Here is a 57,103-nt window from a genome sequence, read left to right on the forward strand (position 1 = left end):
AGACACAAACCCCCCCCGCCCCGACCCCCCCCACCCCCCCCCCCCCCCCCCCCCCCCCCCCCCCCCCCCCCCCCCCCCCCCCCCCCCCCCCCCCCCCCCCCCGGCCCGGGCACGGTAGGCAGGGGGCGTGCACGAGCCCGACGTGAGGACGCGCCTGCCCCGGGGGCGGCGCCTGTCGCCGCTGCGGGCGATCGCCGTCCGGATCGGCATCGCGTTCGCCCTCGTCCTGGTGGCCTGGGGCATGGTGGTGTTCGAGCGCGGCGACTACAACGACAGCCTGGACGGCGAGGTGTCCGTCCTCGACGCGCTCTACTACACGACCGTCACCCTGACGACGACCGGCTACGGCGACATCGTCCCGATCACCCGCAGCGCCCGGCTGCTCAACACCTTCGTGGTGACGCCGATGCGGATCATGTTCGTCATCGTCCTGGTCGGCACCACCATCCAGGCGCTCACCGAACGCTCGCGAACCGAGATCCGCCTCGCCCGCTGGAGGGCCCGCATGCGTGACCACGTCGTCGTCCTGGGGTACGGCACGAAGGGGCGCAGCGCGGTGCGCCAGCTGCGCCTGCACGGCCACCCCCAGGAGCACCTGGTCGTGGTCGACAGCGACCCGCGGGCGACCGCGGACGCCGCCCAGGAGGGGTACCTCTCCATCACCGGCGACGCGACCCGCTCGGCGACCTTCCGCGCCGCGCTCGTCGAGCGCGCCGCCCGCGTCGTGGTGGCCCTCGACCGCGACGACACCGCGATCCTCGCCACCCTCGCGGCCCGGCGCCTGAACCCGGAGGTCGCCGTGGTGGCCGCCGCGCGCGAGGCCGAGCACGCCGAACTGCTGCGCGAGAGCGGCGCGAGCTCCGTGGTGGTCTCCTCCGAGACGGCGGGACGGCTGCTGGGCATGGCCGCCGACAGCCCCGCCGCGGTCGACGTGGTGGAGGACCTGGTCTCCTTCGGCACGGGCCTGGACCTGGCCGAGCGGGCCGTGACGGCCGGGGAGGTCGGCCGCTCGCCGGAGTCCCTCGACGTGCCCGTGCTCGCCGTCGTGCGCGACGGGCGCCCGCTGCGCTACGGCGACCCGGAGCTGGGCGCCCTGCGCGCCGGCGACCGGCTGCTGTACGTCGTCTCCGGGTAGCGGACCGGCGGGCGGAACCCGGTCAGCGCCGGGCGCGCACTCCGGCGAGGAACTCGGTGAGCACCGCCGGCTGCACGTGCACGGTCACCCGGGCGAGCACCCCTCCACGTCCCAGGCGACGGCCACGTCGGGCACGTGCACGCCGTACAGCATGAGGTCCAGGGCGACGACCTCGGACAGGAAGTCGCCGGGCTCGATGTCGAGCGCTTCGCGGCGACGGTCCTCCTCGAGGGAGGCCCACCACTGCTCGAGGGCTGCGGTCTGGTTCACGTGCGGGACATCGCGGCGGCGGCGCCCGGTGAAACGGGGTGTCCCCCGTGTGGCGCAACGCCTCCCGCTGCGCCCGGCGTGCGCGGGGCCGCCGGGGCGTGTAGATCAATGGGATGCCTGGAACCGCACGGAACGCCACCACCCACGACGAGGTCGAGCTCAAGTACGCGGTCGGCGAGGACTTCGTGCTGCCGGAGCTGGACGGACTGGACGGCGAGACGCGCACCGACCGCCTGGAGGCCGTCTACTTCGACACCCCGGGGCAGCGCCTGGCCGCCGCCCGCGTCACGCTGCGCCGGCGCACCGGGGGCGAGGACGCCGGCTGGCACCTGAAGCTGCCGCTGGCCGGCGCGCGCCGGGAGGTGCGCCTGCCCCCGGGCCGCGCCACCCGCAAGGTGCCCGCGGAGCTGCAGCGCCTCGTCAGCGCCCTGGCGGGCGGCGAGCCGCTGGTGCCGGTCGCCCAGCTGACGACCACGCGCACCGTGCGGCACGTCGTGGACGCCGGCGGGCGAGTCCTGGCCGAGGTCGCCGACGACCGGGTCGAGGCCCGCAGGCTGATCACGGAGGGCCCGGCACCCGCGCCGGAGGCCTGGCGCGAGCTGGAGGTGGAGCTGGTCGAGGGCGACCGCCAGCTCCTGTCGGATCTCGACGCGCAGCTGCGCGCGCACGGGGTGACCGAGGCCCCGCACGGCTCGAAGCTGGCCCGCGCCCTGGGCACGCCGCCCGCAGCGCCGGCCGCAGCCCCCCTGAAGCCGGGCTCGGCGGCCGGCGCGGTCGTCGGCGCCCACCTGGCGGCACAGGTGTCGGTGATCGTCACGGGCGACCCGATGGTGCGCCTGGACGAGCCGGACAGCGTGCACAAGGTGCGCGTGGCCACCCGGCGGCTGCGCAGCGCGCTGAAGACGTACCGGCCGCTGTTCGCCGAGGGGGTGCCCGAGGCGCTGCGCGAGGAGCTGTCCTGGCTGGCCGACGAGCTGGGCGGCGCCCGCGACGCGGAGGTCATGCGCGACCGGCTGGTCGCCGCCGTGGGCGAGCTGGAGCCCGTCGAGGGCGAGGACCCCGCCGCGACCGCGACCGCGCTGCGCGAGGTGCTGGAGGCCGACTACCGCGCCGCGCACGAGGAGCTGCTGCGCGCCCTGGACGGCGAGCGGTACGCCGCGCTGCTGGCCCGCCTGGAGGAGCTCGTCGCCGCACCGCTGGACGGCCCGCCGTTCTCGCCCCTGGCGCGCGAGAAGGCGAAGGACGTGCTGCCGGCGCTGGTGCGCGCCACCGACCGCAAGCTGCGCAAGCGCGTGCGCGCCGCGTACGCCGCCGACGCGGACCCGTCGGTGCCCACCGCGCACGCCGACGAGCTGTTCCACGACGCCCGCAAGCGCGCCAAGGAGGCCCGCTACGCCGGGGAGTCGCTGGTGCCGGTGTGGGGCGAGGAGGCCAAGGCGTACGCCAAGGCCGTCTCGGGGCTGCAGGAGGTGCTGGGCGAGCACCAGGACTCCGTCGTGGTGCGCGAGGTGCTGCACCGCCTGGCCGGGCGCGACCCGCAGGCCCTGGCGTTCACGTGCGGGCGCCTGTACGCGGCCGAGGTGGGGCACGCCGCGGCCAGCCGCGAGGCCGTGGACGCCGCGTGGGAGGCGGCCTCCTCGCGCAAGCTGCGGCGCTGGCTGCGCTGAGGTCTCGGCGTGCGCGTCGGCGCGGCGGGGACTAGGCAGGGGCCGTGGACGTCCAAGACCTGCTTCTCGACGGCTTCGGCCGCGTCCCGCCCGCCGTGCACGCCGTCCTGGACGGCTGCGACGAGCAGGTCCTGACCGCCCGCCCGGCCCCGGGCGCCAACACGATCGCCTGGCTGCTGTGGCACCTGGCGCGCGTGCAGGACGACCACGTCAGCGAGGTCGCCGGCACCGAGCAGGCCTGGACCGCGGACGGGTGGGCGCGCCGCTTCGCCCTGCCCCTAGCCGACGACGAGACCGGCTACGGCTTCAGCCCCGAGCAGGTCGGGCTGGTGCGCGCGAGCGCGCAGCTGCTGGGCGGCTACGTCGACGCGGTGCACGAGCGCACCGCGCGGTACCTGCGCACCCTGACCGGCGCCGACCTGGACCGCGTCGTCGACGACTCCTACGACCCGCCGGTCACGCTGGGGGTGCGGCTGGTGAGCGTGCTCGACGACGACCTGGAGCACGTGGGCCAGGCCGCGTACCTCGCCGGGCTGCTGCGGCGGCGCTGACCTGCGGCGCTGACCGGCGGGCGGGTGCGCGCCTGGGCGGGTGACCGGTGTGCCCGCCGGCCGGCCCGCGGGCCTAGGCTCTCCGGGTCCGCGATCCAGGCACGCGCGTCAGGAGAGACCGCCGAGTGAGCCAGTCCACCGATCGCCCCGAGGCGCGCGGGACCAGCACAGCGAACGGCAGCGCCACGAACGGCAGCGGAGCCGAGGAGCGCGCGGCCCGGGAGGTCGCGCACGAGGACGCCCGCGTCGGGGTGCTGTACGCGCGCCTGGACGAGCTGCGCGAGCAGACCGCCGCCCAGCTGGCCGCGGTGCGCCGCACCCGCGCCACCGGCACGCACCAGAACCGCTTCGAGCGCGACGCGTTCGCCACCCTGTACGAGGACCGCCTGGCCCAGTTGTGGTCGGTGGAGAACCGGCTGTGCTTCGGCCGCCTCGACCTGCGCGAGGGCACCGAGGACCCGCGCCGCTACGTGGGCCGCCTGGGGCTGGCCGACGAGCGCGGTGAGCAGCTGCTGGTCGACTGGCGCGCGCCCGCCGCGCAGGACTTCTACCAGGCCACCGCCGCCGCCCCGCGCGACGTGGTGCGCCGCCGGCACCTGCTGACCGAGGGCCGGCACGTCACCGCGGTGGACGACGAGGTGCTGGTGGCCGCCGACGGCGAGCGCACCACCGGTGACGCGGCGCTGCTGGCCGCGGTCACCGCGCCGCGCACCGGGCGCATGGGCGACATCGTCGCCACCATCCAGGCCGAGCAGGACCGGGTGATCCGCGCCTCCGAGCGCGGGGTGCTCGTCGTGCAGGGCGGGCCGGGCACCGGGAAGACGGCGGTGGCGCTGCACCGCACCGCCTACCTGCTCTACACGCACCGCGACCGGCTGGCGCGCAGCGGCGTGCTGCTGCTGGGCCCCAGCCCGGTGTTCCTGCGCTACGTGGAGCAGGTGCTGCCGGCGCTGGGCGAGACGGGCGTGGTGACGATGACGCTGGGCGAGATGTTCCCCGGCGTCGTCGCCCGCGGGCACGACTCCCCGCGCGCGGCGCGGGTGAAGGGCTCGCCGGTGATGGTGGACGTGCTGGCGGCGGCCGTGGCCGCGCGCCAGCGGGTGCCGGAGCGGGCGATCCGCTTCGACCTGGACGGCACGCCGGTGGTGCTGCGCCCGGAGGCGGTGGTCTCGGCCCGCACGCGCGCGCGGCGCAGCCGCAAGCCCCACAACGCGGCCCGCACGACCTTCGTGCGCGAGGTGCTCAACGGGCTGGTGCAGCAGCTGGCGCGCGGGCGCGGGGTGGACCTGGCCGAGGAGCGCGAGGACCTGCTCGCCGAGCTGCGCGAGTCGGTCGACGTGCGCCGGGAGGTCAACCTGTGCTGGATGCCGCTGACGCCGCAGCGGGTGCTGGCGGGCCTGTACCGCTCCCCCGAGCAGCTGCGGCGGGCGGCGCCGCAGCTGTCCCGGGCGGACCGCGAGGCGCTGCACCGCGAGCGGCCGGAGGCGTGGAGCGAGGCGGACGTGCCGCTGCTGGACGAGCTGGCCGAGCTGCTGGGGCCGCTGGAGGAGAGCCGCGCCGCGCAGGCGCGCGACGCCGAGCACGAGGAGCAGCTGGCGCACGCCCGCAAGGTGCTGGAGGACTTCGAGGCCTCCGGGGTGGGCGACACGCTGGTGACGCCCGAGCTGCTGGCGGAGCGCTTCAGCGTCGGCGGCCCGTCCGGGACGGTGGCCGAGCGGGCCGCCGCGGACCGCACGTGGGCGTACGGGCACGTCGTGGTCGACGAGGCGCAGGAGCTGTCGGCCATGGCGTGGCGGCTGGTGGAGCGGCGCTGCCCGGCGCGCTCGATGACGCTGGTGGGCGACGTGGCGCAGACGTCCAACCCGGCCGGGGCGCGCAGCTGGGCGGAGGCGCTGAAGCCGGTGGTGGACGACCGCTGGCGGCTGGAGGAGCTGACCGTCAACTACCGCACCCCGGCGCGGATCGCGCGGGTCGCGGCGGACGTGCTGCGGGCCGCGGGCATCGACGCGCAGCCGCCGACGCCGGTGCGCGAGGGCGAGACGGACCCGGCGGCGGTGCGCCTGGCCGGCTCCGGCGACGCCGCGGGCGTCGTCGAGCGGGTGCGCGAGGTCCTGGGCGAGCTGGACGAGGGCCGGGTGGCGGTGCTGACCGCGCACGAGGACGGGCCGCTGGGCTCGGACGCGCTGCGCGCCGCGGTGGCGCGGGTGCTGGCGCCGGGGGCGGTGGCCGCCTCCCCCGACGACCTGGACGCCGAGGTCAGCGTCCTGGACGTGCAGCGCGCCAAGGGCCTGGAGTTCGACGTGGTGGTGCTGGTGGAGCCGGCGGCGGTGCTGCGCCGCCCGCGCGGGGCCAACGACCTGTACGTGGCGCTGACCCGGGCGACGCAGCGCCTGCTCGTGCTGCACGCCGAGGACCTGCCCACCTCGATGGCGCGCCTGGTCCCGGTCGCGGCGGGCTGAGCGCGACCGGCGGCGCCGCGACCGGTTCCGCGGAACCCCTCCCGCGGTGTCGGTGCCGCGTGCTTGTCTGGCGGGCGTGACGATCCCCGCTCCCGCCTCGCCCGATCGCACCACCACCACGACCACGACGCTCCCCGCCGACCTGGAGCCGCGGCTGGCCGAGCACCGCCGCGAGCTGACCGGCTACTGCTACCGGATGCTCGGCTCGGCCTTCGACGCCGAGGACGCCGTGCAGGAGACGATGCTGCGGGCCTGGAGGTCCCTCGACGGCTTCGAGGGCCGCTCCTCGCTGCGCTCGTGGCTGTACCGCATCGCCACCAACGTGTGCCTGACGGCGATCGAGACGCGCGGGCGGCGCGCGCGGCCGATGGACCTGTCCGCCGCGGCGTGGGAGCCGGTGGAGGCCTCGCTGGCCGCCCGGCAGCCGGAGGACACCTGGCTGGAGCCGATGGTCGACTCCCGGGTGCTGCCCGCGGCCGGCGACCCCGCCGACGTCGCGGTGGCCCGCGAGTCGATCCGGCTGGCGTTCGTCGCCGCCCTGCAGCACCTGCCCCCGCGCCAGCGGGCCGTGCTGATCCTGCGCGACGTGCTGCGCTGGCGCGCCGAGGAGGTCGCCGGGCTGCTGGAGACCACGACCGCCTCGGTCAACAGCGCCCTGCAGCGCGCCCGCGCCACCCTGGCCGCCCGCCCCGACGTGGACCTCGACGCGGCCACCGGCGCCCGCGGCACGGACCTCGACGCCGGGCACCGCGAGCTGCTGGAGCGGTACGTGCGCGCCTTCGAGTCCTACGACATGGACGCCTTCGTGGCGCTGCTGGCCGAGGACGTCACCCAGAACATGCCGCCGTTCGAGATGTGGCTGCAGGGCCCGCGGGACGTGGTGCGCTGGATGGTCGGGCCCGGCCGGGCCTGCCGCGGCTCGGTGCTCGTGCGGCTGGACGTCAACGGCTCCCCCGCCTTCGCGCAGTACAAGCCGGGCGGTGCGGGCGGGGCGCTGGAGCCCTGGGCGATCCACGCGCTGGAGCTGCGCGACGGGCGGATCCGGCGCATCACCTCGTTCCTGGACACCCGCCTGTTCGCGCACTTCGGCCTGCCGCCGCGGCAGCCGCCGCGCTGAGGCGCCGGGGCGGGCGCGCACCTAGGATCGGCCGGTGCCCCCGGCCGCTCGCAGCACCCCGCGCACCCTCGCGGAGGACCTGCGCGCCCGCGACGACGCCGAGCTGGAGGCCCTGCTCGCCGCCCGCCCCGACCTCGCCACCCCGCTGCCGGCGTCCACCACCGCGCTGGCCGCGCGCGCCACCACCCGGGCGAGCGTGCAGCGCGCGCTGGACGCGCTGGACACCTCCGCCCTGCAGGTCGCCGAGGTGCTGTCCGTGCTGCCCGAGCCCACCAGCGCCACCGCCGTGTCGCGGGCGTGGGGGGTGCGGGCCAACGACGTCCTGGCGCGCTTGCGCACCCGGGCGCTGGTGTGGGGACCGGACCGCCGCCTGCACCTGGTCCACGCGGTGCGGGACCTGCTGGGCCCGCACCCGGCCGGGCTGGGCCCGCCCCTGGCCGACGCCCTGGGCCGGCGCTCCCCGCAACGGCTGGCGGAGCTGCTGGAGGACCTCGGCCTGCCGGTCAGCCACGACCCGGAGGTCGCCCTGCCGCGGCTGGCGGAGCACCTGGGGGCGCCGGCGAGGCTGGAGGCGCTGCTGGAGCGCGCCCCCGAGGGGGTTCGCGCCCTGCTGGACCGCCTCACCTGGGGCCCGCCGACCGGCTCGGTGGAGCGCGCCGACCGGCAGGTGCGCGCAGCCGGCGCCACCGGCCCGGTGGACTGGCTGCTCGCGCACGGGCTGCTCGCGGTCTCCGGCCCCGGCACGGTGGTCCTGCCCCGGGAGGTGGGGCTGGCGCTGCGCGGCGGGAAGGTGCACCGCGCACCCGACCGCGAGCCGCCGGTCGCGCCCGTGCAGCGGCGCCGCCCGCAGGTGGTCGCCGCGGCCTCGGCCGAGGCCGCGGCCGAGGCGTGCCGGCTGGTGGAGGAGCTGGGCCGGCTGTGGGGCGCCGCTGGCCCACCGGTGCTGCGCGCGGGCGGGGTGGGGGTGCGCGAGCTGCGCCGCACCGCGGCCGCCCTGGAGGTCGACGACGCCACCGCCGCGCTGGTCGCGGAGGTCGCGCACCTGGCGGGCCTGGTCGCCGACGACGCCGAGGTCGAGCCCCGCTGGCTGCCCACGCCCGCCTTCGACGCCTGGTGCGAGCTGGACGTGCCGGGTCGCTGGCCGGTGCTGGCCCGGGCCTGGCTGGGCTCCACCCGGGTGCCGGCGATGGTCGGCACCCGCGACGCGAAGGGCTCGGCGCGCAACGCCCTGGGCCCGGACCTGGACCGCGGAGCCGCGCCGGCGGTGCGGCGCGCGGTGCTGGCGCAGCTCGCCGCGGCCGGGCCGGAGGGCGCCGTGGACGCCGAGGACCTGCTGGCGCGGCTGCGCTGGGACGCCCCGCGCCGCACCGGCCGGCTGCACGAGGACCTCGTGCGCTGGACGCTGCGCGACGCCGGCTGGCTGGGCGTGCTGGGGGCGGGGGCCCTGTCGCCGGCCGGGCGGGCGCTGCTGGAGGGCGCCGCGGGCGACGGGACCGACGAGGACGCCGACGACGCCGCGGCGGCGGCCCTGGCGGCGGCCCTGCCTGCACCGGTCCGCGAGGTGCTGCTGCAGGCGGACCTGACGGCGGTGGCGCCCGGCCCGCTGGAGGTGCACCTGGCGCAGCGGCTGGCCGCGCTGGCGCGGGTGGAGAGCCGCGGCGGAGCCACCGTCTACCGCTTCGACGCCGCCACCGTGCGCCGCGGCCTGGACGAGGGGCTGACCGCCGACGACGCGCTGCGGTTCCTGGCGGACGTGTCCGCCACCGGGGTGCCGCAGCCGCTGGAGTACCTGGTGCGGGACGTGGCGCGCCGGCACGGGCGGGTGCGGGTGGGACGGGCCGGCAGCTACGTGCGCGCCGAGGACCCCGCGGTGCTCGCCGAACTGCTCTCCGACCGCCGCTGCGCGCGGCTGGGCCTGCGGTCGCTGGCGCCCACGGTGCTGGCCGCGGCCGCCGAGCCCGACGAGGTCCTGGCGGCGCTGCGCGCCGCGGGGGTGGCACCGGCCGCGGAGGGGCCGGACGGGGAGCTGGTGGTGCGCCGCGCGGTGGCCCTGCGCAGCGGCCCGCGCGCGCTGCCGCGGCCGGTGACCGGCGAGCCGCCGCCGCCGTCGCCGTCGCTGCTGTCGGCGGCGGTGCGATCGCTGCGCACCGGCGACGAGGACAGCGAGGCGGGTGAGCGCCGCCGGGCCGAGCACGCCGGCACCCCGTCGCTGAGCCACCTGGACCCGGCCACGTCGCTGGACCTGCTGCGCCGGGCCGCCGCGGAGCGGCGGGCGGTGTGGGTGGGGTACGTGGACGCCGACGGCTCGCCGCGCCGGCACCTGGTGGAGCCGATCGGCGTGGAGGGCGGCCGCATCACCGCCTTCGACCGCGCTGAGCGATCGGTGCGCACCTTCTCGGTGCACCGCGTCACCGGTGTGGCCCTGCAGGGGACGTGAGGCCCGCCCGCGTCGGCTAGCGTCGACGGTCGAGCGGACCAGGTCGAGGGGAGCACGGTCGATGAGCGAGGCGGAGCGGGGCGGGGAACAGCGCTCCTGGTGGGAGAAGCCCGACGCGGGGCAGCCGGGTGCGCGCGCGGCGTCGCAGGACGCCCACGACCCCTACCGCACCGACGACGCCCCGGGCGGGTCGGACCCGTACTGCGGGGACGGGTCCGACCGGACGCAGGTGGTGCCGCAGGACGCGAGCACCACGGCGGGCACGGGATCGCCGTGGCCCCCGACCACCGCGCCGGAGTACCCGCCGCTGGACGGCCGGGCGCAGCAGCACGCCGGACGCGAGCGCACCGAGCCCGAGTCCGCCGAGCACCACGGCCGGCAGTACGCCCAGCCCCAGTACGCCCAGCCGTACAACCAGACCCACGGCGCGCCCGTGGACCCCTACGGCCAGCCGCCGGTGACCGGGGCGGCGCACGCGGTGCTGTGGACGTCGGTCGGCGGCCTGGTGCTGCTGGGGACCGGCCTGGGCTGGATCGCGGCGATCGTGGCGCTGGCGCTGACGCCGGGCGCGCGCCGGGAGCTGCTGGCCGCGCAGGGCACCAGGCGCGGCCTGGGGCACCTCCTCGCCGGGAAGATCATCGCCTGGGTGACCATCGCCCTGTCGCTGCTGTTCGTGATCGGTGTCGTGGCGCTCATCGCCTGGTTCAGCGCCCAGGGGGGCGGCTACTACGAGGGGTACGGCTACGACTCCGTCGGCACGTCCGTGCGGGTGTGAGCCCGCTGACCGGCGCCCGCGCGGCGCGCCGCGGAAGCACGCGGCGCCCGCGGGGGTTGCACCCCCTGTGACCGACGGCCCCCTCATCGTCCAGAGCGACAAGACGCTGCTCCTGGAGGTCGACCACCCGCGCTCGGGCGCCGCCCGTGCGGCGATCGCCCCCTTCGCGGAGCTGGAGCGCGCCCCCGAGCACGTGCACACCTACCGGCTGACACCGCTGGGCCTGTGGAACGCGCGCGCCGCCGGCCACGACGCCGAGCAGGTCGTGGACACGCTGCTGGAGTTCTCCCGCTACTCCGTCCCGCACGCGCTGCTGGTGGACGTGGCCGAGACGATGTCGCGCTACGGGCGCCTGCAGCTGGTGAACGACCCCGTGCACGGGCTGGTGCTGCACGCCCTGGACGCGGCGGTGCTGGAGGAGGTGCTGCGCTCGAAGAAGGCGGCACCCCTGTTCGGCGAGCGCCTGGCGCCCGACACGGTCGCGGTGCACCCCAGCGAGCGCGGCAACCTCAAGCAGGTGCTGCTGAAGCTGGGCTGGCCGGCGGAGGACCTCGCCGGCTACGTCGACGGCGAGGCGCACCCCATCGCGCTGACGGAGGACGGCTGGTCGCTGCGGCCGTACCAGTCCGAGGCCGTGGAGGGTTTCTGGCACGGCGGCTCGGGCGTCGTGGTGCTGCCCTGCGGGGCGGGCAAGACGATGGTGGGCGCCGGCGCGATGGCGCGGGCGAAGGCGACCACGCTGATCCTGGTGACGAACACCGTCTCGGCGCGGCAGTGGCGCGACGAGCTGCTCAAGCGCACCACCCTCACCGAGGACGAGATCGGCGAGTACTCCGGGGCGCGCAAGGAGATCCGCCCGGTGACGATCGCCACCTACCAGGTGGTGACGACGAAGCGGAAGGGCGTCTACCCGCACCTGGAGCTGTTCGACGCGCGCGACTGGGGCCTGATCGTCTACGACGAGGTGCACCTGCTGCCGGCGCCGATCTTCCGGATGACCGCGGACCTGCAGGCGCGCCGGCGCATCGGCCTGACGGCGACCCTGGTGCGCGAGGACGGCCGCGAGGGCGACGTCTTCTCCCTCATCGGCCCCAAGCGCTACGACGCGCCGTGGAAGGACATCGAGGCGCAGGGGTACATCGCCCCGGCGGACTGCGTGGAGGTGCGCGTGACGCTGCCGGAGGGTGAGCGCCTGGCGTACGCGACGGCGGAGGACGACGAGCGCTACCGGCTGTGCTCGACGTCGCCGGCGAAGTCGCGCGTGGTGGAGAAGCTGGTGGCCCAGCACGCCGGGGAGCCGACCCTGGTGATCGGGCAGTACATCGACCAGCTCGACGACCTCGCCGCGCGCCTGGACGCCCCGGTCATCAAGGGCGACACGTCGGTGAAGGAGCGCCAGCGGCTGTTCGAGGCGTTCCGCCACGGCGAGGTGACCACGCTGGTGGTCTCCAAGGTGGCGAACTTCTCCATCGACCTGCCGGAGGCGAAGGTCGCCATCCAGGTGTCGGGCTCGTTCGGCTCGCGCCAGGAGGAGGCGCAGCGCCTCGGTCGGGTGCTGCGCCCCAAGGGCGACCACGGCGCGGCGCGGTTCTACACGGTCGTCTCGCGCGACACGAAGGACCAGGACTTCGCCGCGCACCGGCAGCGGTTCCTGGCCGAGCAGGGGTACGCGTACCGGATCGTGGACGCCGACGACATCGACGGCGGGGTGCCGGACGCGGACGGGGTGCTGCCGGGCAGCTGAGGCCCGGGCCGCGGGGAGCCCGTGCGCTGCGGTAGGACGGACGGGTGCTCAGCGACGACCCCGCCCACGCCCTGCTGGTCGGACGGATGACCCAGGAGGGCGAGACGCCGCTCGCGGTGCTGCCGATCGGCTCCGGGCCCTTCGGGGGCCTGTCGGGGTCCGGGGTGCTCGCGGTGGGCGCCGTGCGGCTGTGGCTCGCCCAGCCCCGGCTGCTCGGCGGGCCGTCGGTCGCCTCGGTGCCGCTGACGAGCGTGGGGGTGGTGAGCGTGCGCGCGCAGCGCTCGCTGCTCGGTGCGGGCGGGGGCCTGCGCGTGGAGGTGGTCGTCGACGGGCGGGTGCTGCGGTTCGGCACCCGGGCGCAGCGGGCCGACGCCGAGGAGTTCGCGCGGGTCGTCTTCCGCCACCGTTGACAGACCGAGCGCTCGGTTTCACGCTGGGACGGTGACCGCCACCGGCGTTCCCACCGTCCTGCTCTTCCGGCTGCGCCACGACGGCGCCCTGCTGGAGGCGGAGGTGGAACCCGCCGGCCACCGGGCCCGGGTACGGCTGCGGCGCGACGGCGAGCTCGTCGGTGAGCGCACCGGTGCCGGCCGCGTGCGCGTGCCGCTGCCCGGCGCCGAGGGTGCCGCGGGTCCGGCCCGCACGGCGGTGCTCGTGCGGGTGCTGCCGCGCGGCGAACCGCTGGACGCGGTGCTGGAGGTGCCCGGGGTGCCGCGCCCGGCCCGCACCCCGTTCGAGCCGCCACCGGGCACGACCGCGGCGCGCTGGCACGCCTGGCAGCGGCGTCACCCGGCGCTGTGGGCCTCGCGGCACGTCCTGCTCGCCGCGGGCCGGGTCGCGCTCGGGCTCCTGGGGGTCCTGGTGCTCCTGCAACCGCTCGTGCGGTGGGTGCTGGCGTGGTTGCGCGAGCACCTGCCCGACCTGGACCTGCCGCGCATCTCCTGGCCCGACCTGGACCTGCCGCGCATCCCGTGGCCGGACTGGGACCTGCCCGGCATCCCCTGGCCGGACTGGGACCTGCCGGACCTGCACGCGCCGTGGTGGCTGGCGACGCTGATCGCGACGGCGAAGTTCTGGGTGCCGGTGCTGATCGCCCTGGTCGTCGCGGTGCGCGAGGTGCGGCGCCGGCGGGCCGGCGGGCGGGACACCGGCGGCGAGGCTCCGGGGGGTGCGGCGCCGACCGCGCAGCACCGGCAGGCGCGCGGACGGCAGGACGAGCACGGGCGGGACGACCACGAGGAGCCGGGTGCGCACCGTTGACCCCGAGCAGCACCGCAGGCGGCGTCACGAGATCGTCGAGGCCGCCGTGGGGCTGTTCGCCAGCAAGGGCTTCGAGGCCACGACCACCGCGGACATCTGCCGCGCGGCCGGCATCAGCACCGGCCGCCTCTTCCACTACTTCCCGTCCAAGCAGGCGGTCTTCCACGCGATCTTCGAGCTCGACCGCCGCGAGCAGGAGGAGGCGCTGGTGCGCGCCGTGGCGGACCCCGACCCGTGGCGGGGGCTGACCGCGGTGGTGGAGCGGATCGCGGCGGAGACCGCCCACCCGGTCGTGGCCGGGCTGTTCGTGGAGGTCGTCACGCAGGCGCACCGCGACCCGGTGGTCACCCGTCTCGTCGCCGAGGACGACCGGCGGGTCCTGGACGCGGTGGCGGCGCTCGTCGGCAGGCTCACCGCGTCCGGGCGCGCGGACCCCGGGATGCCGCCCGCGGAGGCGGCGCGGTGGGTCCTGACCCTGGCGGAGAGCTTCTACGGCCGCGGGTACCCCGAGCCGGGGCGCGACCGCGCCGCGGACCTGGTCACGGTGCTGGAGCTCGTCGCACGGGTCCTGCGCCTGGACGCCGCAGGAGCACCGGGCCGCTGAGGCTCCCCTCCACCGGCCGGCCCGGGAGCGCGGTGAGCGGGCCGGTCAGAGGCCGCTGACCCGCTGCAGCTGCACGTCGGTGGCCGGGCGGGCCCGGCCGCGCTGGCTCAGGGCCGCCAGCAGCAGGTCGGCCGGCTCGGCCGACGGGTCGGTGCGCGCCTGGATCCAGCCGCGCAGCCCGTCGGGGCGGTTGGTGATGACGCCGTCCACCCCGGCCTCGTCCAGCGCCCGCCACAGCACCGGCTCGTCGACCGTCCAGGTCCACACGGCCAGGCCCGCGGCGTGCAGCTCGGCGACGGCGGCCGGCCGGGCCACCACGGAGGCCACACCGGGGTTGCAGGCCACGACGCCGAGGTCGCGGCGCAGCGCGCGGCCCTGGGCGAGGGCGTCGGCGTCGGGCTCGTCCAGCAGCACGGCGCGGCGCACCTCGGGGGCGACCTCCTGCACGTGCGCCAGGGTGCCCGTGTCGAAGCTCTGCACGACGACCTGGTCGACGGCGCCGGCGCGGCGCACGTCCTGCAGCGCCGCGGCGACCTGCGCGGTGCTCCAGCGCCCCTTCAGCTCCAGCAGCAGCTGGGCGCCGGGGTGATCGGCCAGCAGGTCCAGCAGGTCCGCCAGCAGCGGCACCCGCTGGTCGCGGTAGGCCGGGGAGAACCACGACCCGGCGTCCAGGCGGGCCAGCTCGGCGGCGCGCAGGTCCGCCACGCGCCCGCGCCCGCCGGTGGTGGCGCTGACGTCGTCGTCGTGGATGAGGACGGCGGCCCCGTCGGCGGCGGGGTGCAGGTCCGTCTCGACCATGTCGGCCCCGCAGCGCAGGGCCGCCTCGAACGCGGCGAGGGTGTTCTCCGGGGCCACCGCTGAGTAGCCGCGGTGGGCGATGACGAGGGGCGGTGCGAGCGGTGCTGCGCTGGCCACGCCACCACTGTCGCCGGGCGCTGCGTCCAGGAGGTGGCTCCCGGGCGGATTCCGCGTGACGATCCCCCGACCGTTGTCCACCAGCACCCCTCGACCGCTCCCGGACGCCGGCGCGGTGGCGCCGGCGCGTTCCCGCAGGGTCCATCGGCACGGTGGCCCGCCCGCTGGAGGGCGGGCCACCGGGTCGGGTGACCGGGTCAGGCGCCGGCGCCGAGCAGTCCCCGGCGCCGCAGCAGCGGCTCGATCGCGGCGTCGCGGCCGCGGAAGTCGCGGTACGCCTGCATCGGGTCCACGGCCCCGCCGCGCGAGAGCAGGGTCCGGCGGAAGTGCTCGCCGTTCTCGCGCCGCAGCCCGCCGTTCTCGGCGAACCACTCCACGGCGTCCGCGTCGAGGACCTCGCTCCACACGTAGGAGTAGTACGCGGCGGCGTACCCGCCGCCGAACACGTGGTGGAAGTAGGTGCTGCGGTACCGCGGCGGCACGGCCTCCAGGGCGACACCCGCCCCGGCCAGCGCCTGCGCCTCGAACCGCTCGACGTCCTCGGGCACCGCACCGTCCAGGGCGCCGGCGGGCAGTCGGTGCCAGGCCAGGTCCAGCAGGGCCGCGGCCAGGTACTCCAGGGTGGCGAAGCCCTGCCCGTGCGAGCGCGCGGCGCGCAACCCCTCCACCGCCCCGGCGGGCAGCGGCTCACCGGTGACGTGGTGGCGCGCGTAGCGGTCCAGGACCTCCGGCTCGAAGCCCCAGAACTCGTTGACCTGGGAGGGGAACTCCACGAAGTCGCGCGGGACGTTCGTGCCGGAGAACCGGGGGTGGTGCACGTCGGAGAGCAGCCCGTGCAGGGTGTGGCCGAACTCGTGGAACAGGGTCTCGACCTCGTCCACGGTCAGCAGCGCCGGCTCCCCCGCCGCGGGCTCGGGCACGTTCAAGCAGTTCACGACGACCGGTGCGGTGCCCAGCAGCCGGGACTGGTCGCTGAAGGAGCTCATCCACGCCCCGCCCCGCTTGGAGGGGCGCGCGTACGGGTCGAACAGGTACAGCCCGAAGGGACCGTCGGCGTCGGCGACCTCGAACACCCGCACACCCGCGGAGTACACCGGCAGGTCCTCGCGCTCGGTGAAGGTCAGCCCGTACAGCGCCGAGGCGGTGGCGAACACGCCGTCCACCAGGACGCGCTCCAGCTCGAACCAGGGCCGCAGCTGCTCGGTGTCCACGCGGGAGCGCTGCCGCCGCGACCGGGCGGCGAAGTACGCCCAGTCCCACGCCCGCAGGGGCGGCTGCTCGCCGTCGGCGACGAGGAGCGCGGTGAGCTCGGCCTCCTCGGCGCGGGCGTTGGCGGCGGCGGCCGGGGCCAGCCGGCGCAGCATCCCCTCGGCGGCCGCCACGTCGCCGGCGGTCTCGTCGGCCACCACCCAGGAGGCGTGGTCGGCGAAGCCGAGCAGCTGCGCGCGCTCGGCGCGCAGCGCGGCGATCCGCTGCAGCAGGGCGCGGGTGTCGTGCTCGCCGCCGCGGCCGCCGCGGGACACCGAGGCGCGGTGCACGCGCTCGCGGGAGGCGCGTCGGTGCAGCTGCTCCAGCACCGGCTGGCCGGTGGGCAGCGACAGCGGCAGCAGGTGGCCGTCCAGGCCGCGGGCACGGGCGGCCTGCTCGGCGCGGGCGAGGTCGGCCGGCGCCAGCCCTTCCAGCTCCTCCGGCTCGGAGAAGCGCACGGCCAGCTCGTTGGTGTCGGCGAGCAGTTCCACGTCGAAGCGGGTCGTCAGCGCGGACAGCTCGGCGTTCAGCTCCCGCAGCCGCCCGGCCGCCGCCTCGTCCAGCAGGGCGCCGGAGCGGGCGGCGTCGGAGTGCAGCCGTTCCAGCAGGCGGCGCGCCTCGTCGTCCAGGTCCGCCGGCGGGTCCGCGCGCAGGGCCCGCACCCGCGCCAGCACGCGGGGGTCCAGGCGCACGGCGTCGTGGTGGGCGGCCAGCTGCGGGGCGTACTCCTCCTGCACCGCGCGCAGGGCGTCGTCGGCGTCGGTGCCCACGAGGTTGAAGAACACCGCCTCGGCGCGGGCCAGCGCCTGCCCCGCGGACTCCAGCGCGTCCAGGAACGCCGCGGCGGGCAGGTCGGCGGCCAGCAGCTCGTCCAGCTCGGCGCGGTGCGCGGCCATGCCCGCCTCGAACGCGGGGGCGAAGTGCTCGGTGCGGATGCGGTCGAACGGCGGCAGCCCGAACGGCAGGTCGCTGGGCGCGGCGAACGGGGTGTCCACGGGCAGGCCGTCGGCGGGGTCCATGGCGGGATCCTGCCGCAACACCCCGTAGCGCATCGAGGAAGGTGAGGCAAACCATGCTCGCGAGTGGTCATCCACGGTTCACCTGGGCGCCACGCCTGCGTGGCCTCATCCGCCGCACAGCATCCCTAGCGTCCACCGCGCACGACCGCCATCCGAGCGGTCGACGGCCGGGTGCCGCCCCGGCTGGACGCCCCGCCCGAGGAGAACCCCCCGTGACGACGGACGCCTGCCGCCCGACGCTGGACCTGCTGCCCTACGCCCCCGCCGGCCGGCGCAGCTCGATGACCTGCCACTACCGCTGCGCCACCTCGTGCGCGCAGCCGGTCCCCAACCCCACGGAGAACGCCTACTTCGGCGACGTCGTCCGCTCGGCCGTCTCCCGCCGCGGCGTGCTGGCCGGCCTGGTCGGCCTGGGTGTCGCCGGCGCCGCCGTGGCGCAGGCCCCGCGGGCCAGCGCCAGCGCCTTCGGCGACGACGTGAACCTGCTCGCCGACCCGTTCGACCCCGGTCACTCCGTGGAGTTCGAGGTCATCGCGCCCGTCCCGGCGGACGTGGACTCCTTCGACGTGCCGGCCGGCTGGACCTGGGCGCCGCTGATCTCCTGGGGCGACCCGATCCTGCCCGGCGCACCGGACTTCGACTTCGAGAACCAGACCGCCGAGGCCCAGCTGGGCCAGTTCGGCTACAACAACGACTACACCACCATCGTCCCGATGCAGGACCCGAACCGGGCCCTGCTGGTGTGCAACAACGAGTACACCAACGAGGAACTGATGTTCCGCGACTGGACCGGCGCGGAGAACGCCACGGACGAGCAGCTGCTCATCTCCCTGGCCGCGCACGGCATGTCCGTCGTGGAGCTGCGCCGCGCGGACGAGAACTCCCCCTGGGCGTACGTGCGCGGCTCGGAGTTCAACCGCCGCATCACGCCGATGACCCAGTTCGAGTTCACCGGCCCGGCCGCCGGCGCGAAGGCGCTGCGCACGAACGCCGACCCGTCCGGCCGCAAGCCGATCGGCACCTTCGGCAACTGCGCCGGCGGCACCACGCCGTGGGGCACGGTCCTGTCCGGCGAGGAGAACTTCAACGGCTACTTCTTCTCCGCCGAGGAGCCCGGCGGAGAGGGCCCGGGCGAGACCGACCGCTACGGCGTGGTCGGCAGCACCGGCCGCGGCTGGGAGCGCATCGAGGAGCGGTTCGGCTCCGTGGCCGAGCCCAACGAGCCCAACCGGTTCGGCTGGGTCGTCGAGGTGGACCCCTTCGACCCGACCTCCACCCCCCGCAAGCACACCGCGATGGGGCGCATGAAGCACGAGGGCGCCACCATCTCCATCGCCGCCGACGGCCGCGCGGTGTCCTACATGGGCGACGACGAGCGCTTCGAGTACCTGTACAAGTTCATCTCCAAGCGCAAGTACCGCGAGGGCGACCGCAAGCACAACATGCGGCTGCTGGAGGACGGCGACCTGTACGTCGCCGTCTTCGAGGGCGACGGCATCGAGGACGAGCGCTACGACGGCCGCGGCCGCTGGGTGCAGCTGACCCGCGACGGCCGCTCCCTCGTGCCGGGCATGTCGGTGGACGAGGTGCTGATCAACGCGCGCGCCGCCGGCGACGCCGTGGGCGCCACGAAGATGGACCGCCCCGAGGACGTCGAGCGCAACCCCGTCAACGGCCGCGTGTACCTGGCGTGCACGAACAACACCCAGCGCGGCACCCTGTACAAGCCTGCCGTCGACGAGGCGAACCCGCGCCCGATCAACAAGGACGGGCACGTCGTCGAGATCGTCGAGGCCCGCGACGACGCCGCGGCGACGGAGTTCTTCTGGAACCTCGTGCTCGTCTGCGGCGACCCGGAGGACCAGAGCACCTACTTCGGCGGTTTCGACCCCGCGCAGGTCTCCCCGATCTCCTGCCCCGACAACGTGGCGTTCGACAGCACCGGCAACCTGTGGATCTCCACGGACGGCAGCACGCTGGGCAGCAACGACGGCCTGTTCGAGGTCGTCGTGGACGGCCCGAACCGCGGCCAGGTGCGCCAGTTCGCGTCCGTGCCGGCCGGCGCGGAGGCCTGCGGCCCGGTCATCGCCGAGGACGGCCGCACCGTGTTCCTGGCGGTGCAGCACCCCGGTGAGATCGACACCGCGACCATCGACGCACCGGCGTCGACCTTCCCCTACGACGGCACGGGCCAGCCGCGCCCGTCGGTCTGCCAGATCTACCGCGCCTGATCGAGGCGGGACCGCCCGGGGGCGGTCGGGTGGGGCTCCGGCTCCCCCGGCCGCCCTCGGGCGTTCCAGGGGCGCGGCGCTCCCCAGGGGCCCGGCGCCTCAGGGGCCGGTGACGAGGGAGCGCAGCAGCCGGTCGAGTTCCGCGGCCGGGTCGGCGGTCAGCCCGCAGTGCACCGGCGAGGTCTGCACCACGGTGCTGCGCGGGGCCGTCAGCCAGCGGAAGCGGGCCCCGCGCGGCTCGGCCGCGGCGGCCCCGGCGGCGGCGTCGTCGGCGCACACCCGCTCCAGGGCGCCCAGGTGCCGGGCGACCGCCGCGGCGTCCACGCCCGGGGCCAGCGCCCGCAGCCGGGCGGCGTCCAGCGCGGTGCGGGCGGCCAGGTGCTCGCGCGCGCGGCACCACAGCACCACCCCGGCGTTGAGGAACTCCGCGCGCTCCACGCGCGGAACGACGCGCACGACGGCGTACTCGTAGACGTCCAGCCCCTCAGCCACGGCGCGCCCCCCGCTGCGCGGCGGCCAGCTCGGTCACCCAGGGCCTCGGCGGGGCCAGCCGCGCGGTGAACCAGTCCAGGTAGGCCGCGCGCACCTGCTCGGCGGAGGCGAACCCCGGCTCGTCGTGCAGCCACACCTCCGGCACGTCGTCGACCGCGGCGCGCAGCACGTCCGGCGTCAGGAGCGCCGCGCACGCCGCGTCGGCCTCCGTGACGTCCTCGGCGGCGCCCAGCAGCAGGTGGTCCTCGGCGTGCCGCAGCGGGCGGGAGGTGGAGGCCGCGGCGCGCGCCCAGTCGTGGTGGAAGTACAGCGCCGCACCGTGGTCGATGAGCCAGGGCCGATCGCCCCACCACAGGGCGTTGGGGTTGCGCCAGGAGCGGTCCACGTTGAGCACGAGGGCGTCGAACCACAGCACCCGCGCCGCCCAGCCGGCCTCGACCGGATCCACGGCCGGGTCGAAGGACAGCGCCCCGGGCAGGAAGTCCATCCCCAGGTTGGGCCCGGGCGAGCGCAGCAGCAGGTCCTGCACCTCCTCGTCCGGCTCGCCGCGCCCGATGACGGGGTCGACCTCGGCGACGACGAGCTCGGGCACCGCCAGGTCCAGGGCCGCGGCCAGTCGCGCGGCGAGGACCTCGGCGACCAGGACCCGCCGGCCCTGCCCTGCGCCGGAGAACTTCACGACGTAGGTGCCCAGGTCGTCGGCCTCGCACAGGCCCGGCATGCTGCCGCCCTCGCGCAGCGGCAGCACGTACCGGGTGGCGGTGACCGAGCGCAGCACGATCGCGAGTCTGCCAGGCGCGCGCCGGCCCAGCGCGTCCTCAGGTGCTTCCCAGGCGGCGGGGGCAGGATCGGGAGCGTGAGGAGCGCGAACACCCCGCCCGAGGCCCGGTTGCTGGTCGTGGACGACGAGCCCAGCATCCGCGAGCTGCTGGCCGCCAGCCTGCGGTTCGCGGGGTTCGAGGTGACGTCGGCGGCCGACGGCGCGCAGGCGCTGGAGCTGGCCGAGAAGGTGCGCCCGGACCTGGTGGTCCTGGACGTCATGCTGCCCGACCTGGACGGCTTCACCGTCACGCGCAAGCTGCGCGAGCGGGGCCGCGCGGTGCCGGTGCTGTTCCTGACCGCGCGCGACGACACCGCGGACAAGGTGGCGGGCCTGACCGTCGGCGGCGACGACTACGTGACCAAGCCGTTCAGCCTGGAGGAGGTCGTCGCGCGCATCCGCGCGGTGCTGCGCCGCACCGGCGGGCCCACCGGCCCCGACTCCGGCCGGCTGGTCTTCCACGACCTGGAGATGGACGAGGACTCCCACGAGGTGCGCCGGGCCGGCCGGCCCGTGGAGCTGTCCCCCACCGAGTTCAAGCTGCTGCGCTACCTGATGCTCAACCCGAACCGGGTGCTGTCCAAGGCGCAGATCCTCGACCACGTGTGGGACTACGACTTCAACGGCGAGGCGGGCATCGTGGAGTCCTACGTCTCCTACCTGCGCCGCAAGCTGGACACCGAGGGCCTGCAGCCGCTCATCCACACCCGGCGCGGCGTCGGCTACGTGCTGCGCGCCCCCTCGGACGCGACGTGAGCGGTGGGGCCGCCGCGGGCGGCGCGCCGGGGGCGCTGGGCCGCTGGCGCGAGCGGCTGCACGGGGCCGGGGAGCGGGTGCCGCTGCAGACGCGGCTGCTGCTGATCGCCGTGGCGCTGCTGCTGGTGGCGATGAGCGTCTTCGGCGGGGTGTCGCTGACGCTGCTGCGCGCGAACCTGGAGCGCCAGGTCGACGACGAGCTGCTCGGCCGCGGCCGTGGAGCCGTGGAGGCGTCCCTGGCGCAGCTGTCCCAGCGCGGTGGGGGGGCGGTGCCGTTCTCCACGTTCTACGTGCTGCTGGCCGACGCCGACGGCACCGGCTTCGCGGAGGTCTGCGCGCGGGACGCCGACGGCGAGTGCCTGGCCGAGCCGCGGCTGCCGGAGCTGACCGCCACCGAGGTGGCCGGGCACGACGGCGAGCCGTTCACGGTCACGGGCAGCGGCGACGGCGGCCAGTGGCGGGTGCTGACGTTCTCCGACGCCTCCGCGCAGGTCAACGTGGCCGTGGCGCTGCCGCTGGCGGGTGTGCAGGAGACGCTGGCGGAGTACCGGACGGTGGCGCTGCTGGCGGGCGCGTCGGTGCTGCTGCTGGGCACCGGCCTGGCCGCGGTGGCGATCCGCCGCTCCTTCCGGCCGCTGGACGACATCGAGCGCACGGCCTCGGCCATCGCGGCCGGCGACCTGTCCCGGCGCGTGCGGCGGGCACCGCCGGGCACGGAGGTCGGGCGGCTGGCGGGTGCGCTGAACGCGATGCTCGCGCAGATCGAGGGCTCCTTCCGCGCCCAGCAGCGCTCGGAGGAGCAGATGCGCCGGTTCGTCGCCGACGCCAGCCACGAGCTGCGCACCCCGCTGGCCGCGATCCGCGGGTTCGCCGAGCTGTACCGGCAGGGCGCCGTGCGCGAGCCGCAGGACGTGGCGCACGTCATGGGCCGCATCGAGGGCGAGTCCACGCGCCTGGGCCGGCTGGTGGAGGACCTGCTGGCCCTGGCCCGCCTGGACGAGGCGCAGCGGCGGCGCGGCCGGCAGCGCGAGCCGGTGGACCTGGTCGTGGTGGCCTCCGACGCGGTGCACGACGCCAGGGCGCTGGCCCCGGACCGGGCGGTGCGGCTGGTGGGGGTGCGCGAGGGCACCGGGCCGTCCTCGGCGGTCGTGCTGGCCGACGAGGCGGGCCTGCGGCAGGTCGTGACGAACCTGCTGGCCAACGCCCTGCACCACACCCCCGCCGGCACGCCCGTGGAGGTCGCCGTGGGCCCGGTGGCGGGCCCGTCGGGGCCGGAGTCGGTGCTGGAGGTCCGCGACCACGGGCCCGGTCTGGCGCCGGAGCAGGCCGAGAAGGTGTTCGAGCGGTTCTACCGCGTCGACGCCTCCCGCCGCCGCGGCACGGGCGGCGGCTCGGGGCTGGGGCTGGCCATCGTGGCGAGCATCGTGGGCGGCCACGACGGCACGGTGGCCGTGACCCCCACCCCCGGCGGCGGGGCGACGTTCCGGGTGCGCTTCCGCGCCGCACCGGCGCAGCCGGCCGGCGCGGACGACGCACCGGCCCGGATTCACAGCTGACGTCCAGCCGTTTCCAGGAGCGCCTGCAGGGGCGGGGCCGTAGATGGAGGGGTACGAGGGGCTCCCGCCCCGAACGGAACCCCAGCACCGCACACCAGAGGTGAACGAGATGGACCGCCCCGACGACCAGCACAGCACCGCCGGCAGCGACGCGTCGTCCGGCGGCTCCGCGCTCACCGGCCTGCTCACCGGCGCGCCCGCCCGGGCCCGCGGGCACGGCACCGGGCAGGACGGGCAGCCGGACGGCCCTTCGGCGAGCTACCCGACGCAACCGCTGCACGGCGGGTACGGCCAGCAGGGCGGTTATGTCCAGCACGGCGGTTACGTCCAGCAGTACGACCCGTGGGCCACGCCCGGCGGCCCCACGCCCCCCGGCGACGGCTCCGGCGGCGGTGGCGGCGGTGGTGGCGGTGGCCGCGGCCCGCGGCGGCGCCCGGGGTGGACGGGTGTGGCGGGTGTGGCGATCGCCGGTGCGGTCGCGGCCAGCGCCCTGACCGCCGGTCTGCTCGGCGCCTTCGGCCAGGACGCGGGCACGACGAGCACCGCGTCCTCCTCCGGCGCCACCCGCACGATCCAGGGCGTCAGCGAGACGACGGTGAACTGGCAGGCCGTGGTGGACACCGTCTCCCCCAGCGTGGTCGCGGTGGGCGTCACGTCCTCCACCTCCTCCGGGGAGGGCTCGGGGATCGTCTACGACGACGCGGGCCACGTCGTGACGAACGACCACGTCGTCAGCGGCGCCGGGACGAACGCCCGGATCGTCGTGACGCTCAGCGACGGGCGCCAGTACGGGGCCACGGTCGTGGGCACCGACCCGGCCACCGACCTGGCCGTCCTGCAGCTGCAGGACCCGCCCGCCGACCTGCAGCCGGCGACGTTCGCGGACTCCGACGAGGTCGTGCCGGGCCAGGCCGTCATGGCGCTGGGCAACCCGCTGGGCCTGGCCGGCAGCGCCACGACCGGCATCGTCTCGGCGGTGGACCGCCCGGTGCTGACGACCGCCGAGACCACCACCGAGCAGAGCCCCTTCGGCGGCCCCTACGGCCAGCAGCAGACCGCGGAGACGGTGGCGACCAACGCCATCCAGACCGACGCGGCGATCAACCCGGGCAACTCCGGCGGTGCGCTGCTGGACTCCAGCGGCCGCGTCATCGGCGTGAACTCCTCGATCGCGTCGCTGAGCTCGTCGTCGTCCTCGCAGACCGGCAGCATCGGCCTGGGCTTCGCGATCCCGTCGAACGAGGTGGCGATGATCGCCGACCAGCTGGTGGCCGACGGCACCGCCGAGCACGCCTGGCTGGGCGTGAGCCTGACCCAGGACGACCCGACGGTGACCGCCGGCGACGTCACGCGCACCGGCGCCCAGATCGCCGCGGTGACCGAGGGCACCCCCGCCGCGGAGGCGGGCGTGCGGGCCGGGGACGTCATCACGGCGGTGGACGACCAGCAGACCGCCGGGTACGAGGCGCTGACGGCGGCGATCCGCGAGAAGGCGGTCGGCAGCGAGGTGCAGGTGACCGTCGTGCGCGACGGGCAGGAGGAGACGCTGACGGCGACCCTCACCGCCCGCCCCGAGAGCTGATCGGGAGCGCTCCCGCGCGAGGGCTCGGCCGCACCCGCGGCCGGGCCCTCGCGCGTGCGGGCCCTGCCTGCGGGCGGGTCAGCGCTGCAGGTGCTCGCGCGCCAGCGGCCACCACCAGGCGGTGGTCACGGCGGGGTCGTCCAGCGGCACCGCGGCGCGCTCCTGCGCACCGGCTGCGGGCACCTCGCCGGGCGCGGGCAGCCACACGCCGTCGTGGCGCACCCGGGTGCGCCCGTCCTCGCGCCACCAGGTGCGGCGGAACCCCAGGGCGGTGCGGACGGGGGCGTGCCCGGTGCCGCCGGGGGCGGCGAGCGGCAGCCGGCCGCCGTCCAGCAGGACCCGGCCGGGGGTGACGTCACCGGGGACGTCCCCGGCGACGTCCCCGGTGACGACGAGCAGGTGGCGGCTGCCGTGCGGGGCGGGGACCCGGGCGGCGCGCACGACGTCGACGCGCACCCCGGCGAGGGAGCCGGTGCCGGTCCCCGTGCCGACCACCTTCTCGCCGCGGCGCTTGGAGGTGCGCAGCCCGGCGGCGCACAGCCTGCGCAGCAGCTCGCGGGTGGTGACCGGTTCGGCACCGCGGGCGACGGCGCGCCCGACCAGCTCGGCGGGCACGTCGTAGTGGTCACCCTCGAAGGAGCGGCGCGGCAGGCCGAGGTCGGCGGCGAAGGCGTGCAGCTCCTCCAGGGAGCGGTCGCTGGCGAGGTGGGCCCACCAGCGCCCGTGCGCGGGGTGGTCCGGCGCGTCGACGAGCACGCTCACCGCGCTGCGCTCCCGGCCCGGGGGTCGCACCGCGGGAGGCACCGGCACCCGGCGCGGGGTCGGCGCGCTGCTGGTGTGGACGACGTGGGCACCGGGGTCCTCGTGCCGCCTAGCGTCGGCCTCCCGGCGGGGAGGGACGGCTCTCCCCCACGCGGCGCGGGTGGTGCCCCGCGCGTCAGGAGGATCCCATGAGCAGGTTCGAGGTCGACAGCGCGCGCGTGGAGCAGGCGAGCGCGGCGGTCTCCGCGTCGGCGGCCAACCTGGCGAGCGAGGTGGACGGGATGATGCGGCACCTGCTGGACCTGGAGTCGTGCTGGAAGGGTCAGGCGGCCGCGGGCTTCCAGGCGCTGAGCGCGCAGTGGCGCGGCACCCAGGACCGGGTGCGCACCTCGCTGGAGGAGATCCAGCGGGCGCTGGCGCAGGCGGGCCGTCAGTACGCGGACGTGGAGAGCGCCAACGCGCGGATGTTCGCGGGCTGAGCGCCCGCCGCGCACGGCAGGAGGGGCCGGACGCCGCTCGGGTGGCGGTCCGGCCCCTCCTGGGTGATCATCAGGCGGCGCGGTGCATCGGCACCGGGCGCGACGTCGCGCTCGGCACGTTCCACCTCATCTCCAGGTGCGCGCGCCCCTTCGCGTCGCGCACGGTCACCCACTGGGCCTGCGGGCCGCGGGGAGCTCCCACCTTCTTGGCCTGGATGTCGTTCATGTGGCACCTCCCGTTCATCTGTCGTTCACCTAGAACGTACGCCGTTCATCGGCCGAAATCCAGTCAAGATCGAGTCAGAAGCGCGTCGATCAACGAATCGTGACGCTTCCGTTACCAGCGGTCACTGACGGGGAGGTGATGCGGCAGCCCCCCAAGACCCGCCGCATAGGGTGGTAGCCGTGACGAGCGTCGACCTGGGCCTGCCCTCCCTGCGCCCCGCGGGGCGAGGGAGCATCGATGCCACGGACGAACGCTTCCGCAGCGGGCCGCTGAGCGACCGGCACGGGCGCACCGCGCGCGACCTGCGCGTCTCGCTGACCGACCGCTGCAACCTGCGCTGCCACTACTGCATGCCTCCCGAGGGCCTGCCGTGGCTGGAGCGCTCCGCGGTGCTCGAGGACGCCGAGGTCGTCCGGCTGGTCACCCTGGCCGTGCACGAGCTCGGCGTGCGCGAGGTCCGCTTCACCGGCGGTGAGCCCCTGCTGCGCCGCGGCCTGGAGGACGTCGTGGCCGCCAGCGCCGCGCTGCGCACGCCCGAGGGTGAGCGCGTGCGCACGTCCCTGACCACCAACGGCATCGGGCTGGCCCGGCGGGCCGCCGCGCTCGCCACCGCCGGCCTGGACCGGGTGAACGTCTCCCTGGACACCCTGGACCCCGCCCGCTTCGCCGCCATCACCCGCCGCGACCGCCACGCCGACGTGCTGGCCGGTGCGCGGGCCGCCGCCGACGCCGGCCTGCGGCCGGTGAAGGTGAACGCGGTGCTGCTGCGCGGCACCAACGACGACGAGGCCCCCGCCCTGCTGCGCTGGGCGCTGCGCGAGGGCTACCGGCTGCGGTTCATCGAGCAGATGCCCCTGGACCCGCACGGCACCTGGCAGCGCAGCGACATGGTGACCGCCGACGAGATCCTCACCGCCCTGCGGGCGGAGTTCGAGCTGACCGCCCGCCCCGACACCGCCCGCGGCTCCGCCCCCGCCCAGACCTGGGACGTCACCGACCGCGACGGGCGCACCGGGGACGTCGGCGTCATCGCCTCGGTGACCCGCCCGTTCTGCGGCGACTGCGACCGCACCCGGCTCACCGCCGACGGCCAGGTGCGCACCTGCCTGTTCTCCACCACCGAGACCGACCTGCGCGACGCCATGCGCGCCGGCGCGAGCGACGCCGAGCTCGCCGCGACCTGGCGGGCGGCGATGTGGGGCAAGCTGCCCGGCCACGACATCGACGACCCCGCCTTCCTGCACCCCACCCGGCCCATGAGCTCGATCGGAGGCTGAGCGTGACGAGCACCGCCCAGGACCAGCACCCGGCCGCCGCGCAGCGCGTCGGCGTGCGCTACTTCGCCGGCGCCGCCGCGGCCGCCGGCGTGGAGGAGGAGCACCTCGACCTGCCCGCCGGCGCCACCGTCGGCGACCTCGTCGCCGTGCTCGGCGCCTCCCGCGGCGCCGACCTGACCCGCGTGCTGGCCGCGTGCTCCTTCCTGCTGGACGGCGTGGCCGCCGACCGCTCCGACCGGCTGCCCACCGGCGCGGTCGTCGACGTCCTGCCGCCCTTCGCCGGCGGCTGAGCGGCGTGGCGCCCGACGAGGTCGCCGCTCGCAGCGAGCGCCGCCGCGCTCTGCGGACGTGGCTGCTCGCCGAGAGCGCGTACACCGGCGGCCACCTGGCCGACGAGGTCCTGACGTTCGTGCAGGACGCCGCCGCCGACGTCCTCGGGGCGCAGGGCGTGCTCGCCGTCGGTGAGCACCTTGGCGCCACCGGCGCCGTGGGCCCCGAAGCGCTGGCCGCGCTCACCAGCGACCACACGCGCGTGGACGAGCTCCTCGACGTGGCGGCGCACGCCTGGCGCCCCGGCTCCGGCGCCCCGCGCCCCGTCGAGGACGGGCCGCTGCGGTGGTCCGCCACCGCGCCGGACGGGGCGCGCCCCGCCCCGCCGGCGCCGGCCGGTCCGGTCGGGCCCCCGGCCCAGCTGGTGGTGCTGGCGGCGTGGACCGGCGACGGGGTCTGGGACGGCCCCGGCGCCCCGGCCCGCGCACGGCCGGTCGACGTCGCCGCCCTGGGTGCGAGCGCCGCCCTCGCTGCTGCGCTCGCGCAGTGGAACGCGCTGCTCGGCGGCCCCGACGGCCCCGAGCGGGGCTGGGCCGACCCCGCCGCGCGGGCCGCGTGGGGCGCCCGCGGCTGGGAGCTGGCCCGGCGCCTGCACCGCGAGGTCCCGCACCTGCCGGTGACCTACCACGCCGAGGGGCCGATGGCCGTGGAGCCCGACGCGCCCACCTGACGCGGGGGCTCAGGCCGCGAACGGCGCCGGGTCGAAGGTGCCGTTGCGCTCGCGGAACGCCGTGGCGGTGTCCGGCCACAGCAGCGTCAGCCGGCCGCTGCGCGGGTCCACGTACCAGTTCGAGCAGCCGCCGCGCAGCCACACCGTGCCCGCCGCCCGCTCGTCCAGCGCACGGGTGTAGCGCCGCTGCGCCTCGGCGGTGACCTCCAGCGGCCCGCCCGTGCGGGCCAGGTGGTCCAGGGCGCCCAGCAGGTACCCCAGCTGGCTCTCGATGACGTGCACGGCGGAGTTGTGCCCCAGCGCGGCGTTCGGGCCGTCCAGCACGAACATGTTCGGGAAGCCGTGCACCACGGTGGAGGCGTGCGAGACCATCCCGCCCGCCCACGCCTGCGCCAGGGTGCCGGTGCGGCCGGTGACGAGCTGCGCGTACGGCTGGGCGGTGGTGGTGAAACCCGTCGCCAGCACCAGGGCGTCCAGCTCGGTGCGGGTGCCGTCGGCCGCCACCGCCGTGCGGCCCTCCAGCCGCTGCAGCGCCGAGGGCACCCACCGCACCCCCGGGCGCTGCAGCGCGGGGTAGAAGTCGTCCGAGAGCAGCACCCGCTTGCAGCCGACCTCGTAGTCCGGCGTCAGCGCCGCGCGCAGCGCCGGGTCGCCCACCTGGGCGGCCAGGTGCTCCAGGGCGCGCGCCCGCAGCTGCGCCAGCTGCTCCGGGTCCCGGTGGCGGGCGGCGATGCCGGTCTCCATGCGCGCGAACACCTCCTCGCGCAGGCGCCGCGCGGCTCCCGGGTCGGCGGCGAAGGCGGCGCGCTCGGCCGGCGAGTAGGGCCGGTCCTCGCGCGGGACCACCCAGGGGGCGCTGCGCGCGAACACCGTCAGGTGCGCGGCGCGCCGGGCCAGCTCGGGGACGATCTGCACGGCGCTGGCACCGGAGCCCACCACGCCGACGCGCGCGCCGTCCCAGCCGGCGTCCTCGCGCCAGCGCGCCGAGTGCACCACCGGGCCGTCGAAGGAGCTCAGCCCCTCCACCCGCGGCGGGCGCGGCTCGGTGAGCCGGCCGGCGGCCAGGACCAGCACGCGCGCGCGCAGGCGCCCGGCGCTCGTGACGACGTCCCAGCGCTGGGCGCCGGCGTCCCAGCGCGCCGAGCGCACCGGCGTGCGCAGCCGCACCCGGTCGGCGACCTCGGCGGCCACGTCCCGCAGGTACCGGTGGATCTCCGCGCCGGGGGCGAAGACCCGCGACCAGGACGGGTGGGGGGCGAAGGAGAAGGAGTACAGGTGGGCGGGCACGTCGCACGCCACCCCGGGGTAGGTGTTGTCGCGCCAGGTGCCGCCGACGTCGCCGGCGCGCTCGAGGACGACGAAGGACTCCCGGCCCCGGCGCGCCAGGAGCACCGCCGCACCGATGCCGGCGAAGCCCGCGCCCACGACGGCGACGTCCACCTCCTCGACGCGCGCTCCAGCGCCGCTCACGCCACCGCTCACGCCGGGACGGCGGCCGGCTCCGGCGGACCGGCGGGGTCGCCGTAGCGGGTGGTGCGCCGGCGCACCCCGCGCCCCAGGGACGCGGCCAGGCGCTGCACGTCGGCGCGGGTCAGCGTCAGCCCCTGCTCCTGCCCGGCCGCCGGGTCCAGCTCGCCGTCCAGGAGCAGCCCGCCGAGGTCGTCCGCTCCCCCGGCGAGCAGCTGCACCACCAGGTCCTCGCCCAGCTTCGGCCAGGGCGCCTGCACGTGCTCGATCCGCCCGGCCAGCAGCAGCCGCGCCACCGCCGTCACGGCCCGCACCTCCCGCGCGTCCGGTCCGGGCCGGCACCCCGCCGGCAGCGCGGCGCCCGGCGGCGGCACGAACGGCATGGGGATGAACTCGGTGAACCCGCCGGTGCGCTCGGCGATCGAGGCCAGCAGCCGCAGGTGCGCCACCTGCTGGGCCGGGGTCTCCACGTGCCCGTGGACCATCGTGGCCGTGGACGTCAGGCCCACCTCGTGCGCGGTGGTGATCAGCTCCACCCAGCGGGCCACCGGCAGGTCGGGGCGGCCGGCCAGGCGGGCGCGCACGCCGTCGTCGAGGATGCGCGCGGCGGTGCCGGGCACCGAGCCCAGACCCGCCTCGCGCGCGGCCAGGAGGAACTCGCGCGGGCTGCTGCCGCGCCGCTCGGCGGCGTCGGCGACCTCCGCGGGCCGGAAGGCGTGCAAGTGGATCCCCGGGGCACCGGCGGCGACGTCGCGCACCAGGTCCAGGTAGCCGTCGGCGGGGGCCCCCGGCGGCAGCGGCCCCTGCGCGCACACCTCGGTGGCGCCCAGGCGCTGCGCCTCGGCGGCCAGCTCGCGCACCCGGGCCCGCGCCGCGGGAGTGCCTGCGCCCACCCGCTCGGTGTCCAGGTTGCGGTTGACGACGTAGGTGACGTCGTGGCCGGCACGCTGGGCGCGCACGGCGTCGGCGATCGCGCACAGCTCCTCCAGCGCGGGGCCGTCGGCGCCGAGCAGGGCCGCGGCGTGCGCGTCGCTCAGGCGGGCGGGGTCGGCGGCGGCGGTGCGCAGCGCGGCGCTGAGGTCGGCGGTGGGCACGCGGCGAGGCTAACCCGGCGCGCCCGCACCGGCGCCGCGGGCCGTCAGGGGCAGTCGACCCACTCGGAGGTGCCGTCGGTGAAGCGCTGGTGCTTCCACACCGGCAGTTGCGCCTTGACCTCGTCGACCAGGCGCGCGCAGGCGGTGAACGCCTCGGCGCGGTGCGCGGCGGAGACCGCCACGGCCAGCGCGACGTCGCCGACCGCCAGGTCGCCCAGGCGGTGGCTGACGGCCACGGCGTCCACGTCGGTGGCGGCGGCCACCTGCGCGACGACCCGGGCCAGCACGTCCCCGGCGCTGGGGTGGCCCACGTAGCGCAGGTCCCCCACCCCGCGGCCGCCGTCGTGGTCGCGCACGACCCCGGCGAAGGTCACCACGGCGCCGGCGGCGTCGGCCGCGACCAGGGCGGCGTGCTCAGCGACGTCCAGGGCGTCGGCGGTGACCACCGCCCGGACCACCCGGCGGGCGGGCGCGTCGAGGCGGGAGGTGTCGGGTGCGGTCGCCACGGGGTCAGCGTAGGGGCGGGGGCCCGGGCGCGCCGCGGTGCGCCGTGGGGGAGACTCCCCGCGTGGTGGACTCCGGGACCTGGCGGGTCGTCGTGCCCGTCAAGGGCGGCGGTGCCGCCAAGACGCGGCTGGCCCTGCCGCCCGGCCCGCGCCTGGCCCTGGCCACGGCGATGGCGCTGGACTGCCTGGAGGCCGCGCTGCGCTGCGCCGCGGTGGCCCGGGTGGTGTGCGTCAGCGACGACCCGCGGGTGCGCGCCGCCGCCGCCGGCCTGGGCGCGCAGGTCCTGCCCGCCGGCGGCCCGGGCCTGGCCCGGGCCGTGGACGCCGGGCTGGCGGTGCTGGCCCCGGGCCCGACGGCCGTGCTCGTCGCCGACCTGCCCGCCCTGCGCCCGCAGGACCTCGGCGCCGCCCTGGACGCCGCCGCGGCGCACCCCGGCACCGTGCTGGTGACCGACGCCGACGGCGACGGCAGCGTCCTGGTGGCCCGCCGCGACGGCCCGCCGCCGCACCGCTTCGGCGCCGCCTCGGCCGCCGCGCACCGCGCCGCCGGGGCGCACCCGCTGTCCCCGCCGCTGGCGAGCCTGCGCCGCGACGTGGACACCCTGGAAGCGCTGCGCGAGGCCACCGCCCTGGGCGTGGGGCCGCGCACGGCGGCGGCGCTGCGGGGCGCCGCGCTCCCCGTGACCCCCTGCGCCTCCTGACCGCCCACCCCGGCCCCTCGATCCCCGGAGGACCCCCCGTGACCAGCACGCCGCTGCCCGCGCCGCACCGCCGCGCACCCGCCCCGCCGCCCACCGCACCGCCCGACCCGTCGCCCGCGCCGGAGCCGCGGCGGGTCCGCTCCGCCCTGGCGGCCGCCCGTGCCGGGGAGCTGGGTGCCCAGGACGCGGAGGTGCTGCTGCACGCGCGCGGCGCGGACCTGGCCGCGCTGTGCGGGCTCGCCGGGCCCGTCCGCGACGAGGCGATGGCCCGCGCCGGGCGGGCCGGGGTGGTGACCTACTCGCGCAAGGTGTTCGTGCCGGTGACGCGGCTGTGCCGCGACCGCTGCCACTACTGCACGTTCGCGACCGTGCCGGGCCGGGTGCCGTCCGCGTACCTGGAGGAGGAGCAGGTGCTGGCGATCGCCCGCTCCGGGGCCGCCGCGGGCTGCAAGGAGGCGCTGTTCACGCTGGGCGACGCCCCGGAGGACCGCTGGGGTGCCGCCCGCCGGTGGCTGGACGAGCGGGGTTTCGCCACCACCCTGGAGTACGTGCAGCACCTGGCGCGCCGGGTGCTGGACGAGACGGGGCTGCTGCCGCACCTGAACCCCGGGGTCATGACGTTCGAGGCGCTGCGCTCCTCGCGAGCGGTGGCCCCGTCGATGGGGATGATGCTGGAGACCACCGCGACGCGGCTGTGGAGCGAACCCGGCGAGGTCCACTTCGGCTCCCCCGACAAGGACCCCGCGCTGCGGCTGCGGGTGCTGCACGACGCCGGGCGCGCCCGGGTGCCGTTCACCACGGGGATCCTCGTGGGGATCGGCGAGACACCGGCCGAGCGGGTGGACTCGCTGCTGGCGATCCGCGACGTCGCCGCCGAGCACGACGGCGTGCAGGAGGTCATCGTGCAGAACTTCCGGGCCAAGGACGACACGGCGATGCGCGGTGCCGACGACCTCGGCCACGAGGAGTACCTGGCGGCGATCGCCGTGGCGCGGCTGCTGCTGGGGCCGGCGGTGTCGCTGCAGGCGCCCCCGAACCTGTCCGACCCCGGTCAGCGCGAGGAGCTGCTCGCCGCGGGGGTGGACGACTGGGGCGGGGTCTCCCCCCTGACGCCGGACCACGTGAACCCCGAGCGCCCGTGGCCGCAGCTGGACGACCTGGCGGCCACCACGCGCGGCGCGGGGTTCCGCCTCGCGGAGCGCCTGACGGCCCACCCCCGTTTCGTGCTGGACGCGCTGGGCGGCAGCGGCGAGTGGGTCGACGCGGCGCTGCACGCGCCGCTGGCCGCGCTGGCGGACCCGGCCACGGGCCTGGCGCGCGAGGCGGCCCTGCCGGTGGGGCGGGTGGCGTCGTGAGCACCGAGCCCGCTCCCCCGTCCGACGCCGAGGTGCGCATGGCGCGCTTCGCGGCGACGCAGCTCGGGCGCGAGGCGACGCCGGAGTTCTCGGAGTTCTCCGACAGCTCCGGGCGCCGCTGGCTGGACGTGCTGACCGTGCGCGAGGCGCCGCGCCCCGGGCACGTGTCGGTGTCCACGCTGTCGTTGCACCGCTGGGTGAACCTGGTGGGTTCCGGTGCGGACCGGCACGACGAGCGGGTGGAGCTGGTGACGGTGCTGGCCGGGGTGGACGCCGACGACGCCGCGGCCCTGCTGGTGGCCAGCGCGTTCACGGCGGTGGCCGAGGCGTGGCCGGTGCGGGCGGGCGCGGTGTTCCCCGGTGTGGTGGGGGAACTGCTCGGCACGGGTGCGGAGCACCTGCTGCTGACCGCGCCCGGGCTGTTCCCGCGGCTGGCGCGCTACCGGCTCGACGAGGCGGTGCAGGTGCGCTGGCTGCAGGCGGTGCCGATCCACGAGGTGGAGCGGGAGTTCCTGGACGGCCACGGCCTGGACGCGCTGGAGGACCGGTTCGCCGCCGCGGAGATCGCGGTCGCCGACCCGGCCCGCCCGCCCGTGCCGCTGGGCTGAGGGGCACTGGCGTCGGGGACGCCGGGCCTGGAACCCCGTGCGGCTGTCACAGCCTTGCGTCAGAGTGCCCGGGTGAGCACTCGGCACCACAGCCACGGTTCATCGCCGCCGGAACCCGACCGGTTGCCCGCTGACGACAGCCGGAAGCAGTACGCCCGGCTCGTCGGGGAACCGTCGACGGTGCTGTGCGTCTGGAACGACGACGACTGGGCGCTGATGAGGTCCGTTCCGCGCCCACCTCTCCAGTGCTTCCACGTGGGGTGCGGGGTCCGCCTGGAGAGCGTGCGTCGCTCCAGCGGGTTGCGCTTCCTCAGGTGCGCTCGGGGCGGGCAGGACTGCGGTCACGTGAGGGCAGGGGCTAGGGCGGTCCTCGAACCAGGTGACGCACCGACTGGTGCAGTGCGCACGAGCGTCGGTGGCGGTGGCCCGATGTCCGTGGAGCACCGCTGGCTGCAAGAGCGGCTGCGCAGGGTGTGCGAGGACCTCGGGTACGAGGCGCACTTGGAGGACTCCGCCACGCACGCCGACGTCTACCTGCCCAGCGCCCGCTTCGCCCTGGAGGTGCAACGCTGGCCCACCGACGTTCCCGCGCGCACTGCAGCACGGGAGGCCCTGGGGGCGGAAGTCGTGTGGTTCTTCACCGACGTCGCCTCTGGGCGCACCGTGCACGAGGCCGTGCGTGAGCACCGGGCCGTCCGCCTGTCGGTGGCACCCGAGGGCGACCGGTACTGCACGATGCCGGTGCTGCCGTGGGAGGAACCAGACCTGCCGAGTCCGCAGGAGGTGCGTCTGGCCCGGTCAGAGGCCCGGCGCAGCGCTCGTCTGTACGTCCACGGCAACGTCCTGGTGCGCAAGGACGACGGCCGGCTGACCGCCAGATCGTGGTACCGCCCGGACGGCGGCGGCTGGTGCGAGCGCCCGATGCGGCTCAGCGCACGGACGTTCCTCGACGAGGTTCTGGGGGGAAAGCGCACGTGGGTCCCGGCGGGGACCAGAGGGCTGCCACGTGGCTTGGACGGTGGCGCGTGGATCCGCCGGGAGGACCTGCCGGCGGCCACAGGCACCAGCCCGTCCACGAGCCGGAACCGGTGGCACCCTCCTCAGCCGACTGCCCCTGCGCACGGTCTGGACGGACCGCCGCCGACGCTGTCGGCAGAGCCGGCGAGCCCACTGGTGGAGCTCACCACCCCGCCGGCACAGGTGGACGCACCCGTGGCGAACCCTCGGGGACGAACCTCCGAGCCGGTCACCCCGTCCACCCCGGTGCTGCAGGTGGACGTTCGAGAGGGTCCACGCCCGCAAGGCGTGCTGCGCCGCGTCCTCGGCGTCCTCCGCGTGTTCCAGCGTCGAGACTGACGCTCCCGGGCAGGGGTGAACGCTCAGCCGGTCAGGCCGATCCGGTCGGTGAAGGCGTTGGCGAACTTCCCCGCCGGGTCGTGGCGGGCCACCAGCGCACGGGCGTCGGCGAAGCGCGGGTACAGCCCCGCCAGGGTCGCCGCGCCCGCGGTGAACAGCTTGCCCCAGTGCGGGCGGGCGCCCAGCGGCAGCAGGGCGTCCTCGACGCTCTCCAGTGCCGCCAGCACCTCCGGCTGGCGCTGCTTGAAGGTGAAGTGGAACGCCACCGCGTCGCGCTGGTACGACGAGGACAGCCACAGGTCGTCGGCGGCGACGGTGCGCACCTCGCACATGTGCAGCAGCGGGGCGATCGACGGGCCCAGGCGGCGCAGCTCCGCGACGGCGGTGAGGACGTGGGCGCGCTCCACGAGGTACTCCGCCTGCAGCTCCTCGCCGTTGCTGGGCTGGAAGCTGAACCGGAAGTGCGGCAGCCGCTCGTGCCAGGGCCCGGGCACGCCGAGCTGCTCGGTGGCGTTGAGCACGTCCACCTCCGGCAGCGGGTGCAGCGGCTCGTTCGCCCGGTGCGCGCCGAACAGCTCCGCCGGGGCGTCCGCGGAGTCGGCCAGGCGCGTCTTCAGCCACACCTGCGCGGTGTCCTCGCCGACCCAGGTGGTGTAGACGCTGACGCTGTGCGCGGCGGAGGTGACGGCGTCGAAGTTGCGCGTGAACGCGTCGAAGGACAACCCGGAGTAGACGTCCTGGCGCACCTCGTAGGTGGGCACGACGTCCAGTTCCAGCGCGGTGACGACGCCGAGGGCGCCGAGGGCCACGACGCTGCCGGCGAACTCCGCGTCCCCGCGCTCGGTGCGGCGCCGCTCGCCGTCGGCGCCGACGAGTTCCAGCGCCCGCACGTCGGCGGCGAGGTTCTGCGTGCGGTCGCCGGAGCCGTGCGTGGCGGTGGCGACGGCACCGCCGACGCTGATGTGCGGCAGCGAGGCCATGGTGCGCAGGGCCCACCCGGCGTCGTGCAGGCGCTGCGCGAGCACGCCGTAGCTGGTGCCCGCGCTGACGCGCACGCTGCCCGCGGCGGCGTCGACGTGCACCTCGGTGGGCAGCGCCTGGAGGGTGACCAGGTCGCCCGGGGAGTCGGCGACGTCGTTGAAGCAGTGCCGGGTGCCCAGTGCGCGCAGCCGCCCGGTGCGCACGACGAGCTCCTGCAGCTCCTCGACGCTGCGGGGCCGGTGCAGGCGGGCGGCGGTGTAGCGGTGGTTCCTCGCCCAGTTCAGGCCGGGTTCGCCGGTGCCGGTGGACGACGTCGTCGCGGTGCTCACCCGCGCACGGTAATCGATGCACACGGGGGCCGGGCGGCAACGCCGCGAGGGCGGCCCCCCTGGTGGAGGACCGCCCTCGCGGGTGGTGCTGGTGGTGCGGCGGGACTCAGAAGTCCATGCCGCCCATGCCGCCGTCGCCGCCGGCAGCGGCCGGGGCCGCCTTCTCCGGCTTGTCGGCGATGACGGCCTCGGTGGTCAGGAACAGGCCCGCGATGGAGGCGGCGTTCTGCAGCGCGGAGCGCGTCACCTTGACCGGGTCGTTGATGCCGGCCTCGAGCAGGTCCACGTACTCGCCGGTGGCGGCGTTGAGGCCGTGACCGGTGGGCAGGTTGCTGACCTTCTCCGCCACGACGCCGCCCTCGAGGCCGGCGTTGATGGCGATCTGCTTCAGCGGGGCCTGGATGGCGACCTTGACGATGTTCGCGCCGGTCGCCTCGTCCCCGACGAGGTCGAGCTTGTCGAAGGCCAGCACGCCGGCCTGGATGAGGGCCACGCCACCACCGGCGACGATGCCCTCCTCGACGGCCGCCTTCGCGTTGCGAACGGCGTCCTCGATGCGGTGCTTGCGCTCCTTGAGCTCGACCTCGGTCGCCGCGCCGGCCTTGATGACGGCCACGCCGCCGGCCAGCTTGGCGAGGCGCTCCTGGAGCTTCTCGCGGTCGTAGTCGGAGTCGCTGCGCTCGATCTCGGCGCGGATCTGGCCCACGCGGCCGGCGATGGCGTCGGCGTCGCCGGCACCCTCGACGATCGTGGTCTCGTCCTTGGTGACGACGACCTTGCGGGCGCGGCCCAGCAGGTCGAGGTCCGCGGTGTCGAGCTTGAGGCCGACCTCCTCGGAGATGACCTGGCCACCGGTGAGGATGGCGATGTCGCCGAGCATGGCCTTGCGGCGGTCGCCGAAGCCGGGGGCCTTGACGGCCACGGACTTGAAGGTGCCGCGGATCTTGTTGACGACCAGGGTCGCCAGGGCCTCGCCCTCGACGTCCTCGGCCACGATCACCAGCGGCTTGCCGGACTGCATGACCTTCTCCAGCAGCGGGAGCAGGTCCTTCACCGTGGAGATCTTGGAGTTCAGGATGAGGATGTACGGGTCCTCGAGCTCCGTCTCCTGACGCTCCGCGTCGGTGACGAAGTAGGGCGAGATGTAGCCCTTGTCGAAGCGCATGCCCTCGGTGAGCTCGAGCTCCAGGCCGAAGGTGTTGCTCTCCTCGACGGTGATGACGCCTTCCTTGCCCACCTTGTCGAGGGCCTCGGCGATGAGCTCGCCGATGGAGGCGTCACCGGCGGAGATGCCGGCGGTCGCGGCGATCTGCTCCTTGGTGGTGACCTCCTTGGCGGCGGCCACGAGCTGCTCGGTCACGGCCTCGACGGCCTTCTCGATGCCGCGCTTGAGGCCCATCGGGTTCGCACCCGCGGCCACGTTGCGCAGGCCCTCGCGCACGAGCGCCTGGGCCAGGACGGTCGCGGTCGTCGTGCCGTCACCGGCGACGTCGTCCGTCTTCTTCGCGACCTCCTTGACCAGCTCGGCCCCGATCTTCTCGTACGGGTCCTCGAGCTCGATCTCCTTGGCGATGCTCACACCGTCGTTGGTGATCGTGGGGGCGCCCCACTTCTTCTCCAGGACGACGTTGCGGCCCTTGGGGCCGAGCGTCACCTTGACAGCGTCGGCGAGCTGGTTCATCCCGCGCTCGAGACCGCGACGGGCCTCTTCGTCGAAGGCGATGATCTTGCTCATGCCTGGTGTTCCTCCCAGAAGACGGGCGGTGGGTGGCCGGAGCGGTGCCCGCGACGGACGACCGGCGGCGACGGGGTCACGTCCCCCGCGCGACCGGCCTCACCGGTCCGGCCCGGAGCTTTCGCTCCCGGGTCGAGGTGCTGCTGGTGCTGTCACTCTCGACTCGAGAGTGCCAGCGCCAATGTTGGCACTCTCCCCCTCCGAGTGCAAACCCCCCGGCGCTCTCCGGACCTCTGCGCCGCGCCGGTGCACGCTCACCCGGACGGCGTCTGGTGTCCCGAGCGAACCGGTGGGACCGTCGAAGGACCGCTCCGGCCCACCCCGAGGGCCGGCCCCCGCGTGAGGAGAGACGTGTCCGAGCTGCCGCTGCGGATCCAGGCGCTGAAGACGCGCCGCACCGACGACCTGTCGGGCGAGTACCTGCTGGACCCCACCCACAGCCGCATCGGCTTCGTCGCCCGGCACGCCATGGTCACCAAGGTGCGGGGGCAGTTCACCCGCTTCGAGGGCCGCGCCCACCTGGACTTCGCCCGGCCGGAGGCCTCGAGCGCGCAGGTCCTGATCGAGGTGGCGAGCATCGACACCCGCGAGCCGCACCGCGACGAGCACCTGCGCACCAACGACTTCTTCGACGCCCCCGCGCACCCGCGCATCGGCTTCCGCTCCACGCACGTGCAGCCGCTGGGCGGCAGCGACTACCGCGTCACCGGGGACCTGACCATCAAGGGCAGGACCCGCCCCGTCGCCATCGACTTCGAGCACACCGGCGCCGCCAAGGACCACTTCGGCACCACGCGGGTGGGCTTCGAGGGGTCGACGAGGATCGACCGCCGCGACTGGGGCGTGGTCTGGAACGCACCCCTGGAGACCGGCGGGGTGCTCCTGTCCGAGACCGTCCTGCTGGAGTTCGAGGTGTCCGCGGTGCCGGCACCCGCCGCCTGAGCGCCGGTGGCCCGCCCCGCGGGGCGGACCGCCGGCGCCGGACGGCTCAGAGGCCGCGGACGTTCTCGGCCTGCGGGCCCTTCTGGCCCTGCCCGACCTCGAACTCGACGCGCTGCCCCTCCTCGAGGGAGCGGTAGCCGTCGGCGGAGATCGACGAGTAGTGCACGAAGACGTCGGCGCCGCCGTCGTCCACGGTGATGAAGCCGTACCCCTTCTCGGCGTTGAACCACTTCACGGTGCCCTGAGCCATTGCGTTCTCCTGGGTGGTGCAGCGAGCGGGACGTCCCCGGCATCGCCCGGGGGCGGGTCTCACGCTGCCCGCGGCGGTGAGGCCGTGGGCGACGCCCGACGTGCCGGCCCCGGGGAGGACGTGCTCATCGAACTGATCGACCGCTGCCCAGGTTAGTGCGGGGAGGGGCCGTTGGGGCAGGGTTCACCCGGGCGGATCCGCGGGAGCCGCGGGACGGCTCACAGCAGCCCGGTCACGCCGCCGAGCAGCCCGTCGGCGAGGCGGCGCACCGCGAGCACCGCCCCGGCCACCACGAGCAGCACCAGCACCGACCAGGCCAGCACCACCAGCAGCACCCCCGCCGGCCCGCGGCGGGTGCGGTGCGCGCCCCGGCGGGCGGCCAGCTGGCGCGGGCGCTGCTGCTCCCGGCGGCTCAGGGCTGCACGCCCAGGCGGCGCGCCGAGCGGGCGCGCTGGCGGCTGGAGCGCATCCGGCGCAGCCGCTTGACGAGCATGGGGTCGTGCTCCAGCGCCTCGGGGGTGTCGATGAGGGCGTTGAGCACCTGGTAGTAGCGCGTGGGCGTCAGGTCGAACAGCTCGCGCACCGCCTGCTCCTTGGCCCCGGCGTACTTCCACCACTGCCGCTCGAAGGCCAGGAGCTCGGCGTCGCGGCGGCTGAGCCCGCTGCCGGCCCCGGGCTGCCCGGCGCCCTCCTCGCGCGCCGTCGCGCCGACCTGCACCTGCGACCCGTCCACGACCCGCCCCTTCCTGACGACGCCGCCCACTCTAGGAGGCCCCTCCGACACCCGCCGGTCGCGGCGCGCGGGGCGGGGCGGGGCGCGCTAGCGTCCCGGCGTGCCCCAGCAGACCCCGCGGACCGAGCCGCTGCCCGACCCGGCGGGCCTGGGCATCGACGACCTGGAAGCGGGCTGGGCGCGCGCCCTGGCCCCGGTGCGCCCGCACCTGTCGGAGCTGTCGCAGCGCCTGGCCGCCGAGCCCGGCCCCTGGCTGCCGCGCCCCGAGCACGTGCTGCGCGCCTTCCGCCAGCCGTTCGAGGACGTGCGGGTGCTGCTGGTCGGGCAGGACCCCTACCCCACGCCCGGTCACCCGATCGGGCTGGCGTTCGCCGTCGAGCCGCACGTGCGGCCGCTGCCGCGCAGCCTGGTCAACGTCTACCGGGAGCTGCGCGAGGACACCGGCGTGCAGCCGCCCGAGCACGGCGACCTGACGGCCTGGACGCGCTCGGGCGTGCTGCTGCTGAACCGGGCGCTGACCGTGCGCGCCCGCGACGCCGGCTCGCACCGGCGCCTGGGCTGGCAGGCCGTGACCGACGCGGCGGTGACCGCGCTGGCCGCGCGCGGCGGCCCGCTGGTGGCGCTGCTGTGGGGCCGCGACGCGCAGTCGGTGCAGCCGCTGCTGGGCGACGTGCCCGTCGTGGCGGGCGTGCACCCCAGCCCGCTGTCCGCCTCGCGCGGCTTCTTCGGCTCGCGGCCCTTCAGCCGCGTGGACGCCCTGCTGCGCGAGGCCGGCGGCGACGGCGTCGACTGGCGCCTGGACCCCTGAGCCGCGACTCCTGAGCCGCGCCCCGGGCCGCGCCCCCTGGGCGCAGCCGCGCCCGCCGGACACGGCACGATGCGCCCCATGGACGCACCCACCGCAACCGTCAGCCGCACGCCCTTCGGGCGCACCCGCCGCGGGGAGCCCGTGGAGCGCTGGGAGCTGCGCCTGCCCTCCGGGGCGAGCGCCGAGGTCCTCACCCGCGGCGCGGCGCTGCACCGGGTGCGGGTGCCCGACGCCGCCGGGGCGCTGGGCGACGTCGTGGTGGCCCTGCCGGACGTGGCCTCCTACGAGGCCGCCGAGGGCTACCCGGGCGCGGTCGTGGGCCGGGTCGCCAACCGCCTGGGCGGCGGGCGCTTCAGCGTCGACGGGGTCGAGCACCGGGTGCCGGTCAACGACGGCCCCAACGCGCTGCACGGCGGCGCGGAGGGCTTCGACCAGCGGGTGTGGGACGCCGAGGAGGTCAGCGGCGGCGAGGGCCCCGCGGTGCGGCTGACGCTGCGCAGCCCGGACGGCGACATGGGCTTCCCCGGCGAGCTGACCGCGCAGGTGACGTACACCCTGGCCGAGGACGCCGACGGGGTGCGGCTGCGGCTGGAGCACCGCGCCACCACCACCGCGCCGACGCCGGTGAACCTCACCAACCACGCGTACTTCACCCTCGACGGGCCCGGCACGGTGGAGGAGCACGTCCTGCGGCTGCACGCCTCCCGGTACGTCCCCGTCGGGGAGGACCTCATCCCCACCGGGGAGCTGCGCGACGTCACCGGCACGCCGTTCGACTTCCGCACCCCCACCCGGCTGGGCGAGCGGCTGCGCGACGCCGACGAGCAGCTGCTGCGCGCCAGCGGCTACGACCACTGCCTCGTGCTGGACGACGCCGGCACCGGGGAGCGCACCGTCGCCGAGCTGAGCGGCCCGCGCAGCGGCCGGCGCCTGCGGGTGCGCACCGACGCGCCGGGCCTGCAGCTGTACACCGGCAACTTCCTCGACGGCGCCTGGCGCACGGTCGAGGGCCGTCCGGTGCGCCAGGGCGACGCGCTGTGCCTGGAGACGCAGCTGCTGCCGGACGCGGTGAACCGGCCGGCGTTCACCGGGGGCGGGCTCGGCGAGGCGGTCCTGCGCCCGGGCGCGGTGTTCGCGACGAGCACGACCTTCGTCTTCAGCGCCTCCTCGGGCGACTGAGGGCGCGAGCGGCGGGCCCCGGCGGCGGGGCCCGCCGCTCAGGCGCGCCGGACGGTGAGGGTCGGCGGCGTGCGCAGCGTCTGGGCGATGACGCAGTACCGCTCCGCCAGGGAGACCATCTTCGCCTCGGTCTCCTCGTCGGCGTCGGAGGTGAAGTCGAAGGTGACGGTGACGTCGGTGATGCCGACGGGGACGGAGCGGTCCACGCCGAGGGTGCCGCGGGCGTCCCAGGTGGCCTCGGCGGTGACGCTGGCGCCGCGCAGCTGCACGCCCATGGCGGTGGCGACGCTGCGCAGCGTCACCCCGGCGCAGGCCGCGACGGCCTCGCAGAGCATGTCCGCCGAGCACGCCTCGGTGCCGTCGCCGCCGGCGGCGGGGTGCAGCCCGGCGCGGGTGGTGCCGGCGAAGCCGTCCACGGAGACCCCGATGGACTGCCCGTCCAGGACCGCCACGGCCCGGGCGGGCACGGCCGCGGAGCCGGGGTCCTCGCGGTACTTGTCCTTCAACGGCTTCTGCAGGGCCCTGAGCTCGGTCGCGTCCACCGGGGCACCTTAGGCCCCGCCGCGGCGGGGGCCGCAACCAGCGGGTGCGGGTGCGTGCCCGACACTGGCGCGGTGAAGCGGGCGACGGCCGTGCGGACGGCGGAGCAGGTGGCGCAGCGCTGCGCGCACGTGGCGGCGCAGCCGGCGGGGATCGTGCGGCTGCGGGTGGTGGAGGCGTGGCTGTGGGGCCCGCTGCTGGGCCCGCCGGTGGAGGAGGTCCCCGACGACGGCGGCGTGAGCGTGGCGCTGGTCTGCGCCGAGAGCGCCGAGGACTGCGCGTGGGGCACCGTGCCGCCGGGCGCGGGGCAGTGGCTGGCCGCCTCGGGCTTGACCCGGCGCCCGGTGCACCTGGTGTTCCGCGCCGCCGGGCAGCCGGTGTGGAACCACGCGGTCACCCGCCCGGTGCGGCTGTGGAGCGCCGCCGACGGGACGGACGAGGACGTGCTGCGGGCCGTGGGCGAGGGCGCGGCAGAGGACCTGCGCCCGCCGGCCCCCTCGCCGGACGAGCTGGCCCGGCGGCTGGAGGCGGAGCTGACGGCGAGCCTGGCCGCGGTGCGCCGCACGAGCGCCGAGCACGACGCGCACCGCTGGGCACCGGGCTCGCCGGTCGGGTGGGCCGACGCCCTGGCCGCCGCGGTCAGGGGCTACCTGGAGCTGCTGGACGCGGGCACGCGCGACTCACGCCGGTGAGCGGGGCGCGGGTTCCGCCCGTCCCCTCCCCCCGGCGCCCCCCACCACTCGAGCAGTTCCACGCGCAGCGCGGTGGGGCGCACATCGACGCGCCGACCGGCGGCGAGCAGTCCCGCCAGCAGGAGCCCGCAGCCGGTGAGGCTCTCGGTGAGGTCCTCTGCGGCCTCCAGCAGGAAGGTCGTCCTCCCGGTGGCGAAGAGCCCAGCCACGCTCGCGCACGTCTGCGAGGTCAGCAGGACGGCAGTGGTGAGCACGAGGACACGGCCCGCGGCCCCGCCGGTCAGGCGGGCGACGACCAGCAGGCCGACGGCGACGGCGAGCGCCGCGAGCGGCTGGGTCAGCGACAGGGTGGTCTCCGCACCGAGGCGGCGACCGGCGTGCTCGTGCAGCGAGGCGACCTCGTCGAGGCTGAGGGCGGTGCACAACGCGGCGACGCCGAGCCAGGCGACCCGTCGGCGCCCGGCGACGGCACCCACGGCCCAGAGCGCGGCGAGCGCCGCGGCGGCGAACTGGACACCGGACCACCACGTCGGGACGTTGTTCTCGAGGTCTGCGTCGAGCAGCCGGTGGTTCACCGTGGCGTGGTTGAGCAGGTGGGCAGCGCTGAGGGTCAAGGAGGTGAGCGCGCAGAGCACGACACCGGTCGCCAGCGGGAGTCGTCGCGTCTGCATGGCGCCATGGAACACCAGGTGAACCCTCAGCGACAGTTCACCCAGCGAGCGGTGACCCTCAGGGGCAGACGGCCCGCCACACGTCGGCGTGCATCTCGAAGCGCTCGAACCGCTGCGGGTCGCTGACCTCCCCGTCGGAGTTGAGCCGGAAGGTGCCGTCCAGGGCCGTGACCTCCACGACCTTGCCGGTCGAGGTGATCACGTCCTGGCGCTCCACGTGCACGCCGCGGCGCAGCCCGGCGGCGAAGCCCACCCGCGCCAGCGGGCCGGTGGAGGCGGAGACCACGACGTCGGCGACGCCGTCGTGGGGGTCGGCGGCGGGCACCAGGGGCGCGCCGCCGCCGATGGTGCCGCCGATGCCGATGCCCACGACGAGCACGGGCCGCTCGCCGGTGGTGACGACGCGGCCGTCGACCTCCACGCGCAACCGGAAGCCGCGGCCGGCGCCGACCCCCGCCCACAGGGCCCCCACGGGGTAGGCACCGGCGTGCAGGACCTTCTTCAGCCGTTGCGCCTTGGCGGTCGCCGCCGCGCCGATGCCGGCGTGCACGGTGTTGACGGTGATGCGCTCGTGGCCGTCCACGAGCAGCTCAAGCTCGCGCGGGCTGCCCGTGGCGGCGATGCGGGCGGCGGCCACCGGGTCCAGCGGCAGGTGCAGGGAGCGGGCCAGGTCGTTGCCGGTGCCCAGGGGCACGATGCCCAGCGGGCCCACCGAGCGCGTGGCACCGGCGTCCCACAGCAGCTGCAGGGCCGCGTGCAGGCTGCCGTCGCCGCCGAGCACCACCAGCCGGCGGCCGTCCGCGCCCAGCAGCGCGTCGCGCAGGTCGTCCAGGCCGTGGGTGCGGCGCAGCTCCACGTCGGCCTCGCGGCCCAGCTCGCCGACGACCGCCTCGACGGCGGCGGCGCGCGCCGACCCCGCACCGGCGTTGACGACGGCCAGGATCCCGTCGGGGTGCTCTCCCTGCTGCTGCGTTCCCACGCCGGGATCAACGCGGGGGCGGGACCGGGCGTGCCCGGGGAACCGCACTGCACAGCGACCTCACAGGGCGGGGTGTCGCGCATCGGTCAGGAGCCCGCACCGCGTTCCGGAAAGCTCTTCCGCCATTCCGGAACCGGTCCCGGCGTTTCGCGCACGCCGGGAGACCCGGGGCCGCTAGCGTGACCGTCCTCACGGCCGGGGGACGGTCCCCGGCAGGACGAGGAGGTTCTGGTGAGCACGACGGACCACGGATCGAGCGGCCCGCCGGCCGGTGCGGGTGAGGGCCGCACTCCCTACGAGGAAGTGCTCGACTCCCCCGAGTTCCAGGCGTTGCGTCGGAGGTTCCGCCGCTTCGTCCTGCCCCTGTCGGCGCTGTTCCTGGTGTGGTACGCGACGTACGTGCTGCTCGCGGACTACGCGCACGGCTTCATGGGCACCCGCATCGGCGACAGCAACATCACCGTCGGCCTGCTCCTGGGGCTCGGGCAGTTCGTGTCGACCTTCGCCATCACGACCGCGTACGTGCGGTGGGCGAACAAGCACTTCGACCCGGCCGCGGAGGAGCTGCGCCGACGCGTGGAGGGTGGTGCCCGGTGAGCGCGACCCTGCCCGCCGCCCTGCCCGCGGCCGCCGCGAGCGGCACGGACATCGGCAACCCCGCCGTCAACATCGCCATCTTCGCCGCCTTCGTCGCGGTGACGCTGGCGGTCGTCATCAAGGCCAGCCGCAACAACCGCAGCGCCGCCGACTTCTACGCCGGCGGGCGCGGCTTCACCGGCCCGCAGAACGGCGTGGCCATCGCCGGCGACTACCTCTCGGCGGCGAGCTTCCTCGGCATCGCCGGGGCGATCGCGATCTACGGCTACGACGGGTTCCTCTACTCCATCGGGTTCCTCGTGGCGTGGCTGGTGGCGCTGCTGCTGGTGGCGGAACTGCTGCGCAACACCGGCCGGTTCACGATGGCGGACGTCCTCAGCTTCCGGCTGAAGGAGAGGCCCGTGCGCACCGCGGCGGCGATCTCGACGCTCGCGGTGTCGTTCTTCTACCTGCTCGCGCAGATGGCCGGCGCCGGCGGCCTGGTCGCCCTGCTGCTGGGCATCGATTCCCGCGCCGGCCAGAACGTCGTCATCGCGGTCGTCGGCGCCCTCATGGTGCTGTACGTCCTCGTCGGCGGCATGAAGGGCACCACCTGGGTGCAGATCATCAAGGCGTGCCTGCTCGTGGTGGGTGCGGCCGTGATGACCGTGTGGGTGCTGGCCCGCTACGGGTTCAACCTCTCCGACGTGCTCGGCGCAGCCGTGGCCGCCCCCGGCTCGGCCGGCGAGGCGCTGCTGGAACCCGGCGCCCAGTACGGCGGCAGCGAGGTCTCCAAGCTGAACTTCCTGTCGCTGGCGCTGGCGCTGGTCCTGGGCACCGCAGGCCTGCCGCACGTGCTCATGCGGTTCTACACGGTCCCCAGCTCCAAGGAGGCCCGCCGCAGCGTGGTCTGGGCGATCTGGATCATCGGCGTCTTCTACTTGTTCACGCTGGTCATCGGCTACGGGGCCGCGGCCCTCGTGGGCCCGGACGTGATCCGCGCGGCGCCGGGCAGGGCGAACTCGGCGGCGCCGCTGCTGGCCTACGAGCTCGGCGGCACGATCCTGCTGGGCATCATCGCGGCGGTCGCGTTCGCGACGATCCTCGCGGTCGTCGCCGGCCTGGCGATCACCGCCAGCGCCTCGTTCGCGCACGACATCTACGCCAGCGTCATCAAGAGGGGGGACGTGGCCCCCAACGCCGAGGTGCGCGTCGCGCGCATCACGATCGTCGTCATCGGGGCGATCGCGATCGTCGGCGGCATCTTCGCCAACGGGCAGAACGTGGCGTTCCTGGTGGCGCTGGCGTTCGCGGTGGCCGCCAGCGCCAACCTGCCGACCATCCTGTACTCGCTGTTCTGGCGGCGCTTCACCACCCGCGGCGCGCTGTGGAGCACCTACGGCGGGTTGATCTCCTGCATGGTGCTCATCGCGTTCTCCCCCGTCGTCTCCGGCAAGGTGGACGAGAACGGCGTGAGCCTGTCCATGATCCGCGACACGGGCGTGGACTTCTCCTGGTTCCCCCTGGAGAACCCCGGCCTGGTGACGATCCCGCTGGCGTTCTTCCTCGGCTGGCTCGGCTCGGTCACCGGCCGCGAGAGGGGCAACGAGAAGCGCGCGGCGGAGATGGAGGTGCGCTCGCTGACCGGTGCGGGCGCGGAGAAGGCCGTGCAGCACTGACAGCGGGTAGCGCGCGACGAGGGCCCTGCGGCGTGATCGCGGCGGGGCCCTCGTGCGTCCGCTCGCCGCTGCGCGGAGGAGTCAGGTGCGGGTAGGCGCCGGCGACGGCAACCGTTGCCCCAGCAGCAGGAACGCCGGCCACGGCCGGCGGCGGGCCAGCAGTTCCACGAGCACCCCGAACGTCAGGCCGGAGGCGGTCCCGGCGAGCACGTGGACGGTCACCGCCTCAATGCCGGCGGCGTACAGGAGCGTCCTGGTCCCCGACGTGGCGAACACGTGGCAGGTGTAGACGGTGAAGGAGAAGGCTCCCACCAGCACCAGCGGGCGGAACCGCCAGCGCAGCAGCAGCAGGGAGAGGCAACCCGCGGCCCCGAGGACGACGGCCACCGCACCCCGGACCGGGGTCCGCTCGACGACCCCGAGCAGACCCGCCTGCGTCAGCGCCGCGCCGGCCACGGCCACGGCCACCACGGCGACCTTGAGCCACCGCGGCGCGCTCTGCCAGGAGAACCGCCGTGCGGCCAGTCCGGCGAGGAAGAACGGCGCCAGGTACAGGGCGCTGCGCAACCCCAGCACGTCCGGGACCGACGGCACCGTCAGGTGCGCCGCCGCGCTCGCGGCGAAGGCGCCGGCCGCGGCGGCCGGCCGCTGTAGCAACCCCCTGCGGTCCAGGGCGGCGACGACCAGGAAGACCCAGAAGACCGCCACCAGGAACCAGAAGTGCGCCACCGGCAGCACGTGCCACAGGTACCAGGGCGTGCCACCGGAACCACCGGCCCGATGACCGCTCACCTGCTGCAGCACGGCGAAGACCGTGCCGATGACGAGCATCGGCACCAGCAGCCGGCGCACCTTGCCACGGGTGAACGAGCCCACCGGACCGCGGTTGGGCCGCGCGGCGTACACGAACCCGGACAGGAACGTGAACAACGGCATGCGCAGGTACGCCACGGAGTCCACGACGTAGGACCACGGGTTCTCCGGGCCCAACCGCAACCCCGAGGTGGCATCGTCACCACGCACGTGGAAGAGCACGAGGAGCACGCACGCGAGTCCGCGCAGCGTCTCGACGGCGGCGTCCCGGCGCTCGTCCACGAGCCCCTTCCCGGGTGCTCGACGTGCGGGATCCGCCCGGCCCGCCACCACCCGGGCGCCGGGGAGACGGGTGGTGTCCCCCCCGGCAGCCGTCACCTCGCGTGTTCGCGGAACCAGGAGCGCAACTCCTCCTCGGAGGACCCGCGGTGGTCCTTCAGGGAGTGCACGAGGCTGTGGCCGTTCTCCACCAGCCAGCGAGGATCGGCCGGCAGCCCCTGGAAGGCCAGCCCGAACGGCTCGTCGCGGTCCACCATGCCGCGGATGCGCAGGCCGGCGGCGAAGACCGCGAGGCTGACGGTCACGTCCTCACCCACGTCGGGGGTGCGCACCCACGGTCTCCAGTCGAGCAGGTCGGTGCGCTGCAGCAGTGCCGACGAGACGGCGTAGGCGCCGCCGAGGCAGTGGGCGCCGAGTTCGTAGCCGTTGGCGAGGGCCTGCTGGGTGAGGTCGCGAGCCCGGGCGCGCAGAGCGGCGGGCTTGTACCAGAACCCGCTGGGCACCTGGAAGCGCGTGGAGCGCCGCCGGACGGTGACGGGCCTGGAGGCAGCGGCGATCGCGCGCCCCTTGTGCTCCCAGTCGCGGCGCTCGCCGGTGCACTTGCGGTCGTAGGAGCCGAGCATCCCGACCGTCGGGTCGGCGGCGAGGGCCGCTCGCACCTTCTCCGCGAAGGGGGCGATCACCAGGGCGTCGGTGTCCATCTTCAGGCAGAACTCCGGCGCGTCCGCAGCAGCGGCCCGCAAGCCCTCCATGGCACCGGCGACGAGGGCGCTCTTGAGGTCCGGTGCCGTGGACGCCTCCCACAAGGGGGTGCGCACCACGACGGGAGGGGTGGGCCACTCCAGCTCGGCCAGCTGGGGACGCGGGGTGAGCGAGTCGTCGACGAGGACCAGCCGCACGTCCTCGGCGGGTTCGTGCGCGCGCAGGCTGTCGACGGTGTCCTGCAGTCGGGCGAGTTCAACGGGTTTGGGGCCGACAGGGATCAGGACGGAGAACATGGCGGGGCTGCCCCTCCGGGGAGTCGGCGCTTCGACGGCGAGCTCCGTGGTGCAGCGTGCTGCGAGGTTGAGAGGGGTCGATGGCGCACAGCACGAGCGTTCCGCACTCCCACACACCCTCCGCACGATCGATCAGCATCCGAGCCCTGCTCGGCACCATCGCCGTCCGTGCGCCAGAACTTACCGCGCGTGGTGCCTCATGAAAAGCGACGGCGGGAACTGCTGCCCGTCAGCCGGCGCGGTGGCGGGATGCGAGGTCGTACAGCCCTCGGCTGTCGGCACCGGCGGACGAGGCGACCTGCTTGACGGCGTCCTTGAGCCGCACCCCCTGACCCGTCAGGGCCAGGACCTCCTCGAGCAGCTCCTCTGGGTCGGCGGTCCGGGCGGGTGCCCCGGCCACCACGAGGCAGATCTCTCCACGCACCTCGCCCTCCGCCGCCCAACGGGCCAGTGCGCCGAGGTCGTCGCGCACGACCTCCTCGTACGTCTTGGTGAGCTCCCGGCAGACGGCGGCGGGGCGGTCGGCACCGAACGCCTCGGCCATCGCGGCCAGGGTGGCTCCCACGCGGTGCGGGGACTCGAAGAAGACGAGCGTGCGCGGATCACCGGCCAGCTCGGCGAGGGCGCGCGCACGGGCGCCGGGGCGGCGCGGCGGGAAACCCTCGACCGCGAAGCGAGCGCTGGGCAGGCCGGAGACGGCTAGAGCGGCGAGCGCGGCCGAGGGGCCGGGCACCACGGTGACGGGTGCTCCGGCGTCGATGCAGGCGCGGACCACGCGGTAGCCGGGATCGGAGACCGAGGGCATCCCCGCGTCGGTGACGAGCAGGACGGTGCGCCCCGCGGCGACCTCCCCGGCAAGCTGGGGTGCGCGGTCGGCTTCGTTGTGGTCGTGGCAGCTGAGCACCCGACCGGTGGGCTGGACGCCCAGCGCCGCGCAGAGGCGGTGCAGCCGCCGGGTGTCCTCTGCGGCCACGACGTCGGCCGACTCGAGCAGGCGGCGCAGGCGCGGAGAGGCGTCCTCCACGTCGCCGATGGGGGTGGCCGCGAGCAGGAGGCGCCCGGGGACGGCGGTCGGGTCGGCGGGGGGCACCTCCCCATCGTCTCGCACGGGGAGCACCGCTGGGTGCGCTCGTGCGCCGTGAGGGCTCTCAGGCCAGGTGCTGCAGGTTCGCGGGCAGCGTGCTGGTGCGCGTCCGCGGCAGGACGACGGTGCCGCCGACCAGGTCGCGGGTGCTGATGTCCTCCACCTGCCGGCAGGTCGCGATGCCGATGCGGGTGAAGGCGTCGACGGCCTCCATCTGGTGGTCGTCGACGTGTTCCCCGCGCGCAGCCCTGCGGGGCACGACGACCGGCTCCACGCCCTGCTCGAGGAGTTGCAGCACGGAGCCCACCCCGGCGTGCGTGACGACCGCGGTGGCTTCGCGGGCCAGCCGGCTGAACTCGGCGTTGGTCACGTAGTCGCGCACGGTCCCCGGCAGGTCGTTGCGGGCGGTGACACCGAGCTGCCAGGTGACCTCCGCGCTGGGGGGCAGCACCTTCAGCACTCGGTCGACGAGCGCGTCGAAGCGGTAGGGGCGGATGGTGCCGAGCGTCACGAAGATCCGCGGCGGCCCCTGCTTCCGTCTGGGTGCCGATCGGCGGGCGAGGGAGTCGGCGATGGACACGTCGTGGCGCCACCGGCCCTGAGCGCGCTCGGGGTGCTGGGTGTAGAGGCCCACTCCCGGGATGCCGCTGACCAGCCGCCCCGTCATGGAGGTGCCGCGGAAGCGGGAGACGCTCTCGACGTAGTGGGCCGGGACGCCCAGGGACCTGGCAGCCAGCATGGCCGGTACGGCGACGGCTGCGCCGGTGCTGACGACGGCGTCGTAGTGCTCCTCGCGCAGCAGGCGGTGGAACTCCGGCAGCACGCTCAGCGCGGTGCGCCAGTCACGCGGAGCCACGTAGGGCAGGTAGGTGACCGGCCGGTCGGCGAGGAGCGACGTGCTCTGGTCGTTCTCAGCGGTGACCCAGCGCGAGTCCGCGTTCGCCTCGAGGATCTTGCTGACGAGCAGGAGCTCCGTCAGGTGCCCCCCGATGGAGGAGACGAGCAGGAGCTTGCTCCGCCGGGGCAACCTGGAGTTCCGCATGTGTCCTCACAGACGTCGTTCGGTGACGTGCCCGGAACCGACACCAAGGCCGGAAGCTGTCTGTAGGCGATCTATCACACAGCGTCGCCTTAATCGTTACCTTAGCCCATCCGTGTCACCAGCAACACCCTGCGTCATGCGCTGCACTCGTTCCGCATCTACCACTCCTCCACCAAGCCTCCACCGCGCGAAGCGGCTCGGATGCGCTGCGTGACCGGTCGCCGAGTCGCCACAGGCGGAGCCCTCACCGGGTCCGCCTTACGATGACAACGTGATCGCGACCACCGGGCAGCCCGCGTGACGGCACCGACGAGCGACCTCGCACCGGTTCGCGACCGGTTGCTCGGCGGCCCCTCGGAGATCACCGGGGAGTCGTGGCGGCGCGCGTGGCTGCCGCTGCTGGTGGTGACGCTGATCGGCGGCTTCCTGCGCTTCTGGCGCCTGGGCGAGCCGCACCAGCTGGTCTTCGACGAGACGTACTACGTCAAGCAGGGCTGGTCGCTGCTGCAGCACGGGGTGGAGCTGCGCAACGACGCCTCCATCCCCACCCCGGACGCGCTGTTCACCGCCGGCACGCCGGACGTGTTCGGCACCGAGGGCGACTTCGTCGTCCACCCGCCGGTGGGCAAGTGGATGATCGCCTTCGGCCAGTTGCTGTTCGGGGTGGACTCCTCCTTCGGCTGGCGCTTCACGGCGGCGCTGGTGGGGACGCTGTCGATCCTGCTGATCGGCCGGGTGGCGCGGCGGCTGTTCCGCTCCACCGTGCTGGGGGTGACGGCCGCGGTGCTGCTGGCCACCGACGGCCTGCACTTCGTGGAGAGCCGCACCAGCCTGCTGGACGTCTTCCTGTCCTGGTGGGTGCTGGTGGCCTTCGCCTGCCTGCTCGTGGACCGCGACCGGGCGCGCGAGCGGCTGGCACGGGCGGTCGCCGAGCACGGCGCGGCCGGGCCGGGCCCGCGGCTGGGGTGGCGGCCGTGGCGGCTGGCGGCCGGGGTGAGCCTGGGCTTGGCCTGCGGGGTGAAGTGGTCCGGCCTGTACGTGCTGGCCGTCTTCGGGGTGGTGACGGTGCTGTGGGACGCGGGCGCGCGCCGGGCGGTGGGCGTGCGCTCCTGGTTGCCGGCTGCTGCCTGGCGCGACGGGGTGCCGGCCTTCCTGGCGATGGTGCCGGTGGCGGTCGTGGTCTACGTGGCCACCTGGGCGGGCTGGTTCGCCAGCGACAACGGCTGGGACCGGCAGTGGGGCGCCCAGCACCCCTCCAGCGGCGTCGGTGACCTCGTCCCCGACGCGCTGCGCGGCCTGTGGCACTACCACCAGGAGGCGTACTCCTTCCACGTCGGGCTGAGCAGCCCGCACCCGTACTCCGCGAACCCGTGGTCGTGGCTCGTGCAGGGCCGCCCGACGTCCTTCTTCTACGAGGACCCGGTGCTGGGCGAGGACGGCTGCACCGTGGCGCAGTGCTCCAAGGCGATCACCTCGCTGGGCACGCCGGTGCTGTGGTGGGCGGGGGTGGCCGCCCTGGTGGTGCTGCTGTGGTGCTGGGCGCTGCGCCGCGACTGGCGCGCCGGCGCGGTGCTGGCCGGGTACGCGGCCACCTACCTGCCGTGGTTCCAGTACCAGCACCGCACGATCTTCACCTTCTACGCGGTGGTCCTGGTGCCGTTCGTGGTGCTGGGCGTGGTGTACGTGCTGGGCCTGGTGCTGGGCCCCGACCCCGGCACGGCGGTGCTGCGCGAGGGCGTCGCGGTGGAGGCGGCGCTGCGCCGCCGGCGCCGGGGCGCGCTGGCCGCGGGGGCCGTGGTGGTGGGGTGCGTGGCCTGCTTCGCCTTCTTCTGGCCGGTGTACACGGCCCAGGTCATCCCGTACGAGGCGTGGCAGGACCGGATGTGGCTACCGAGCTGGGTGTGAGACCGCGGCCCTCGACCCTCTGGTGCAGCGAAGAGCACGGCACGGTGGATGAGGTCACCACCCGCTGACGAACGCTGGCCGGGCCAGGCGCAGTTCGATGCTCGCGACGCAGGGCACTGCAGGAGGGATTCGGTCCCACTGGGTGAGTGTGGGTACTGTCTGCTCCTGTCCGATTACAGCGTCGCCCGTGCAGAGGTGTCCGCGCACCGCGGACGGAAGCCCGCCGCCGAATCAGATGGAGCTGCTGACGTGACCCGAGACACCCCGGCACCCCGCACCCCGATGGCCGCCCTAGCGCAGCGCTGGTGGCTCGCCGCGGTGCTCGCCGCCGCGGTCGGCGCCCTGGGCGTCGCCGTGGCGTACGCCCGGACACCCACTTACACCGGTGAGGCACGGGTGACCGTCGGCAGCGAGAGCCTCGACGCGCGCGTGGTGGCTGGGTACTCGCAGGCCGCGACCCAGCTGGCTTCCGACATCAGCCGCTACGTCAACGACCAGCAAGCCGTGGACGGCCTGGCGCCGCTGCTCGGGCCCGATGCCGAAGAGATCTCTTCCATCATCGCCTCACCAATCCCTGAGTCGAGCGTCATCCGCATCGAAGTCTTCGCCAAGGACCCCGACACCGCTGCTCGCGGTGCCCAGGCCGTCGCCCAGCAACTGACCGACCAGGTCAACGCCGTCACCGGTGAGAGCGGCGAAGTACTGCTGCAGCAGTACACCGAGCTGTCCAACCAGGTCGCCACCGCAGAGCAGGTAGCCGCTCAGACAAAGGCCACCTTCGATGCCCTGATCGGCGAGGGCGCTGACGAGGCTGAACTCGCCCCGGCACGCGCAGCCGCCGAGCAAGCGGCGACGGCGTTGGACGTCCTCGAGGTGCAGCAGTCCGCCCTCGGCCAGCGCTACCGCGAGGTGGTGACCTCGACCCCCTCGGCCGCCGGCCTGCGCGTGGTCCAGGAGGGGCGGCTCGCGGGCAGCGACCGCACCAGTCGCATCCAGCAGTACGGCTTGGCCGGCGCGCTGCTCGGTGCGCTGCTGGCCCTCGTGCTGGCTGTGGTGCTCGACCGCCGCGCCGAGGCCCGGGCGGGCAGGAGCGGCGGCGGGTCGCGGCGTCCCTCGCCGAGTGGCGAGGCTGTGGACGGCCGCGGAGCACACGGACCGGTCATTGCGGTAGACGAGGCGTTCGAGCACACGAACCGCCGGGCTGCCGAGGCGCCGGCTCCCCGGTCGTGACCCCTCCCCCGCTCGGCGCGACCGGGTCCGGGGAGGACGCGGCCGTCCAGGCCGCGGAACGGCTCGACGGGGTGGATGGACCCCGCCGGCCGCTGTACCTGTGGTGCCTGCTGGGCGTCGTGGTGTGCAACGTCTTCTCCGGTCACTGGGACACCTTCCACCTGCCCATCGGCCTGGACCGGGTCTTCTTCGCCGGCGCGGTCGTGCTGCTCGTGCTGGACCCCTGGGCGTGGCGACGCACCCGCCTGAGGTTCCGGCCGGTGCACCTGGCGATGCTGGCGATGTTAGTCATCGCGGTCCTGTCCGCGGCCGGACACTCCACGCTGCTGAGCACCTACGGCCTGTTCGGGCTGCTGGACCGGCTCATCGTGCCGTTCCTGCTGTTCTGCGCCGCCCCGGTGGTCTTCTCCACTCCCGAGCGGCGCGACCTGCTCCTGCGCACCCTGGTCCTGCTGGGTCTGTACCTGGGCGTGACCGCCTTGCTGGAGACGCTGCACGCGTACTCCCTGCTGTTCCCCTCGTACATCGGCGACCCCGACGTCGGCATCCAGTTCGGGCGTGCCCGTGGTCCCTTCATCGCCTCCGAGGCCATGGGCATGGCGTGCGCGGCGTGCGGGTTCGCCGCAGCTGCGGCGGCGACGAGGTTCCGCGGTGGCTGGCGTGCCCTGTCCGTGCTCGTGGTGCTCTTGGCCTGCGTCGGCGTGATGGGGTCCCTCACCCGCTCGGTGTGGGTGGGGACGGTCCTGGGCGTCGTCGTCGCCATGGCCGGCGCACGTCGCACCCGGCGGCTGCTGCCCCTCGTGCTCGGAGTCGGCGCCGTGCTGGTCCTGGCCATGCTCACCTTCGTGCCCGGACTGCGGGAGACCGCCGACGCCCGGGCGGGCACGACCAACTCGCTGATGGACCGGCAGAACACCAACGCTGCCGCACTGCGCATCGTGGACGCCGAGCCCCTCACCGGTGTGGGGTGGATGCGGTTCATCGAGGTCTCGCACGACTGGGTGCGCCAAGCGGACACCTACCCGATCACCAACGTGAACATCGAAGTCCACAACGTCGTGCTCAGCCGGGCCGCCGAGCTCGGCCTCCCCGGTGCTGCGGCCTTCCTGGCGTGCGTCCTGCTGGGGCCGGTGCGATCCCTCGTGCAGCGCGGGTACCCGGACGACCAGCCCGACCTCATCGCCTGGCGTTCCCTGTCCAGCGGCGTGGTGGTCGGCTGGTGCGTCACCATCATGCTGAGCCCGGCTTCCTACCCGCTGCCGAACTCGCTGACCTGGATGTTGGCCGGAATCGCACTCATCCCGCACCTGACCGCGCCAGGATTTCGCGATGCGACTCATCGACCGCGACGTTGACCTCGCAAGGCTGAGGCGGCTCGCAGGGGCGGCCGCTTACCTCGGCGTAGCGCGCCACCTGCCCTGGTCCCCGCGACCGGGTGGGCGCCTGGCACGCCGGACGCGCGCTCTCCTGGGACGACTCATGCTTGACGCCTGCGGGCAGGACGTCAATATCGAGCACGGTGCGTGGTTTGGTTCCGGCAAGGGGATCCGGCTCGGTGACAGGGCGGACATCGGCATGGACGCCTTGGTGATCGGTCCCGTCCAGATCGGGCGGGACGTGATGATGGGTCCCCGTTGCATCCTGCTCGCTTCGGCCCACGAGACAGGATCGGTCGAGGTACCCATGAACCAGCAGGGCTTTCGCGAGGATCGGCCGATCGTCATCGAGGACGACGTGTGGATCGGCGCCGGCTCCATCATCCTGCCGGGCCGCCGGATCGGTCGAGGCAGCATCGTCGGCGCAGGGTCCGTGGTGGTCAACGACGTGCCGGCGTGGACGGTCGTGGCGGGGAACCCCGCTCGCGTCGTCAAGGCGAGGAAGCCGGGGACGCAGGGCCCGGAAGCAGTGACCGAGGCAGCGGACGCGGCGTTCAGCGACACCGTCGGCTTCGGCTGAATTGCGGCGCAGCACGACCGGGGCTGACGACACGACGGCCGGGCTCGCGGTGGAGCCCGGCCGTCGTGGTCCGGGGGTTCAGCCGACGGGCTTGCCGTAGTCCAGAGGCAGGGCCTGCAGCTTGTCCCAGGGGAAGTTCTGCATGATCGAGTAGCTCGGCTTGCCCTGCATCAGCGCCGGCCAGGGGTCCACCCCGGTGGTGGCCTTGACCGCCGCGGAGGACTCCGTGGACA

At 75.6% G+C, this 57,103-nt stretch carries 53 protein-coding genes and 1 pseudogene; 33 read left to right on the forward strand and 21 right to left on the reverse strand.

Annotation, left to right across the window (positions count from 1 at the left end; genetic code table 11):
• Positions 1 to 142: 142 nt before the first annotated feature.
• On the forward strand, positions 143 to 1,135 hold the full coding sequence (locus tag ACRYR9_RS07015; RefSeq protein WP_432493882.1) for a potassium channel family protein: 993 nt from the start codon (positions 143 to 145) through the stop codon (positions 1,133 to 1,135).
• Positions 1,136 to 1,219: 84 nt separating this feature from the next.
• Here ACRYR9_RS07015 and ACRYR9_RS07020 read toward each other — a convergent pair whose 3' ends face one another.
• Positions 1,220 to 1,405, reverse strand: coding sequence for a hypothetical protein (locus ACRYR9_RS07020; protein ID WP_432493880.1), 186 nt, complete (start codon positions 1,403 to 1,405; stop codon positions 1,220 to 1,222).
• A 113-nt stretch (positions 1,406 to 1,518) separates the two neighbouring features.
• Here ACRYR9_RS07020 and ACRYR9_RS07025 point away from each other — a divergent pair, with 113 nt between their 5' ends.
• From ACRYR9_RS07025 to ACRYR9_RS07070, 10 genes are all read left to right on the forward strand, one after another.
• Positions 1,519 to 3,072, forward strand: coding sequence for a CYTH and CHAD domain-containing protein (locus ACRYR9_RS07025; RefSeq protein ID WP_432493878.1), 1,554 nt, complete (start codon positions 1,519 to 1,521; stop codon positions 3,070 to 3,072).
• Positions 3,073 to 3,116: 44 nt separating this feature from the next.
• Positions 3,117 to 3,623, forward strand: coding sequence for a mycothiol transferase (locus ACRYR9_RS07030; protein ID WP_432493876.1), 507 nt, complete (start codon positions 3,117 to 3,119; stop codon positions 3,621 to 3,623).
• A gap of 125 nt (positions 3,624 to 3,748) precedes the next feature.
• Positions 3,749 to 6,082, forward strand: a complete 2,334-nt coding sequence (locus tag ACRYR9_RS07035) for a HelD family protein (RefSeq protein ID WP_432493874.1) — start codon at positions 3,749 to 3,751, stop codon at positions 6,080 to 6,082.
• 82 nt (positions 6,083 to 6,164) lie between these two features.
• Entirely contained in the window at positions 6,165 to 7,199 is a 1,035-nt protein-coding gene (locus ACRYR9_RS07040) for a sigma-70 family RNA polymerase sigma factor (protein WP_432493890.1), read from the forward strand.
• A gap of 34 nt (positions 7,200 to 7,233) precedes the next feature.
• On the forward strand, positions 7,234 to 9,636 hold the full coding sequence (locus tag ACRYR9_RS07045; protein ID WP_432493872.1) for a helicase-associated domain-containing protein: 2,403 nt from the start codon (positions 7,234 to 7,236) through the stop codon (positions 9,634 to 9,636).
• Between the two features lie 61 nt (positions 9,637 to 9,697).
• A complete protein-coding gene (locus ACRYR9_RS07050; protein ID WP_432493870.1) occupies positions 9,698 to 10,411 on the forward strand; it encodes a hypothetical protein in 714 nt (237 codons plus the stop codon).
• Positions 10,412 to 10,478: 67 nt separating this feature from the next.
• A complete protein-coding gene (locus ACRYR9_RS07055) occupies positions 10,479 to 12,155 on the forward strand; it encodes a DNA repair helicase XPB (RefSeq protein ID WP_432493868.1) in 1,677 nt (558 codons plus the stop codon).
• 44 nt (positions 12,156 to 12,199) lie between these two features.
• A complete protein-coding gene (locus tag ACRYR9_RS07060) occupies positions 12,200 to 12,565 on the forward strand; it encodes a hypothetical protein (protein WP_432493866.1) in 366 nt (121 codons plus the stop codon).
• Positions 12,566 to 12,596: 31 nt separating this feature from the next.
• Positions 12,597 to 13,415 carry a hypothetical protein gene (locus ACRYR9_RS07065; RefSeq protein WP_432493864.1) on the forward strand — a complete coding sequence of 273 codons (819 nt, stop codon included), beginning with the start codon at positions 12,597 to 12,599 and terminating at the stop codon, positions 13,413 to 13,415.
• Positions 13,402 to 14,019: a TetR/AcrR family transcriptional regulator gene (locus tag ACRYR9_RS07070; protein WP_432493862.1), complete on the forward strand. Its 618-nt coding sequence runs from the start codon at positions 13,402 to 13,404 to the stop codon at positions 14,017 to 14,019. The genes ACRYR9_RS07065 and ACRYR9_RS07070 overlap by 14 nt, the downstream gene beginning before the upstream one ends.
• Before the next feature lie 45 nt (positions 14,020 to 14,064).
• On the opposite strand, the gene ACRYR9_RS07075 is transcribed toward ACRYR9_RS07070, so the two are convergent.
• Together ACRYR9_RS07075 and ACRYR9_RS07080 are read right to left on the reverse strand one after the other, a co-directional pair.
• Positions 14,065 to 14,934 (reverse strand): glycerophosphodiester phosphodiesterase, encoded by an 870-nt coding sequence (locus ACRYR9_RS07075; protein ID WP_432493860.1) that lies wholly within the window; start codon positions 14,932 to 14,934, stop codon positions 14,065 to 14,067.
• A 197-nt stretch (positions 14,935 to 15,131) separates the two neighbouring features.
• The gene (locus ACRYR9_RS07080; protein ID WP_432493858.1) at positions 15,132 to 17,201 is read right to left on the reverse strand and encodes a M3 family metallopeptidase; all 2,070 of its coding nucleotides are present in this window, start codon (positions 17,199 to 17,201) and stop codon (positions 15,132 to 15,134) included.
• Positions 17,202 to 17,482: 281 nt separating this feature from the next.
• On the opposite strand from ACRYR9_RS07080, the gene ACRYR9_RS07085 reads away from it, so the two are divergent.
• Positions 17,483 to 19,432: a PhoX family protein gene (locus ACRYR9_RS07085; protein ID WP_432493888.1), complete on the forward strand. Its 1,950-nt coding sequence runs from the start codon at positions 17,483 to 17,485 to the stop codon at positions 19,430 to 19,432.
• Between the two features lie 99 nt (positions 19,433 to 19,531).
• Here the strand turns inward: ACRYR9_RS07085 and ACRYR9_RS07090 are convergent, their stop codons facing one another.
• Both ACRYR9_RS07090 and ACRYR9_RS07095 read right to left on the reverse strand, forming a co-directional pair.
• Positions 19,532 to 19,924, reverse strand: coding sequence for a DUF3037 domain-containing protein (locus ACRYR9_RS07090; protein WP_432493856.1), 393 nt, complete (start codon positions 19,922 to 19,924; stop codon positions 19,532 to 19,534).
• The gene (locus tag ACRYR9_RS07095; RefSeq protein ID WP_432493854.1) at positions 19,917 to 20,702 is read right to left on the reverse strand and encodes a HipA family kinase; all 786 of its coding nucleotides are present in this window, start codon (positions 20,700 to 20,702) and stop codon (positions 19,917 to 19,919) included. Before ACRYR9_RS07095 ends, ACRYR9_RS07090 begins: the two co-directional genes overlap by 8 nt.
• Positions 20,703 to 20,780: 78 nt before the next feature.
• On the opposite strand from ACRYR9_RS07095, the gene ACRYR9_RS07100 reads away from it, so the two are divergent.
• The 3 genes from ACRYR9_RS07100 (at position 20,781) to ACRYR9_RS07110 (ending at position 24,638) form a co-directional block, all read left to right on the forward strand.
• A complete protein-coding gene (locus ACRYR9_RS07100) occupies positions 20,781 to 21,500 on the forward strand; it encodes a response regulator transcription factor (protein ID WP_432493852.1) in 720 nt (239 codons plus the stop codon).
• Positions 21,497 to 23,056, forward strand: a complete 1,560-nt coding sequence (locus ACRYR9_RS07105; protein WP_432493850.1) for a sensor histidine kinase — start codon at positions 21,497 to 21,499, stop codon at positions 23,054 to 23,056. Before ACRYR9_RS07100 ends, ACRYR9_RS07105 begins: the two co-directional genes overlap by 4 nt.
• A gap of 109 nt (positions 23,057 to 23,165) precedes the next feature.
• Positions 23,166 to 24,638 (forward strand): S1C family serine protease, encoded by a 1,473-nt coding sequence (locus ACRYR9_RS07110; RefSeq protein ID WP_432493848.1) that lies wholly within the window; start codon positions 23,166 to 23,168, stop codon positions 24,636 to 24,638.
• A gap of 78 nt (positions 24,639 to 24,716) precedes the next feature.
• On the opposite strand, the gene ACRYR9_RS07115 is transcribed toward ACRYR9_RS07110, so the two are convergent.
• Complete coding sequence (locus tag ACRYR9_RS07115; protein WP_432493846.1) at positions 24,717 to 25,400, reverse strand: DUF4031 domain-containing protein; 684 nt, start codon at positions 25,398 to 25,400, stop codon at positions 24,717 to 24,719.
• 188 nt (positions 25,401 to 25,588) lie between these two features.
• On the opposite strand from ACRYR9_RS07115, the gene ACRYR9_RS07120 reads away from it, so the two are divergent.
• Positions 25,589 to 25,879 carry a WXG100 family type VII secretion target gene (locus ACRYR9_RS07120; protein ID WP_432493844.1) on the forward strand — a complete coding sequence of 97 codons (291 nt, stop codon included), beginning with the start codon at positions 25,589 to 25,591 and terminating at the stop codon, positions 25,877 to 25,879.
• 70 nt (positions 25,880 to 25,949) lie between these two features.
• Here ACRYR9_RS07120 and ACRYR9_RS07125 read toward each other — a convergent pair whose 3' ends face one another.
• On the reverse strand, positions 25,950 to 26,105 hold the full coding sequence (locus ACRYR9_RS07125) for a hypothetical protein (protein ID WP_432493842.1): 156 nt from the start codon (positions 26,103 to 26,105) through the stop codon (positions 25,950 to 25,952).
• A 209-nt stretch (positions 26,106 to 26,314) separates the two neighbouring features.
• Here ACRYR9_RS07125 and moaA point away from each other — a divergent pair, with 209 nt between their 5' ends.
• Genes moaA through ACRYR9_RS07140 form a run of 3 tightly spaced genes read left to right on the forward strand, consistent with a single transcriptional unit; the run spans position 26,315 to position 28,382 of the window.
• Positions 26,315 to 27,382: a GTP 3',8-cyclase MoaA gene (gene moaA / locus ACRYR9_RS07130; RefSeq protein WP_432493886.1), complete on the forward strand. Its 1,068-nt coding sequence runs from the start codon at positions 26,315 to 26,317 to the stop codon at positions 27,380 to 27,382.
• Between the two features lie 2 nt (positions 27,383 to 27,384).
• Positions 27,385 to 27,672 (forward strand): MoaD/ThiS family protein, encoded by a 288-nt coding sequence (locus ACRYR9_RS07135; RefSeq protein ID WP_432493840.1) that lies wholly within the window; start codon positions 27,385 to 27,387, stop codon positions 27,670 to 27,672.
• A gap of 5 nt (positions 27,673 to 27,677) precedes the next feature.
• Positions 27,678 to 28,382 carry a hypothetical protein gene (locus tag ACRYR9_RS07140; RefSeq protein ID WP_432493838.1) on the forward strand — a complete coding sequence of 235 codons (705 nt, stop codon included), beginning with the start codon at positions 27,678 to 27,680 and terminating at the stop codon, positions 28,380 to 28,382.
• 9 nt (positions 28,383 to 28,391) lie between these two features.
• Here the strand turns inward: ACRYR9_RS07140 and ACRYR9_RS07145 are convergent, their stop codons facing one another.
• From ACRYR9_RS07145 to ACRYR9_RS07155, 3 genes are read right to left on the reverse strand one after another with little or no spacing between them, the layout of a single operon-like run.
• Complete coding sequence (locus tag ACRYR9_RS07145) at positions 28,392 to 29,852, reverse strand: flavin-containing monooxygenase (protein WP_432493836.1); 1,461 nt, start codon at positions 29,850 to 29,852, stop codon at positions 28,392 to 28,394.
• 8 nt (positions 29,853 to 29,860) lie between these two features.
• Complete coding sequence (locus ACRYR9_RS07150; RefSeq protein WP_432493834.1) at positions 29,861 to 30,943, reverse strand: FO synthase; 1,083 nt, start codon at positions 30,941 to 30,943, stop codon at positions 29,861 to 29,863.
• A 44-nt stretch (positions 30,944 to 30,987) separates the two neighbouring features.
• Positions 30,988 to 31,449, reverse strand: a complete 462-nt coding sequence (locus ACRYR9_RS07155; RefSeq protein ID WP_432493832.1) for a molybdenum cofactor biosynthesis protein MoaE — start codon at positions 31,447 to 31,449, stop codon at positions 30,988 to 30,990.
• A 62-nt stretch (positions 31,450 to 31,511) separates the two neighbouring features.
• On the opposite strand from ACRYR9_RS07155, the gene cofC reads away from it, so the two are divergent.
• From cofC to ACRYR9_RS07175, 4 genes and pseudogenes are all read left to right on the forward strand, one after another.
• On the forward strand, positions 31,512 to 32,150 hold the full coding sequence (gene cofC, locus ACRYR9_RS07160) for a 2-phospho-L-lactate guanylyltransferase (protein ID WP_432493830.1): 639 nt from the start codon (positions 31,512 to 31,514) through the stop codon (positions 32,148 to 32,150).
• A 53-nt stretch (positions 32,151 to 32,203) separates the two neighbouring features.
• Positions 32,204 to 33,493, forward strand: a pseudogene (gene cofG / locus ACRYR9_RS07165) (7,8-didemethyl-8-hydroxy-5-deazariboflavin synthase CofG); the annotation flags it as partial.
• An 8-nt stretch (positions 33,494 to 33,501) separates the two neighbouring features.
• The gene (locus ACRYR9_RS07170; protein WP_432493828.1) at positions 33,502 to 34,113 is read left to right on the forward strand and encodes a suppressor of fused domain protein; all 612 of its coding nucleotides are present in this window, start codon (positions 33,502 to 33,504) and stop codon (positions 34,111 to 34,113) included.
• Positions 34,114 to 34,512: 399 nt separating this feature from the next.
• Complete coding sequence (locus ACRYR9_RS07175; RefSeq protein WP_432493826.1) at positions 34,513 to 35,469, forward strand: hypothetical protein; 957 nt, start codon at positions 34,513 to 34,515, stop codon at positions 35,467 to 35,469.
• Between the two features lie 23 nt (positions 35,470 to 35,492).
• On the opposite strand, the gene ACRYR9_RS07180 is transcribed toward ACRYR9_RS07175, so the two are convergent.
• Positions 35,493 to 36,779, reverse strand: coding sequence for a D-arabinono-1,4-lactone oxidase (locus ACRYR9_RS07180; RefSeq protein ID WP_432493824.1), 1,287 nt, complete (start codon positions 36,777 to 36,779; stop codon positions 35,493 to 35,495).
• A gap of 106 nt (positions 36,780 to 36,885) precedes the next feature.
• Positions 36,886 to 38,514 (reverse strand): chaperonin GroEL, encoded by a 1,629-nt coding sequence (gene groL, locus ACRYR9_RS07185; RefSeq protein ID WP_432493822.1) that lies wholly within the window; start codon positions 38,512 to 38,514, stop codon positions 36,886 to 36,888.
• Between the two features lie 351 nt (positions 38,515 to 38,865).
• Between groL and ACRYR9_RS07190 the strand changes: the two genes are divergently transcribed.
• A complete protein-coding gene (locus tag ACRYR9_RS07190; protein ID WP_432493820.1) occupies positions 38,866 to 39,456 on the forward strand; it encodes a YceI family protein in 591 nt (196 codons plus the stop codon).
• A gap of 46 nt (positions 39,457 to 39,502) precedes the next feature.
• On the opposite strand, the gene ACRYR9_RS07195 is transcribed toward ACRYR9_RS07190, so the two are convergent.
• Together ACRYR9_RS07195 and ACRYR9_RS07200 are read right to left on the reverse strand one after the other, a co-directional pair.
• Positions 39,503 to 39,706, reverse strand: coding sequence for a cold-shock protein (locus ACRYR9_RS07195; RefSeq protein ID WP_432493818.1), 204 nt, complete (start codon positions 39,704 to 39,706; stop codon positions 39,503 to 39,505).
• Positions 39,707 to 40,118: 412 nt separating this feature from the next.
• Complete coding sequence (locus ACRYR9_RS07200; protein ID WP_432493884.1) at positions 40,119 to 40,424, reverse strand: DUF3263 domain-containing protein; 306 nt, start codon at positions 40,422 to 40,424, stop codon at positions 40,119 to 40,121.
• Between the two features lie 115 nt (positions 40,425 to 40,539).
• On the opposite strand from ACRYR9_RS07200, the gene ACRYR9_RS07205 reads away from it, so the two are divergent.
• Complete coding sequence (locus ACRYR9_RS07205) at positions 40,540 to 41,247, forward strand: uracil-DNA glycosylase (RefSeq protein ID WP_432493816.1); 708 nt, start codon at positions 40,540 to 40,542, stop codon at positions 41,245 to 41,247.
• A 78-nt stretch (positions 41,248 to 41,325) separates the two neighbouring features.
• Complete coding sequence (locus tag ACRYR9_RS07210) at positions 41,326 to 42,426, forward strand: aldose epimerase family protein (protein ID WP_432493814.1); 1,101 nt, start codon at positions 41,326 to 41,328, stop codon at positions 42,424 to 42,426.
• Positions 42,427 to 42,464: 38 nt separating this feature from the next.
• On the opposite strand, the gene ACRYR9_RS07215 is transcribed toward ACRYR9_RS07210, so the two are convergent.
• Complete coding sequence (locus ACRYR9_RS07215; RefSeq protein WP_432493812.1) at positions 42,465 to 42,968, reverse strand: OsmC family protein; 504 nt, start codon at positions 42,966 to 42,968, stop codon at positions 42,465 to 42,467.
• A gap of 72 nt (positions 42,969 to 43,040) precedes the next feature.
• Between ACRYR9_RS07215 and ACRYR9_RS07220 the strand changes: the two genes are divergently transcribed.
• Complete coding sequence (locus ACRYR9_RS07220) at positions 43,041 to 43,658, forward strand: DUF7711 family protein (protein ID WP_432493811.1); 618 nt, start codon at positions 43,041 to 43,043, stop codon at positions 43,656 to 43,658.
• Here the strand turns inward: ACRYR9_RS07220 and ACRYR9_RS07225 are convergent.
• On the reverse strand, positions 43,613 to 44,329 hold the full coding sequence (locus ACRYR9_RS07225) for a hypothetical protein (protein ID WP_432493809.1): 717 nt from the start codon (positions 44,327 to 44,329) through the stop codon (positions 43,613 to 43,615). The two genes, ACRYR9_RS07220 and ACRYR9_RS07225, sit on opposite strands and share 46 nt — an antisense overlap.
• A gap of 58 nt (positions 44,330 to 44,387) precedes the next feature.
• On the reverse strand, positions 44,388 to 45,308 hold the full coding sequence (locus ACRYR9_RS07230) for a diacylglycerol/lipid kinase family protein (protein ID WP_432493807.1): 921 nt from the start codon (positions 45,306 to 45,308) through the stop codon (positions 44,388 to 44,390).
• 231 nt (positions 45,309 to 45,539) lie between these two features.
• On the opposite strand from ACRYR9_RS07230, the gene ACRYR9_RS07235 reads away from it, so the two are divergent.
• Positions 45,540 to 45,905, forward strand: coding sequence for a DUF485 domain-containing protein (locus ACRYR9_RS07235; RefSeq protein ID WP_432493805.1), 366 nt, complete (start codon positions 45,540 to 45,542; stop codon positions 45,903 to 45,905).
• Complete coding sequence (locus ACRYR9_RS07240; RefSeq protein ID WP_432493803.1) at positions 45,902 to 47,563, forward strand: solute symporter family protein; 1,662 nt, start codon at positions 45,902 to 45,904, stop codon at positions 47,561 to 47,563. Before ACRYR9_RS07235 ends, ACRYR9_RS07240 begins: the two co-directional genes overlap by 4 nt.
• An 81-nt stretch (positions 47,564 to 47,644) precedes the next feature.
• On the opposite strand, the gene ACRYR9_RS07245 is transcribed toward ACRYR9_RS07240, so the two are convergent.
• From ACRYR9_RS07245 to ACRYR9_RS07260, 4 genes are all read right to left on the reverse strand, one after another.
• The gene (locus ACRYR9_RS07245; protein ID WP_432493801.1) at positions 47,645 to 48,658 is read right to left on the reverse strand and encodes an acyltransferase family protein; all 1,014 of its coding nucleotides are present in this window, start codon (positions 48,656 to 48,658) and stop codon (positions 47,645 to 47,647) included.
• 92 nt (positions 48,659 to 48,750) lie between these two features.
• Positions 48,751 to 49,653 (reverse strand): hypothetical protein, encoded by a 903-nt coding sequence (locus ACRYR9_RS07250; protein ID WP_432493799.1) that lies wholly within the window; start codon positions 49,651 to 49,653, stop codon positions 48,751 to 48,753.
• 229 nt (positions 49,654 to 49,882) lie between these two features.
• A complete protein-coding gene (gene rsmI, locus ACRYR9_RS07255) occupies positions 49,883 to 50,743 on the reverse strand; it encodes a 16S rRNA (cytidine(1402)-2'-O)-methyltransferase (RefSeq protein WP_432493797.1) in 861 nt (286 codons plus the stop codon).
• A 58-nt stretch (positions 50,744 to 50,801) separates the two neighbouring features.
• Positions 50,802 to 51,764: a glycosyltransferase gene (locus ACRYR9_RS07260; RefSeq protein ID WP_432530033.1), complete on the reverse strand. Its 963-nt coding sequence runs from the start codon at positions 51,762 to 51,764 to the stop codon at positions 50,802 to 50,804.
• A gap of 312 nt (positions 51,765 to 52,076) precedes the next feature.
• Between ACRYR9_RS07260 and ACRYR9_RS07265 the strand changes: the two genes are divergently transcribed.
• The 4 genes from ACRYR9_RS07265 to ACRYR9_RS07280 all read left to right on the forward strand — a co-directional run bounded on the left by ACRYR9_RS07265 (position 52,077) and on the right by ACRYR9_RS07280 (position 56,870).
• Positions 52,077 to 53,684, forward strand: coding sequence for a dolichyl-phosphate-mannose--protein mannosyltransferase (locus ACRYR9_RS07265; RefSeq protein ID WP_432493793.1), 1,608 nt, complete (start codon positions 52,077 to 52,079; stop codon positions 53,682 to 53,684).
• A gap of 249 nt (positions 53,685 to 53,933) precedes the next feature.
• Positions 53,934 to 54,914 carry a Wzz/FepE/Etk N-terminal domain-containing protein gene (locus ACRYR9_RS07270; RefSeq protein ID WP_432493791.1) on the forward strand — a complete coding sequence of 327 codons (981 nt, stop codon included), beginning with the start codon at positions 53,934 to 53,936 and terminating at the stop codon, positions 54,912 to 54,914.
• Positions 54,911 to 56,269, forward strand: coding sequence for an O-antigen ligase family protein (locus tag ACRYR9_RS07275; RefSeq protein WP_432493789.1), 1,359 nt, complete (start codon positions 54,911 to 54,913; stop codon positions 56,267 to 56,269). Before ACRYR9_RS07270 ends, ACRYR9_RS07275 begins: the two co-directional genes overlap by 4 nt.
• 124 nt (positions 56,270 to 56,393) lie before the next feature.
• Positions 56,394 to 56,870, forward strand: coding sequence for an acyltransferase (locus ACRYR9_RS07280; protein WP_432493787.1), 477 nt, complete (start codon positions 56,394 to 56,396; stop codon positions 56,868 to 56,870).
• Positions 56,871 to 57,103 lie beyond the last annotated feature (233 nt).

The sequence above is a fragment of the Kineococcus auxinigenes genome, from assembly GCF_050871525.1.
Lineage (GTDB): Bacteria > Actinomycetota > Actinomycetes > Actinomycetales > Kineococcaceae > Kineococcus.

Bases quoted from the DNA above. Each gene is read 5' to 3' on its own strand.
- ACRYR9_RS07125 (WP_432493842.1), bottom strand. From the start codon at position 26,105: ATGAACGACATCCAGGCCAAGAAGGTGGGAGCTCCCCGCGGCCCGCAG.
- ACRYR9_RS07110 (WP_432493848.1), top strand. From the start codon at position 23,166: ATGGACCGCCCCGACGACCAGCACAGCACCGCCGGCAGCGACGCGTCG.
- ACRYR9_RS07195 (WP_432493818.1), bottom strand. From the start codon at position 39,706: ATGGCTCAGGGCACCGTGAAGTGGTTCAACGCCGAGAAGGGGTACGGC.
- ACRYR9_RS07280 (WP_432493787.1), top strand. From the start codon at position 56,394: ATGCTTGACGCCTGCGGGCAGGACGTCAATATCGAGCACGGTGCGTGG.
- ACRYR9_RS07080 (WP_432493858.1), bottom strand. From the start codon at position 17,201: ATGGACCCCGCCGACGGCCTGCCCGTGGACACCCCGTTCGCCGCGCCC.
- ACRYR9_RS07250 (WP_432493799.1), bottom strand. From the start codon at position 49,653: ATGTTCTCCGTCCTGATCCCTGTCGGCCCCAAACCCGTTGAACTCGCC.
- ACRYR9_RS07120 (WP_432493844.1), top strand. From the start codon at position 25,589: ATGAGCAGGTTCGAGGTCGACAGCGCGCGCGTGGAGCAGGCGAGCGCG.
- ACRYR9_RS07050 (WP_432493870.1), top strand. From the start codon at position 9,698: ATGAGCGAGGCGGAGCGGGGCGGGGAACAGCGCTCCTGGTGGGAGAAG.
- ACRYR9_RS07225 (WP_432493809.1), bottom strand. From the start codon at position 44,329: ATGCAGACGCGACGACTCCCGCTGGCGACCGGTGTCGTGCTCTGCGCG.
- ACRYR9_RS07210 (WP_432493814.1), top strand. From the start codon at position 41,326: ATGGACGCACCCACCGCAACCGTCAGCCGCACGCCCTTCGGGCGCACC.
- ACRYR9_RS07025 (WP_432493878.1), top strand. From the start codon at position 1,519: ATGCCTGGAACCGCACGGAACGCCACCACCCACGACGAGGTCGAGCTC.
- groL (WP_432493822.1), bottom strand. From the start codon at position 38,514: ATGAGCAAGATCATCGCCTTCGACGAAGAGGCCCGTCGCGGTCTCGAG.
- ACRYR9_RS07085 (WP_432493888.1), top strand. From the start codon at position 17,483: ATGACCTGCCACTACCGCTGCGCCACCTCGTGCGCGCAGCCGGTCCCC.